The sequence below is a fragment of the Ferroplasma sp. genome (assembly GCF_031200575.1).
In the GTDB taxonomy this organism is placed as follows: Archaea; Thermoplasmatota; Thermoplasmata; order Thermoplasmatales; family Thermoplasmataceae; genus Ferroplasma.
In genome coordinates this window covers 1,784,336-1,840,179 of the sequence record NZ_CP133597.1, presented here as the reverse complement: position 1 = coordinate 1,840,179, position 55,844 = coordinate 1,784,336, and the positions used below count along the sequence as shown (strand labels likewise).

73 protein-coding genes, 1 tRNA gene and 1 pseudogene (2 of these 75 running past the window's edge) are annotated in these 55,844 nt (G+C 39.6%); 24 read left to right on the top strand and 51 right to left on the bottom strand.

What is annotated here, in order from left to right; genetic code table 11:
* The 3 genes in view from RE471_RS09805 to RE471_RS09795 are tightly spaced (each overlapping or abutting the next) and all read right to left on the bottom strand, a layout consistent with a single transcriptional unit that may run on beyond the window.
* Positions 1–925, bottom strand: partial view of a tyrosine-type recombinase/integrase gene (locus RE471_RS09805; RefSeq protein ID WP_309214693.1) — the 5' portion only. Its footprint begins 119 nt before the window's first position; only the first 925 of its 1,044 coding nucleotides appear in the window; its start codon is at positions 923–925; its stop codon lies off the left edge, out of view.
* On the bottom strand, positions 904–1,074 hold the full coding sequence (locus tag RE471_RS09800) for a hypothetical protein (RefSeq protein WP_309214692.1): 171 nt from the start codon (positions 1,072–1,074) through the stop codon (positions 904–906). Before RE471_RS09800 ends, RE471_RS09805 begins: the two co-directional genes overlap by 22 nt.
* A complete protein-coding gene (locus tag RE471_RS09795; RefSeq protein WP_309214691.1) occupies positions 1,071–1,226 on the bottom strand; it encodes a hypothetical protein in 156 nt (51 codons plus the stop codon). The genes RE471_RS09800 and RE471_RS09795 overlap by 4 nt, the downstream gene beginning before the upstream one ends.
* A gap of 113 nt (positions 1,227–1,339) precedes the next feature.
* Between RE471_RS09795 and RE471_RS09790 the strand changes: the two genes are divergently transcribed.
* The 6 genes from RE471_RS09790 (at position 1,340) to RE471_RS09765 (ending at position 7,032) form a co-directional block, all read left to right on the top strand.
* A complete protein-coding gene (locus RE471_RS09790; RefSeq protein ID WP_309214690.1) occupies positions 1,340–1,912 on the top strand; it encodes a hypothetical protein in 573 nt (190 codons plus the stop codon).
* Positions 1,913–2,833: a hypothetical protein gene (locus RE471_RS09785; RefSeq protein WP_309214689.1), complete on the top strand. Its 921-nt coding sequence runs from the start codon at positions 1,913–1,915 to the stop codon at positions 2,831–2,833.
* Between the two features lie 112 nt (positions 2,834–2,945).
* Positions 2,946–3,092, top strand: a complete 147-nt coding sequence (locus tag RE471_RS09780) for a hypothetical protein (RefSeq protein ID WP_309214687.1) — start codon at positions 2,946–2,948, stop codon at positions 3,090–3,092.
* On the top strand, positions 3,089–5,812 hold the full coding sequence (locus RE471_RS09775; protein WP_309214686.1) for an Eco57I restriction-modification methylase domain-containing protein: 2,724 nt from the start codon (positions 3,089–3,091) through the stop codon (positions 5,810–5,812). Before RE471_RS09780 ends, RE471_RS09775 begins: the two co-directional genes overlap by 4 nt.
* A gap of 105 nt (positions 5,813–5,917) precedes the next feature.
* A complete protein-coding gene (locus RE471_RS09770) occupies positions 5,918–6,055 on the top strand; it encodes a hypothetical protein (RefSeq protein ID WP_309214685.1) in 138 nt (45 codons plus the stop codon).
* Between the two features lie 2 nt (positions 6,056–6,057).
* On the top strand, positions 6,058–7,032 hold the full coding sequence (locus tag RE471_RS09765; protein ID WP_309214684.1) for a hypothetical protein: 975 nt from the start codon (positions 6,058–6,060) through the stop codon (positions 7,030–7,032).
* A 4-nt stretch (positions 7,033–7,036) separates the two neighbouring features.
* On the opposite strand, the gene RE471_RS09760 is transcribed toward RE471_RS09765, so the two are convergent.
* From RE471_RS09760 to RE471_RS09580, 37 genes are all read right to left on the bottom strand, one after another.
* Positions 7,037–7,516, bottom strand: a complete 480-nt coding sequence (locus RE471_RS09760) for a hypothetical protein (protein ID WP_309214683.1) — start codon at positions 7,514–7,516, stop codon at positions 7,037–7,039.
* A 147-nt stretch (positions 7,517–7,663) separates the two neighbouring features.
* Positions 7,664–7,855 (bottom strand): hypothetical protein, encoded by a 192-nt coding sequence (locus RE471_RS09755; protein WP_309214682.1) that lies wholly within the window; start codon positions 7,853–7,855, stop codon positions 7,664–7,666.
* Between the two features lie 195 nt (positions 7,856–8,050).
* Positions 8,051–8,173 carry a hypothetical protein gene (locus RE471_RS09750; RefSeq protein ID WP_309214681.1) on the bottom strand — a complete coding sequence of 41 codons (123 nt, stop codon included), beginning with the start codon at positions 8,171–8,173 and terminating at the stop codon, positions 8,051–8,053.
* Between the two features lies 1 nt (position 8,174).
* On the bottom strand, positions 8,175–8,783 hold the full coding sequence (locus tag RE471_RS09745; RefSeq protein WP_309214680.1) for a hypothetical protein: 609 nt from the start codon (positions 8,781–8,783) through the stop codon (positions 8,175–8,177).
* A 104-nt stretch (positions 8,784–8,887) separates the two neighbouring features.
* Positions 8,888–9,208 carry a hypothetical protein gene (locus RE471_RS09740; RefSeq protein WP_309214679.1) on the bottom strand — a complete coding sequence of 107 codons (321 nt, stop codon included), beginning with the start codon at positions 9,206–9,208 and terminating at the stop codon, positions 8,888–8,890.
* Position 9,209: 1 nt separating this feature from the next.
* A complete protein-coding gene (locus RE471_RS09735; RefSeq protein ID WP_309214677.1) occupies positions 9,210–9,704 on the bottom strand; it encodes a hypothetical protein in 495 nt (164 codons plus the stop codon).
* A 195-nt stretch (positions 9,705–9,899) separates the two neighbouring features.
* On the bottom strand, positions 9,900–10,334 hold the full coding sequence (locus RE471_RS09730) for a tyrosine-type recombinase/integrase (protein WP_309214676.1): 435 nt from the start codon (positions 10,332–10,334) through the stop codon (positions 9,900–9,902).
* 145 nt (positions 10,335–10,479) lie between these two features.
* Positions 10,480–11,499, bottom strand: a complete 1,020-nt coding sequence (locus tag RE471_RS09725) for a hypothetical protein (protein WP_309214675.1) — start codon at positions 11,497–11,499, stop codon at positions 10,480–10,482.
* A 145-nt stretch (positions 11,500–11,644) separates the two neighbouring features.
* Positions 11,645–11,854, bottom strand: coding sequence for a hypothetical protein (locus tag RE471_RS09720; protein WP_309214674.1), 210 nt, complete (start codon positions 11,852–11,854; stop codon positions 11,645–11,647).
* Positions 11,855–11,869: 15 nt separating this feature from the next.
* Positions 11,870–12,871, bottom strand: a complete 1,002-nt coding sequence (locus RE471_RS09715) for an MJ0042-type zinc finger domain-containing protein (protein WP_309214672.1) — start codon at positions 12,869–12,871, stop codon at positions 11,870–11,872.
* Positions 12,868–13,224 carry a hypothetical protein gene (locus RE471_RS09710; protein WP_309214671.1) on the bottom strand — a complete coding sequence of 119 codons (357 nt, stop codon included), beginning with the start codon at positions 13,222–13,224 and terminating at the stop codon, positions 12,868–12,870. The genes RE471_RS09715 and RE471_RS09710 overlap by 4 nt, the downstream gene beginning before the upstream one ends.
* Positions 13,214–13,489 carry a hypothetical protein gene (locus RE471_RS09705; RefSeq protein WP_276935448.1) on the bottom strand — a complete coding sequence of 92 codons (276 nt, stop codon included), beginning with the start codon at positions 13,487–13,489 and terminating at the stop codon, positions 13,214–13,216. Before RE471_RS09705 ends, RE471_RS09710 begins: the two co-directional genes overlap by 11 nt.
* Complete coding sequence (locus tag RE471_RS09700; RefSeq protein WP_309214670.1) at positions 13,486–14,325, bottom strand: hypothetical protein; 840 nt, start codon at positions 14,323–14,325, stop codon at positions 13,486–13,488. The genes RE471_RS09705 and RE471_RS09700 overlap by 4 nt, the downstream gene beginning before the upstream one ends.
* A complete protein-coding gene (locus RE471_RS09695; RefSeq protein WP_309214669.1) occupies positions 14,322–14,696 on the bottom strand; it encodes a hypothetical protein in 375 nt (124 codons plus the stop codon). Before RE471_RS09695 ends, RE471_RS09700 begins: the two co-directional genes overlap by 4 nt.
* Before the next feature lie 104 nt (positions 14,697–14,800).
* Positions 14,801–15,184, bottom strand: a complete 384-nt coding sequence (locus RE471_RS09690; RefSeq protein WP_309214668.1) for a hypothetical protein — start codon at positions 15,182–15,184, stop codon at positions 14,801–14,803.
* 1 nt (position 15,185) lies between these two features.
* The gene (locus RE471_RS09685; protein ID WP_309214667.1) at positions 15,186–15,458 is read right to left on the bottom strand and encodes a hypothetical protein; all 273 of its coding nucleotides are present in this window, start codon (positions 15,456–15,458) and stop codon (positions 15,186–15,188) included.
* Positions 15,459–15,779, bottom strand: coding sequence for a hypothetical protein (locus tag RE471_RS09680; protein WP_309214666.1), 321 nt, complete (start codon positions 15,777–15,779; stop codon positions 15,459–15,461).
* Positions 15,772–16,113 (bottom strand): hypothetical protein, encoded by a 342-nt coding sequence (locus RE471_RS09675; RefSeq protein ID WP_309214665.1) that lies wholly within the window; start codon positions 16,111–16,113, stop codon positions 15,772–15,774. The genes RE471_RS09680 and RE471_RS09675 overlap by 8 nt, the downstream gene beginning before the upstream one ends.
* A gap of 4 nt (positions 16,114–16,117) precedes the next feature.
* A complete protein-coding gene (locus RE471_RS09670) occupies positions 16,118–20,917 on the bottom strand; it encodes a PKD domain-containing protein (RefSeq protein WP_309215757.1) in 4,800 nt (1,599 codons plus the stop codon).
* 5 nt (positions 20,918–20,922) lie between these two features.
* The gene (locus tag RE471_RS09665) at positions 20,923–21,228 is read right to left on the bottom strand and encodes a hypothetical protein (protein WP_309214664.1); all 306 of its coding nucleotides are present in this window, start codon (positions 21,226–21,228) and stop codon (positions 20,923–20,925) included.
* Between the two features lies 1 nt (position 21,229).
* On the bottom strand, positions 21,230–21,499 hold the full coding sequence (locus tag RE471_RS09660) for a hypothetical protein (protein WP_309214663.1): 270 nt from the start codon (positions 21,497–21,499) through the stop codon (positions 21,230–21,232).
* A 6-nt stretch (positions 21,500–21,505) separates the two neighbouring features.
* Positions 21,506–21,919, bottom strand: coding sequence for a hypothetical protein (locus RE471_RS09655; protein WP_309214662.1), 414 nt, complete (start codon positions 21,917–21,919; stop codon positions 21,506–21,508).
* The gene (locus RE471_RS09650; RefSeq protein ID WP_309214661.1) at positions 21,916–22,098 is read right to left on the bottom strand and encodes a hypothetical protein; all 183 of its coding nucleotides are present in this window, start codon (positions 22,096–22,098) and stop codon (positions 21,916–21,918) included. Before RE471_RS09650 ends, RE471_RS09655 begins: the two co-directional genes overlap by 4 nt.
* A 1-nt stretch (position 22,099) precedes the next feature.
* Positions 22,100–23,272: a hypothetical protein gene (locus RE471_RS09645; protein WP_309214660.1), complete on the bottom strand. Its 1,173-nt coding sequence runs from the start codon at positions 23,270–23,272 to the stop codon at positions 22,100–22,102.
* A gap of 84 nt (positions 23,273–23,356) precedes the next feature.
* Complete coding sequence (locus RE471_RS09640; RefSeq protein ID WP_309214659.1) at positions 23,357–23,587, bottom strand: hypothetical protein; 231 nt, start codon at positions 23,585–23,587, stop codon at positions 23,357–23,359.
* A complete protein-coding gene (locus RE471_RS09635; protein WP_309214658.1) occupies positions 23,584–23,901 on the bottom strand; it encodes a hypothetical protein in 318 nt (105 codons plus the stop codon). The genes RE471_RS09640 and RE471_RS09635 overlap by 4 nt, the downstream gene beginning before the upstream one ends.
* Entirely contained in the window at positions 23,902–24,129 is a 228-nt protein-coding gene (locus tag RE471_RS09630; protein WP_309214657.1) for a hypothetical protein, read from the bottom strand. It lies immediately after the preceding gene.
* Between the two features lie 429 nt (positions 24,130–24,558).
* Positions 24,559–24,870: a hypothetical protein gene (locus RE471_RS09625; protein WP_309214656.1), complete on the bottom strand. Its 312-nt coding sequence runs from the start codon at positions 24,868–24,870 to the stop codon at positions 24,559–24,561.
* Positions 24,870–25,031, bottom strand: coding sequence for a hypothetical protein (locus tag RE471_RS09620; RefSeq protein ID WP_309214655.1), 162 nt, complete (start codon positions 25,029–25,031; stop codon positions 24,870–24,872). Before RE471_RS09620 ends, RE471_RS09625 begins: the two co-directional genes overlap by 1 nt.
* A 1-nt stretch (position 25,032) precedes the next feature.
* The gene (locus RE471_RS09615; RefSeq protein ID WP_309214654.1) at positions 25,033–25,290 is read right to left on the bottom strand and encodes a hypothetical protein; all 258 of its coding nucleotides are present in this window, start codon (positions 25,288–25,290) and stop codon (positions 25,033–25,035) included.
* Complete coding sequence (locus RE471_RS09610) at positions 25,287–25,607, bottom strand: hypothetical protein (protein WP_309214653.1); 321 nt, start codon at positions 25,605–25,607, stop codon at positions 25,287–25,289. The genes RE471_RS09615 and RE471_RS09610 overlap by 4 nt, the downstream gene beginning before the upstream one ends.
* Positions 25,604–26,215: a hypothetical protein gene (locus RE471_RS09605; protein WP_309214652.1), complete on the bottom strand. Its 612-nt coding sequence runs from the start codon at positions 26,213–26,215 to the stop codon at positions 25,604–25,606. Before RE471_RS09605 ends, RE471_RS09610 begins: the two co-directional genes overlap by 4 nt.
* 251 nt (positions 26,216–26,466) lie before the next feature.
* Positions 26,467–28,488, bottom strand: a complete 2,022-nt coding sequence (locus RE471_RS09600) for an ATP-binding protein (protein ID WP_309214651.1) — start codon at positions 28,486–28,488, stop codon at positions 26,467–26,469.
* A complete protein-coding gene (locus RE471_RS09595; RefSeq protein WP_309214650.1) occupies positions 28,472–28,678 on the bottom strand; it encodes a hypothetical protein in 207 nt (68 codons plus the stop codon). Before RE471_RS09595 ends, RE471_RS09600 begins: the two co-directional genes overlap by 17 nt.
* A 229-nt stretch (positions 28,679–28,907) precedes the next feature.
* A complete protein-coding gene (locus tag RE471_RS09590; RefSeq protein WP_309214649.1) occupies positions 28,908–29,186 on the bottom strand; it encodes a hypothetical protein in 279 nt (92 codons plus the stop codon).
* A gap of 127 nt (positions 29,187–29,313) precedes the next feature.
* Positions 29,314–29,469: a hypothetical protein gene (locus RE471_RS09585; RefSeq protein ID WP_309214648.1), complete on the bottom strand. Its 156-nt coding sequence runs from the start codon at positions 29,467–29,469 to the stop codon at positions 29,314–29,316.
* Between the two features lie 30 nt (positions 29,470–29,499).
* Complete coding sequence (locus RE471_RS09580; RefSeq protein ID WP_309214647.1) at positions 29,500–29,844, bottom strand: DUF488 domain-containing protein; 345 nt, start codon at positions 29,842–29,844, stop codon at positions 29,500–29,502.
* An 82-nt stretch (positions 29,845–29,926) separates the two neighbouring features.
* Here RE471_RS09580 and RE471_RS09575 point away from each other — a divergent pair, with 82 nt between their 5' ends.
* The 10 genes and pseudogenes from RE471_RS09575 (at position 29,927) to RE471_RS09530 (ending at position 39,618) form a co-directional block, all read left to right on the top strand.
* Positions 29,927–30,925 (top strand): M48 family metalloprotease, encoded by a 999-nt coding sequence (locus tag RE471_RS09575; protein ID WP_309214646.1) that lies wholly within the window; start codon positions 29,927–29,929, stop codon positions 30,923–30,925.
* Positions 30,926–30,941: 16 nt separating this feature from the next.
* Positions 30,942–31,610 (top strand): 16S rRNA methyltransferase, encoded by a 669-nt coding sequence (locus RE471_RS09570; RefSeq protein ID WP_309214645.1) that lies wholly within the window; start codon positions 30,942–30,944, stop codon positions 31,608–31,610.
* A gap of 102 nt (positions 31,611–31,712) precedes the next feature.
* Complete coding sequence (locus tag RE471_RS09565) at positions 31,713–32,147, top strand: 30S ribosomal protein S15 (protein ID WP_309214644.1); 435 nt, start codon at positions 31,713–31,715, stop codon at positions 32,145–32,147.
* Positions 32,144–33,475, top strand: coding sequence for a DHH family phosphoesterase (locus tag RE471_RS09560; protein WP_309214643.1), 1,332 nt, complete (start codon positions 32,144–32,146; stop codon positions 33,473–33,475). Before RE471_RS09565 ends, RE471_RS09560 begins: the two co-directional genes overlap by 4 nt.
* Positions 33,476–33,672: 197 nt before the next feature.
* Positions 33,673–34,260: pseudogene (locus tag RE471_RS09555) on the top strand (IS607 family transposase).
* On the top strand, positions 34,247–35,494 hold the full coding sequence (locus RE471_RS09550; protein ID WP_309214642.1) for a transposase: 1,248 nt from the start codon (positions 34,247–34,249) through the stop codon (positions 35,492–35,494). Before RE471_RS09555 ends, RE471_RS09550 begins: the two are co-directional and overlap by 14 nt.
* Positions 35,495–35,559: 65 nt before the next feature.
* Positions 35,560–36,726, top strand: coding sequence for an amidohydrolase (locus RE471_RS09545; RefSeq protein ID WP_309214641.1), 1,167 nt, complete (start codon positions 35,560–35,562; stop codon positions 36,724–36,726).
* Positions 36,716–37,648 carry an LD-carboxypeptidase gene (locus RE471_RS09540; RefSeq protein WP_309214640.1) on the top strand — a complete coding sequence of 311 codons (933 nt, stop codon included), beginning with the start codon at positions 36,716–36,718 and terminating at the stop codon, positions 37,646–37,648. Before RE471_RS09545 ends, RE471_RS09540 begins: the two co-directional genes overlap by 11 nt.
* 61 nt (positions 37,649–37,709) lie before the next feature.
* Complete coding sequence (locus tag RE471_RS09535) at positions 37,710–38,591, top strand: hypothetical protein (RefSeq protein WP_309214639.1); 882 nt, start codon at positions 37,710–37,712, stop codon at positions 38,589–38,591.
* 1 nt (position 38,592) lies between these two features.
* Entirely contained in the window at positions 38,593–39,618 is a 1,026-nt protein-coding gene (locus RE471_RS09530; RefSeq protein WP_309214638.1) for a methionine synthase, read from the top strand.
* Between the two features lie 4 nt (positions 39,619–39,622).
* Here the strand turns inward: RE471_RS09530 and RE471_RS09525 are convergent, their stop codons facing one another.
* On the bottom strand, positions 39,623–42,931 hold the full coding sequence (locus RE471_RS09525; RefSeq protein ID WP_309214637.1) for a S8 family serine peptidase: 3,309 nt from the start codon (positions 42,929–42,931) through the stop codon (positions 39,623–39,625).
* A 128-nt stretch (positions 42,932–43,059) separates the two neighbouring features.
* On the opposite strand from RE471_RS09525, the gene RE471_RS09520 reads away from it, so the two are divergent.
* Genes RE471_RS09520 through RE471_RS09505 form a run of 4 tightly spaced genes read left to right on the top strand, consistent with a single transcriptional unit; the run spans position 43,060 to position 45,684 of the window.
* Positions 43,060–43,608 carry a hypothetical protein gene (locus RE471_RS09520; RefSeq protein ID WP_309214636.1) on the top strand — a complete coding sequence of 183 codons (549 nt, stop codon included), beginning with the start codon at positions 43,060–43,062 and terminating at the stop codon, positions 43,606–43,608.
* 28 nt (positions 43,609–43,636) lie between these two features.
* Positions 43,637–44,191, top strand: a complete 555-nt coding sequence (locus RE471_RS09515; protein ID WP_309214635.1) for a UbiX family flavin prenyltransferase — start codon at positions 43,637–43,639, stop codon at positions 44,189–44,191.
* Positions 44,184–44,630 carry a Mut7-C RNAse domain-containing protein gene (locus tag RE471_RS09510; protein ID WP_309214634.1) on the top strand — a complete coding sequence of 149 codons (447 nt, stop codon included), beginning with the start codon at positions 44,184–44,186 and terminating at the stop codon, positions 44,628–44,630. The genes RE471_RS09515 and RE471_RS09510 overlap by 8 nt, the downstream gene beginning before the upstream one ends.
* Before the next feature lie 31 nt (positions 44,631–44,661).
* Positions 44,662–45,684 carry an mRNA surveillance protein pelota gene (locus tag RE471_RS09505; protein WP_309214633.1) on the top strand — a complete coding sequence of 341 codons (1,023 nt, stop codon included), beginning with the start codon at positions 44,662–44,664 and terminating at the stop codon, positions 45,682–45,684.
* On the opposite strand, the gene RE471_RS09500 is transcribed toward RE471_RS09505, so the two are convergent.
* Both RE471_RS09500 and RE471_RS09495 read right to left on the bottom strand, forming a co-directional pair.
* On the bottom strand, positions 45,681–46,043 hold the full coding sequence (locus RE471_RS09500) for a Mov34/MPN/PAD-1 family protein (RefSeq protein ID WP_309214632.1): 363 nt from the start codon (positions 46,041–46,043) through the stop codon (positions 45,681–45,683). The two genes, RE471_RS09505 and RE471_RS09500, sit on opposite strands and share 4 nt — an antisense overlap.
* The gene (locus RE471_RS09495) at positions 46,030–46,845 is read right to left on the bottom strand and encodes an NAD(+) kinase (protein WP_309214631.1); all 816 of its coding nucleotides are present in this window, start codon (positions 46,843–46,845) and stop codon (positions 46,030–46,032) included. The genes RE471_RS09500 and RE471_RS09495 overlap by 14 nt, the downstream gene beginning before the upstream one ends.
* Before the next feature lie 180 nt (positions 46,846–47,025).
* On the opposite strand from RE471_RS09495, the gene RE471_RS09490 reads away from it, so the two are divergent.
* Positions 47,026–47,592 (top strand): hypothetical protein, encoded by a 567-nt coding sequence (locus RE471_RS09490; protein ID WP_309214630.1) that lies wholly within the window; start codon positions 47,026–47,028, stop codon positions 47,590–47,592.
* Between the two features lie 107 nt (positions 47,593–47,699).
* A complete protein-coding gene (locus tag RE471_RS09485) occupies positions 47,700–48,557 on the top strand; it encodes a sulfite exporter TauE/SafE family protein (protein ID WP_309214629.1) in 858 nt (285 codons plus the stop codon).
* A 113-nt stretch (positions 48,558–48,670) separates the two neighbouring features.
* Here the strand turns inward: RE471_RS09485 and RE471_RS09480 are convergent, their stop codons facing one another.
* The 6 genes from RE471_RS09480 to RE471_RS09455 form a co-directional block, all read right to left on the bottom strand.
* Positions 48,671–49,483 carry a DNA-directed RNA polymerase subunit D gene (locus RE471_RS09480; RefSeq protein WP_309214628.1) on the bottom strand — a complete coding sequence of 271 codons (813 nt, stop codon included), beginning with the start codon at positions 49,481–49,483 and terminating at the stop codon, positions 48,671–48,673.
* A 2-nt stretch (positions 49,484–49,485) separates the two neighbouring features.
* Positions 49,486–49,869, bottom strand: a complete 384-nt coding sequence (locus tag RE471_RS09475; RefSeq protein ID WP_309214627.1) for a 30S ribosomal protein S11 — start codon at positions 49,867–49,869, stop codon at positions 49,486–49,488.
* On the bottom strand, positions 49,866–50,450 hold the full coding sequence (locus RE471_RS09470) for a 30S ribosomal protein S4 (protein WP_309214626.1): 585 nt from the start codon (positions 50,448–50,450) through the stop codon (positions 49,866–49,868). The genes RE471_RS09475 and RE471_RS09470 overlap by 4 nt, the downstream gene beginning before the upstream one ends.
* 9 nt (positions 50,451–50,459) lie before the next feature.
* The gene (locus tag RE471_RS09465) at positions 50,460–50,939 is read right to left on the bottom strand and encodes a 30S ribosomal protein S13 (protein WP_309214625.1); all 480 of its coding nucleotides are present in this window, start codon (positions 50,937–50,939) and stop codon (positions 50,460–50,462) included.
* 99 nt (positions 50,940–51,038) lie between these two features.
* Positions 51,039–51,326 carry a DUF424 family protein gene (locus RE471_RS09460; protein ID WP_309214624.1) on the bottom strand — a complete coding sequence of 96 codons (288 nt, stop codon included), beginning with the start codon at positions 51,324–51,326 and terminating at the stop codon, positions 51,039–51,041.
* Positions 51,327–51,337: 11 nt separating this feature from the next.
* Positions 51,338–53,431 carry a minichromosome maintenance protein MCM gene (locus RE471_RS09455; RefSeq protein WP_309214623.1) on the bottom strand — a complete coding sequence of 698 codons (2,094 nt, stop codon included), beginning with the start codon at positions 53,429–53,431 and terminating at the stop codon, positions 51,338–51,340.
* A gap of 89 nt (positions 53,432–53,520) precedes the next feature.
* Between RE471_RS09455 and RE471_RS09450 the strand changes: the two genes are divergently transcribed.
* Positions 53,521–53,594: transfer RNA gene (locus RE471_RS09450), tRNA-Thr, on the top strand.
* A gap of 14 nt (positions 53,595–53,608) precedes the next feature.
* Here the strand turns inward: RE471_RS09450 and RE471_RS09445 are convergent.
* Positions 53,609–54,634, bottom strand: a complete 1,026-nt coding sequence (locus RE471_RS09445; RefSeq protein WP_309214622.1) for a PTO1314 family radical SAM protein — start codon at positions 54,632–54,634, stop codon at positions 53,609–53,611.
* A 121-nt stretch (positions 54,635–54,755) separates the two neighbouring features.
* On the opposite strand from RE471_RS09445, the gene RE471_RS09440 reads away from it, so the two are divergent.
* A complete protein-coding gene (locus RE471_RS09440) occupies positions 54,756–55,025 on the top strand; it encodes a 4Fe-4S ferredoxin (RefSeq protein ID WP_309214621.1) in 270 nt (89 codons plus the stop codon).
* Positions 55,026–55,129: 104 nt separating this feature from the next.
* Here RE471_RS09440 and RE471_RS09435 read toward each other — a convergent pair whose 3' ends face one another.
* On the bottom strand, positions 55,130–55,844 hold the 3' portion of the coding sequence (locus tag RE471_RS09435) for an ROK family protein (protein WP_309214620.1). The gene runs 224 nt beyond the window's last position; only the last 715 of its 939 coding nucleotides appear in the window; its start codon lies off the right edge, out of view — the gene reads right to left on this strand; its stop codon occupies positions 55,130–55,132.

The window sequence follows — 55,844 nt, the reverse complement described above, 5'->3', positions numbered from 1 at the left end:
TGCCAGTGTCAGAATGATGTTGACCTTCGGCTCCCAACCTATCCTTATGGTCTAAATCATTATGATTCTGGTATTTATTTTTATTTTGATTTTCGAATAAATTTATTTTTGAAGCCTGGAAAATCGCGTCCTGCTGGCTCGGGTGCAGATACTTCTGGGTCGATGACAGGCTGTCGTGCCCCAGGAGCTTTGACACGAAAGAAACATCCATCCCTGCCATCAGGAGCTCCGTGGCATACGTATGCCGGGCCATGTGCGGGTGGAATTTTACCCCAGCATTCATGGCAACGAGCTTGCATAAATTCCTGAAATAATCGTAGGTCATCTTCCTGCCCAGTTTTGTGGTAAATAAAAAATCCTTGTCTGAAGCCGTTTTGCCTGGAGTCCTTACTAAAAGGTATTCATCCAGCGCATTCCTGGATTCAGGAGGCAGGAATATTTCCCTTTCTTTTTGTCCCTTCCCGGTTACAAAGATCCTGTCTTCCTTAATATCCTGGAGCTTCAGGTTCACGGCTTCCCCAAGCCTTACTCCGGTGCCAAACAATAGATAAAATATAGCCTTCTCCCTTGGTCCCTGCCTGGAAGCTGCTGTTAGAAGTTTCCATTTAGCATCCGGAGTGCAGATCTTTACTGTAAAAGATTCATATTCTTTAAAATATTTCACGGGCTTTTCGTGTTTATACCTAAGCCACCTATTGATTATCTTGATATACTCATTTGCAGTCTTGTTGCTCTTTGTGTCGCATACAATCCTCACCAATTCCTGCAAGTCATCCCTCTCCATTGATTTTGATTTATTTTCTATATATGGCAATCTTCTTAATGTATCGTTGATTGTGGAAGGCGATAAACGCAATTCATCAAACATAAAATTCCGAAAATCCTTTAGTTCCCTTTCATCCATCAATATATTACCTCCTTGCATTTTGGGCACGTCCTAGTCAAATGGTATCTTGCCCTGGATATCCATGTATATCCGCACTTATTGCACGTTTCTGTGTGGTTAACTTCCTGTTTCCAGGTTTCGATGACAGACTGGGAAAGTATAAGGTTTCCAGAATCATCAAAAGTCATGCTTCTTCCTCCTGTGCCAGTGGTTCACCAATCTTTTTTTTGTAATCCCGAATAGCCATTCTAACAAATTTTGAGCGGTTAATTTCAGGATGTCTTCTAAAAAAATCTTGTTCTTCATCAGTTACAGTGATACAAATCTTTGATATCATCATTATTCCTCATTATATAATTGAGAAGTTGTATATAAATATTATCACTTCGCTAATAGCGAACAGATAATTCTACATTACTTTTATTTATCCATTTCTCTTATACAGAATAGAGAATGATTAATTTAGAGTTGTATGGAAAATATGCATACGAAATAATAAGATACTTAGACACCCATAAAGATGCCAAAAAAACTGATTTATTTGAAGTTACAAAAAATGTTTCTACATTATATAGAACCTTGGATAAATTACAAAAAGCAGACATTATCAATGCACGAGAAAGAGTTAATGGACGAAGATATATTTTTCTTTCTTTAACTGACCAAGGTAAACGTATAGCAGAAGGCTTAAGAAAAGCAGAACAGGAAGTCTCCGGTGGGCAACTTCCGGGAAGGCATGTCCTCCCTCCAAACTATACCGACCAGTTCAAGAACCTTTCCGCCCTAACGCACCTCAATGTCCTGGATGACCACGTAGCCATCGAGGAGCATAATTATGATTTGCTGGGGCATGACCGTGTAGTTTTTGTCTATGTTAAACTCAATGGAAATAATATTTTGCGCCTCTGGTGCGAGGTTGACCAGACATTTGAGTGTGTCCATACTAAATACGCCTGGAGCCTCCCCGATGTCCAGGCAATGATCCAGATCCAGCGTGATAGGGGGAATATTAAAAAGGTGAAATAATTGAATAAAAAAATACTGTCTATTATTATTGCAGTTGTTATTGTTGGTGCAGGTGCTGGCACATATTTTGTTTTGTCAGGCCAAGGATACGTTAATCCTGGAATTCAGGTTTCCTCTGTAACCTCTTCTTCAAATACCATGATGAATGGCTCATCCGATATGCCGACCTTTACAGCCCATGTTGATTCGTCTAAAACCGCTGAATACCAGGTCATTACCAATGGAAGTATAATATTCTCCGGAACTGTAACCGGAAACCAGACAATACAATTCCCCAGTACTTTTACCCAGGCTATTGAGCTATGTGATATTCTTTCCGTTCCTGGCCTTCATACTCTGACATTCAAAGTTGTTTATAATTCATTTTCTACTTCCAAAACTGTCCAGCTCTACACTTTTCCCCCAGTTTCATTTTCATGCCAGCATACCCATATAGATACTGGTGTATCTGATAAAATCACAGCATCCACCTCTGCCGACAACATGACTCTTTCTGCTCCTGGGATTTCACATACAGGTAGTTCCCTAACAATTAGCCCTTCTTCTCCAGGCAATGTAACCATTAATTATTCCCTCTCCCACGGTCCATACCATTTCTCCGGGCAGGCTGGCCAGGTTCAGGTTTACAGCCCCCCAGCTGCCATAAGTATTTCCGCTTCAAATGTAACAAATGATTCGTGTACTTTTGCCCCATATACCTGCTTTGACATTAATATGCACTCTTCTGGCGGCGATACCCATAATATTGGCCTTACCTATTATCTATACATAAACGGGTCCTGCTATATGTCCGTTGCTTCTTCATCTCATTCATATTCCTATTCTGTGACCGAAAACGGCTCAGGTCCATTTACTGCATATTTCATTGTAAAAGATAACTACTACTCTTCTACGTCCAATACAATCACAATAAACTCATAAATGACTCTACTATGGTTACTGGCGTTGCACATTCAGGCTCATTTCCTTACCCATGTGCAAGAATAGTTCAAATCCAGAACGCAAGAGGATATATTAGAAAAGGTGTAATATGATGGATAATAAAAATAAATACTTCGACAATGAAGCATGTTCAAAAAATGAGATAAGCAGATTAATGGCCATATGGCACACGCCAGAAGGCGAGAAAATTATTTCTAAGGTATTCTATGGTTATCTGACAAGTGGGATGGGAGAATGAATGATACAAAAAAAGAATATAATATTGATTTCGAGAGGGTTGTGGAACTTATTTCAAAGTATAAACAGATAAAGAAATCCGGTGCAATCAGAAACTACAAGGAAGAAGAAACAAAGAAGGATTTCATAATACCTTTATTTGAAGCCCTGGGATGGAATGTTTCCAACAGGGGCGAAACAAACGATTCTATAAGTGCTGAGGAAGCTATATCAAAGAAGAGGGTAGATTATGGATTCAGGATAAATGGAATACCTGCATTTTTCCTTGAAGCTAAATCCTTAAGAGAAGAAAATATCTATACAAATTCAAAATACGTTACCCAGGCAATAGACTATGCATGGATGAAGTCATGTTCCTGGGCAATCCTGACCAATTTCGAAACTTTAGCTGTTTTTAATGCAGATTGGAAGACATCAAATTACGGAAGCAGCGTATTTTTTGTTTTACACCCGGATGACTTTCTTAGCGATTCCAGGTTCGAATACCTTTCCAAAAAGGCCTTTGAAAATGGTGAACTTGATAGGATAGCATCAAAGTATGGAAGGAAACAGGTCAAGAATCCCATAAGCAAGCAGCTATTGCAGGATATGATACATTTTAGGGACATATTGTCAAAGGATATATTAAGAAACAACCAGGACAAGAATTTATCACAGGATGAACTGGACGAATCAGTACAGAGGATACTGGACCGCCTGATATTCATAAGAAACGCTGAGGACAGGATCCTTGAGGAGAACCAATTGCTCTCCAACGCTAGGCAATGGCATGCCAAAGGGAAAGGCCATCTTGTTAAGGAAATATCTAAAACCTATAAGTATTATGATGATAACTACAATAGCAAATTGTTTGCACACCATTTATGCGATGACCTGTATATAGACAATGAAGCTCTTAAGGAAGTTATAGAGGGGCTAAATGAGGCCAAAGATGATTCTTATAGGTATGATTTCTCATTAATAGAATCAGATGTTCTTGGTAACATATATGAACAGTACCTTGGAAATATCCTAAAATCAACACCAAAGCGGGCTAAGTTAGAGGGTTCAAAGGCCCATAGAAAAGAACAGGGAATCTACTATACTCCTTCTTACATTGTTGATTACATGGTAAAGCACACTGTAGGCGAATATATCAAGACCCATTCGCCAGAGGAAATACGCAATGTAAAAATCCTTGACCCCTCCTGTGGTTCCGGAAGCTTTTTGATAAAGGCTTACAAGGAGCTTGAGAATTACTGGAATGAGTATTATTCAAAAAATAAAACCCTACCAAAATCAGCAAGAACTATAAAGCAATCCAAATTTGAGTCGGAGAGCCAGGAAAGCGAACTGGAGTTTTACTCAACAAAAACTGAGATTCTAAAGAACAATATATTTGGTGTTGACCTGGACCCTAAAGCTGTAGAGATAGCCCAGTTGAATTTGCTATTGCAGATATCGGAAAGAAAACAGAGATTGCCATTACTTCAAAGCAACATAAAAGTAGGAAACAGCTTGATTGATGACACCACAATTTCTGCTGATAATGCTTTTAAATGGGAGGTAGAATTCCCGGAAATAATGAAAAATGGCGGATTTGATATTGTTATCGGCAACCCACCTTATTTCAACATAAAATCTGATGATATACTTAGGAATGCTAAAAATTTTAAAATACTATCTAATGGCGTTGTTAATTCTGCTGCTTTATTTATAAAAAAGGGTATAGACTTACTTACAAGGAATGGATACATTGGCCTAATTATACCAAAATCCTTTGCATATGTAGATTCCTGGAAGCCCATAAGAAGAACTATTTATGAGGATACACAGTTACTGACTGCAGTAGATGTTAGTATGGCATTCACTGATGTACTCCTGGAACAGGTAATAATTATCATGAGAAAACAGAAACAAAAACCCTCTGATAAAGTATTCCTGGTATCTAACCTGAATACGTCCAATACATCCATAACCGAAATAAACTACGGTGAAATTATCAAGAACAATACAATTAATTTTATATCAAATTATATAGAAAAGGCAATTTATGACAAAATGAATACTGGATCCGTTTTACTTGGAGATATATCGGATATTTTTGCTGGGCTTGGTGTTCAAAAATTAATTTCAAAAGGGAATACAGAGGGAGAGCGGATAATAAGTGGTAAGGAAATTCAGAGATTTTACATAGGCGATTATCATAATTATTACATAAATGTTAATGAAATCCCTGAGATAAGTAAAGTAAAAAATCTAAGGCTACCAAAAATAATGGCCCAAGACATTGTTGCATTTATTAAAGACCATATAAAAATAACTGCGACATATGATTCAAAAGGCATATTAACCCTAAACACTGTTGATAACATAATTATCACGGCTCCTAATTTTAATCCGAAGTATATCCTTGCTTTATTAAACTCAAAAATAATTTCTTATTATGCTTATATATTTATCTATTCAAGAGCCATAAGAACTATGCACTTTAATAGGGGCTATTCGGGCAAAATCCCAATAAAAGAGCTTCCAAAGGAGGAACAATCCTACTTTGAAACAAGAGTAGATAAGTTGTTAGAACTCAATAAAGAGTTAAATGAATCAAAAAATAAACTAACTGATAAGATAAGGAAACTGAAAGATGAAATAAATTCTCTAGAAAAAGAGATTAATAATAAAGCCTACGAGATATATGGTATAACAGAAGAGGAAAAGAAGGTAATAGAAGAAAGCAGTTAATAATAAGAGGTGAAAAAATTGGATGATGAATTAAAACCAGTGGTATAGGCGGGAATAATAAATGAAATCGGGAGAACGCAGTATTCTGGAAGTACTGCCTGGCTAATGGAATATATAGGGAATGCCGTTGATACCAAAGCTAATGAAGTGAATATGCGACTCCAGTGGAATGCCTTTGAAATATCCGATGATGGAAAGGGCATAAAGCAGTTTTTAAAGGGTAATGTTAAAAAGGTGAAATGATTATGGCAAAAGACAATACTAGATCTTATATTTTTTATCCGTTACAAATTTTAAGCCGTGATTATAAATGGGAATTGGATAAGTTTTTGCCGTATACATCTATAAACCATATAAGATCAAATATATATGAAACAAACCATAACGGTGAAAAAATATTATATTCAATCATTACCGACAAGCCGTATTGGGAGGATGAGGATGGAAATGTGATTCCTGAAGAAATAAAACCTGACGGAATTATTTTTGGCAGGCTATTGAGGCTAAGGAATGAGGCTGTAAGCATGATAGACCTAGATAAGCTTCAGGAGGAAGTATTAGCAAATTCTCCATCCCACTTTTTACTTGAATCTTCGTATTTCGTTATAGATACTAAAAGCAATATCATGCTTGGGCAATACAATAAAGATTCTGTAAATGTATTAAACAAAAGGGCTGGAGAGATTTTTAAAAATTCTTTATTTAAATTAAATTTAAACCATAACTTTGACTCTATACTACCTATTCCAACAAATCAACTAATAAAAGTTATAATAAAAAATGAATCGTCTGTCCACAATTATAAATTATCACTTGGAAGTATTGATTTAGAATATCTTGAAAGATTTCTAGGTCCGGCATCTAAAAGGTTAAGAGCTTTGGCAGACGGCACTACTTTTAATTTTTCTGCAACAATATCATTTAAATTTAAGCCACATTTTAATGATGATAGATATGAAAAAATAAATGATTTATTTATTAAAAATAGGGACAAAAAGCTAGAGAAATTGAAAGTATCTACTGAAGATGGAATATTTGACTTGCTTAACAATAACTTTCTTTATTATCCAGTTACAGTAGAAATGCCGATAATTAAAAGCATTAATGACTATAAAAAGTTAAGGAACAGCATACAGAAATCTATGTATGATATCTTGAGCAAGAATAAAGATGACATTTCCAACAAGCTGCCGACACTGAATGATTTTTATAACATTTAAGAAATCACTGTCTTCTCGATACCATTCCCCTTACCACTCTGAATAAACCAAATATGTCTCTTACAAGATAAAGTAAGAATCCAAGAGAAAAAAATGTACCAAAAGTGCTTGCCAATAAAATGTAATAATATAAGTCTGTACTGAAAAATATATAATCCATAAGAGATAATATTAATGTTAAAAATTGAATAATAAGTGTGATGTAAAATGTTTTGCCTATATTATCGAATGTAACTGTCCTGACAAAGTCTTTTCTTATACTTGGTGTTATTGCAACAAGTATAGAGAATGCTGTAAATGTCAATCCAAGCAAAGTAGCAAGAATCGTAACCAGAAATGGTATGACAGATCTGGGCAATTCCTTTAGTTCTTGTTGTGATAGACTAACAAATAAGATCCATATTCCGACTAATAGCCCCGACAATTCTATATGTTCTGACCAGTATTGCCATATCCTTTTGGATTTGCTTATTGAATTGTCCATTTAAAATACTTATCCTTTTTGTCTTTATAAATATTATTCATTTATATAAATCTGATTGTGTGGCCTTATATGATGTTTGTACGGTTTAAATTTGTTAATATTACCTGTTTCTATAGCATATCTCTGGTTTAATAGAAAGCAAAACTTTCATTTCCGTGATAAATCTATTACGTTCATTTCCTTTATATCTTTCCATGGAATAATGCTATGTTCTGTTTTTATAAGGTCATGATCTAAATCAATTATGAGGGCTAAAATATGAGTACCTTTCCAGGTTACTATTTCTACATATCTGCCTATCCAGAAATCTCTATCAATTTCCAGCATTATATCATTCATTTAAATTCAACCTCAACCACTTTATAAATCTATGCTGTTCTCAGAGACTTCCACTGTATTGCTAAATACACGCCCGCGAACTCCACAATATATTGCATTTTCTTTCATTTTTCGCACCGTAAATCTATTGCTTCCATGTCTTTTACATCATTCCATGAAATAATATTGTTACCGGTTATAATATTTTCATCAGTCCTAATCATCATCGTTCTCTGAATAGCAGAAATCGCCACAGTCTATACAGTAATAATCTCCTTCCATTCTCTCATGGCTGTCCAATGAATGCCCGCATTTTGGGCATCTGTCTGAATAATCCATTTTACTCACTCCCTCCAGTTTTTTTACCACTTCTTATTGCTGTATGTGCATTATTAGCTATGGATTTTGCTAGATTAAACACATCTTCTATTGTTTCATAGGGTGCATATTCTATCGAAAACGAATCTGCTACACCTTTAACTCTCCATTTGATATCATCGCCCATGAACTTACGAACCTGCTCTGCAAATGCCTGTTGTGGTTCAATTTCTACATCATTCTCCCTCTGATTGAAGGCGCTTGGTATATCTATCTTCATGTCATACCTTGATTTATCATATAAAGTTTCGTAACTGGCTGATCTAATAGACAATGAATTTAATTTTTTCGAGTCCGGTGGGATAATGGAATATTTCAGGCTTTCCCGGTTGCCATTCTTTATTAGAGGAGATGTAGAAACGTTAAATATGTTTTCCGGAGTAGCCTTAAAGTTGCCATATCTTGCCAGTTGGGTTTCAGGGTTAAGGTCTATCATAACACTAGGAGTTCTAATCTCAACGTCTATGTTTCCCATTATCCTATCTAACTGCGTGGTAAAAATAAACTGGTGATTGCCTAAATATTTATCCTGGTCATCGTAAAGGTCACCCTTTTTTTGCCTGGATAACAAAAACCATTCCTTTAAACGGGGTGCCACTAATCCCATAAACGATAAAATAAGACTCGAAATCCGCAGAATGTGAGTCAAGGCCTGATTTTTCAAGAGGCACTACTTTATTCTGTAAAAGGAGGGTGTGTCGATGGGGGCGATATCCATAAAGGATTGGTAAATGTCCCCATCTTTAAAAAGCCTCTCTTGCAAACATCGTAATAAATACTGCCGTCCTTGTCAAATTTATTCTTAACAAGCCAATCTGAGAAGTCACTTATTGCTTTTGTTGACATTTCTAAAGCCTGGTCTGGAGATACCCATTTCTCTATTGTGAACCCAAAATCGAGATTATAATCGAAATGGTGGTATGTATTATTCCAAACCCCCGTCATAGTAGCCGAATCTATATTTAATTCATTTATACTCACTGTATCTTTATTCATTTTAATCACTTCCTTTTTTAATATCTTTCCATGTTAGGTAATCCATTGCAGACCTTACACAATCATAGGCAGATGGCGGCTGGTAGTTTCTGATTACATTCCTTGCATATGCCTTGTCAAAGCTAAAACTGAACATTCCTATGTCTAAGGCAAATTCATCTCTATTTTTTGTATCAAGAACCATATTCACTCTTGCACTAAACTTCGCTAAATCGGATGGGACGATTATCATTGTTATTACCCCATCATAATGGTATCCTGGATTTATATAGAAAAGGGATGCGCCGTTCTCTGTTAACCAATTATCAAAATTAATTAGTTCTGCATCCAAATGATACGGTTCGGTTATAAACCAGTATTTACTGCATGAAAGATGGTCAAATAATCTATCATATACACCGTCAAAGAATACTGCCCATAAGCCCTGGAATGTCTTTTTTGAATATATGCTACAATGGCGGCAACCTTTTTCATTCTCAATTCTTTCAATTTGCATTTTAATTACTCTCCTTCCTCATATTCACTTCTATCATCCTCTACATCCATCCTTCAACATACTCCTTCATAGCTACCCGATCGCTTTCTCCGGAAAGGCAAATTTAGATAATGTTCCATTGCCACTTCCTGAGTATAGCCTGTACTTTGCAATATTGATATTGCCTTATCTGGCATTGAAAATATCAACCATGACTCATATGTTTTCCTGAATACTTTCCCGCTCAGGTAAGCTCGGATCCACATTTCCCTTTATGGCCCATCTCTTGAGATTTTGCTCTAACGCCTGGTAAGATGGTATGTAATATCTATTATTTATAAAATTCCTTACTACTTCTACGCCTTTGATGCTCAGATGGATATATCTATCTTTAACTCCTCTTTCCACTCGCTTCGCCTTATGCTCCCTTATATGTATATTCCTTCCATCAAAATCAAACCATTCCCTATTTATTTCCATTTCCTTGAGTTCTGTTATCCTACCTGCTGTAAGCAATAAGCAATCTAAAATAACCTGATTCTTATATTTTTCTGATGCATTCCATATAGCTTTGTATTCCACTGGCCTTAATACCCGGATCTCCTTTTTATTTACACTTCTTAATATTGGCTTTAATGTCCCGTTAATCATAAATAATAGATGTTGAACTTTTATTTAAACTTGAACATTTTTATAAATTATCTTTCAAAACATATAGCTTATCATACCAATTAGAATAGGAAAAGTTGAACTTTTAGCATAGAAGTTCAATATACATTAAAAATATATAATTTAATTATTTCTTTATTTCCAGCTGGGCATTTATATCCTGGATTATATGCCTGGCGTTGTTCATTGCTCTATCCAGATTCTCGTTGCTTAGTGTGTGGCCATCCTGTTTGGCGTTGTCAAGCCATCCTTTCATATAAGCCGCAGATTCATCCCTAAAATTATAGCCAAAGTGTTGTCCTACAAGGTATGTGGACAATTCGGCTTCAGCTTCTCCAATGCCATATGGAATATCTTTCCTGTTCAGGTGATCTAGCCGTGCATGGGACATTTCATGTATCAATGTATGCAGTACATTTTCATCTTCTCCAGGTATCTTCATAACTACTATTTCCTGGCCATTTCCATCTCCGGAATGTGCTGTATATCCCCTGGCACCAATGTGGATGGGCTCTTCTTTCACTGTATAATGTTTCCTTGCAATATCTTTCAGGGTTTTATACAGCTGCGTTGTGGTAACATCCTCCTTTACAGGCTTTGCTTTCCCGGGTATCGGATCTGTCTGTGATATATCATATACATTGCCGGTGCCAAATGTGTATGCGTTCCCTGTGCTTCCAAGGTTAAATTTGTCCTGGACAAGCTTGTCTATTGTTTCATCATCAAGGCCTTCTTCCCGCTTCTTTTCAATAAAGGCCTTAACTTTCCCTGGCATATCTTTCCTTGGAATCCCAAGAGGATAAAGCACTGATAAACCTCTGGCATCTTCCTTTAAAGTTCGCCCGAAATAATTCCATTCATTTTTAGATCTGACTATTGTTGCATTGGGATCCTGAAATTCTATCAGCATTGAATTGAATGATGAGTAATCCCCAAGCATTCCACTGTACTTGTTCATCTGCAATAACAGCTTATCTACGTTTGTAATCTTGGCCATATTATCCAGCATGCCCCATGCCTGCTTCTCAAGCTCTCCAGGTTTAGGCGGTATTTTCTTTATTTCCACTTCCCTGGGTGTCCCATATGACTCTATATTTATGTGCTTACTCTCGTTTCCATTCTTTTTGGTTATCCATCTAGTTGACATATCTATATTTCCTCCTTTTTCATTTTTCCCGGCATTATACCAGGAATTATTTTTATTCGACGCCTTTTTATAAAAGATTTAAGGCGGTTAAATTTCCTTTCAGGTATTATATTACCCCCTATTTTAAAGGGTTTTTACCTTATATCTACACATTTGTATATTTTAGTATTTTTAAATTTTGGATATAAATCTCCAAAAAATTTTTGAAAATTTTTCCTGGATGCACCTCCTTATTCATATTTATATAATAATAGGAAAGCAGCCACCGCCATGTCCCATTTTCGAATTTACACATTGAAATTCCAAGGGTCTTAAGCGATGGGATATAAATGGGATATCCCATTCCATTTCCCATTATCCCTGCATTCATTTATGCTGTCCCCTCCCTGTCTGTCCGTGTATTGACATATCCACCACAATCAGGGCATTTTGTTCTTTTCGCGGATCCGGAATACTCCCAGGCATAGCCACAATGGGTGCATCTCACCCTTCTACCCGAATTCTCCTTTTCCTCTATATCTGCAATATATATGCGGCCGTCACAGTTAGGGCATCTGGCCATTGCCCTGGAACCAGTATAATCCCATTCATAGCCACATTCGTCACACTGGAGATGTATAGCAGGCTTCCCGTTTTTCATTACAGTATTGCCTTGTCCTATCATGTTTAATTGATCTTCGAAATCCTTGAATTTGTTTTGCATGTATTTGTTTTTTGCATCTTCATATTTTTCTCTCAGTTCTTTGCTGGGCAACGCAAATTTCACTGTCTTTATCTGTATTTCAGATATTCCCCTGCGAATCCTTGGATATTTTGCCAGTGGCCTTTCAGGGTCAAAGGGATTCCTGGATGTGAGCTTTGGCTTCATAACGCCCTGGACATCAGTAGCTTCAAATTTAATATGTACCAGTTTCCTGCTTTGTCGCTCAATAAAGCTTTCATCGGGCACTGTAATAAATGTCAGGATCTGCTTGTACCGGAATCCCTGTGTAGCTCGTCCAAATATCTTTGAGGCCATGTTCTGCCATTCCCTTGCTGGTATTCCCAAACCGGCGTCATCGAATATTATAACGCTTCCACGAGGCAGATCCGAGTTAACTAATCGTATAAAGTCCTGGACCGTAAACACAATCCGGTCTGCTGAGAAATTCGGATCCAGCCTTTCTGCAAGCCTTATAGATGAGTACGATTTGCCGGAACCAGTATCACCAACAAACAATGCAATAACATTCCTGTTTTTCCTTATACGGTGGTAAAACCACTGAATAAGCCACACGCTGTCATGTGCTATGTCGTAGTCATTCTTCCCTGTTTTGGCTATCCATCTACTTTTTATCTCGTTTATTACATCCTCTCCATTATTTTCCGTCATATTCCTTCATCACTCCCCTCTGAGTATGTTAAATTCTCAGGAATCATCAACCCAAGCCTGGTATACAACCTGGCAATGCTGGCAAGCCATTCATATAATAATTCATAGCCATCACTGATATAACGGCTGGATGGATAATTCCTTGAAACATCCACAATCTGTTTCCGCATCAACCGGTATTCGCCCAGGTATTCCTGATCATGGTATGCTGAAAGAACACCATGCAGGGCCTTTAATTTCTCTCCCCAGTAGTACAGGTTCCTGGGATTGTGTGGTGCTTCCCCTGGATATTCCGACGCTTTTACCAGCAAATCATAAAGAAGTCTGAGCCCTTCAGGTGTTTCACTGTCCATCTCCACCACCTCTCAATAGATAGCATCTCATTGGCACTGTAGCATTGATCAGGCTGATCTGTGTACAGTATAGGCTTTTCTTCTGTGTTTCTGGCATATCATCGAATATCTCTGCCAGCGGAGGTGCCCTCTGTCCAGGATCCTCGGCTTCCTGAAAGTTTCTATAAATAAAATTAAACCATACATTATTCTTTAGACCCGGCAACCTGAACAGCATATCCCGGAATACATTCTCTGTATGCCAATCCTTTACTTCGTCTCTCATTTCTCTTCCTCCTCATTCTTTTTCTTTATCAATGCCCTCAAATATTCAGGGTTTTTCAGCAGATCCGCAACTTCTTTCTCATATGTGTTTGCTTCCTCTTCAGAGATCTTCTGCTTCTGGATTACGTTAAACACGTTGTCCCTGTATGCAGATGTAATGGCATCTATGTTCTCAGAGGTCTGCCTTGTTCCCTCTGTAATGCTCTCAACACGCCCCATCTTCCGGAGTTTTGCAACTTCGAGCAATGTGTCCTGAAGCATATCAGTCAGGTCATCCAGCACACTCTCGAACATTGCATATTTTGCCCGGTTATAATGCGCCCAGGCTATGTCTACCCAGTAGGGTATGCTCGAGCCATCCAGGTATTTTACATCAATGCACCAGTATGTTATTCTCCCGTTGATTCTCCCCGATTCCAGTGTAAGGCCTGCTTTCTTTTCCACGAGAGACCAGATATCTTCGGAGACAAATAGCCGGTCCCAGTCCAGAAAATCAGATGTCGGTACCATCAGGAACACACCATCACGTGTCCTCAGTGTCCTTGAATACAGGTATATCATTGGAATATAGACCGCAATAGAAATTATAGTGTATATCGGGCCAACAAGGATATATTCGATATATGCCAGTATACCACCGATAATCAATTGTGGTATCATTGTCCTTGCAAGTGACCGGAAAGAAACGAATCTTGATAGCCTTGCAATATTTTCCCCTGACTTATCCCTGAAGGCTTTTTTCAATTCCTCTTTGCGTTCTTCCTCGCTTTTGTGCCATTTCTCAAAGGATTTCTCCCTGTGCCTTTCCAGCCATCCTCTTCCACTGGAATCTTTCATATGCGCATCACCTCCCTTTTCTCTTTCTCAAGGAGGTATTTCCTTGCTGTGAACAGTGCAATTGCTATGGCAAACCCAGAGGCAACGAAGGCCTTAGCAATCCCCAGTTCGTACTGGCTAACCGTGTATGCCAGTGAAGGCGGCTTAGGGGCGTAATATTTCTGTATTGGCGTGCTGGCAATTATCTCGTCAGGATATTTGTAGACATGTGTGCCCAACCCAATTATCACACTTGCAGTGGACCCGGTAATGTTAAAGTCTATTGTTTGTGTCCCTACCACAGTGCCGGATTGTATTGTCTGGCCATTCACATTGATTGAGTAGGACGTGTTCTCTGTTGAAATAAATGTAACCATCCAGTGCGGGTACATGAGTGCTCCAGACTGCCCTGGAGAGACTGATAGGTACTGCTTTTGTCCAGGATATGATGATACTATGCTAACGCTCTGGACTTCGTGCCTGGTAAGGATTCCGCTCAGTATTGTATGGAATGAGTATGTAACCCGGAAAATACCAGGCTGGCATTGGCGTATTTGTCATATGTATGCCAGGAATATGTAAAGTTAAATGCTCCCAGTGAAACACCGGTTTCAACAGTTGTGCCATTGGCCTTAAATGAAAATGATCCGGAACCGAACAGGTACACATGCCATACTGGATATGCCTGGACATTTGTACTGTTCACCGGGACATATAATAAATCATTAGAGTTTGATATGGTAGAATATACCACAACATGGCTGGATGCTGGCTGGGCAGCTGTGGCAACTTCTGGCGAATGAGGTTGGGCAACAGCAGCTGAAGTAAATACCAGGCATGCAAACACCAGTACAAGCAATACAGCAAGGAAGGCTTTCAAATTAATCCCTCCTTTTAAATTTCAGGAGGAACCTTACGTACCTGGTCCGCATTATCTCTTCTATCTTATGGTGAGCTTTTCTCCTTTCCTTTGCGGAAGAAGCGATGCCAAATATTAAAGATCCAGATGTTGCATTGGCTGCTGGCTTTGATGGTGCAAAGAAGCCCCTGATCATGTGCTCCAGCAATGGCAATGTTATGCCCAGTCTGTAAAGGACAAATATGCCTATAATAAACACGAAAATGGCCACAACTATATCGGTGATTTTTCCCATCTACTCCTCCTCAAATTTGCCCTTAGCTATGTAGGCTATATCTGAATCAATTACCCTCTCCATCCTCTCATTCCCTGCGTATTTGTCACGCAGCAGTGAGAGTTCAGCCATTGTGTCACTCTTGCCGTATTTATTTACAGCTTTTACCAGGGCTTTCTTCCTCAAATTGTCAGCTAAATCGACGGCATAACCAGCAATAGCCAATCCATGTATGTGGATATGCTTCAGCTGTGCCTGGGATATCTGTGTAGCCTTCTGTACTACCCTGTTATTTCTAAGAGGGTATGCTTTTCCATTTTTCCTTGTTCTAAACTCAGTCATTTCTTTTACCTCCTGATACATATTTTATGCTCGACACTATACCGGCTTTTAGTTCTGGCCTGTGGTAATCCAGCCTGTATAGGTCAGATAATTTTTCCAGTGTTTCCTTCCTTCCATATTTTTTCACTGCCTTATCCAGGGCCGCGTGCTGTTTCTGCACCGGTTCCTGAATATGGTATCCCACAGAAGTGAGGGAGCCGGGATGCCTTATCCCTACCATGAGGTCATCCCGTAGCTCCCTGGAAGATACTTTCCTTGCACGGCTATAGCTATTCTTCTCCGATATGGGTATAACCCTCCTTTTTCCATTCTTTTTCATAGTTCTATATTTCATATTTTCACCTCTTTCTCCTGCCCTGCAGCACAATGTCCTTCCTCTTCTTCCCTGTGCCTTCCTGGATCACTACATCGGGGTCCCTGGATGCATGCATGCCTGCATATGCAATTATCAGGCCTCCTAACGTCAGTAAAACAATAATAAAGTTGGAAATCCCGCCAAAGAATGTTATTAGGTCTCCAAGGGAAAATCCTGATGCGGATGCATAATTGCTTGTTACTGTGAATGGCGCGGATATATGGTTGCTCTGGGAATTGTTGTTGAATGCTACGATCGATATGCTGTATGTACCTGCTGAGTAATCCCTCTGGTTCATTGTGATGTTGAAATGTGCTACTTCGCCGGAAGATGTGTATGATGAACTTATTTCTGAGATATTCAGTTCTGTAGTACTAAGGAAAGCTTCTACTGCTACGATTCCATTGGAAGACACCACCTTGATGTTGTAGAATTCCATTGCACCTGCTGACTGTTTGGTGTATGATATTGCTATGCTGCTGCTCTTGCCCTCCGGCACTACATCGATGGTTTTGTTGTCTGTGGCGGAAGCTCCCAGGCCATCTGTGACTGTGACAGATATTGAGATGTTTCCGGTATTGTCAAAATAATATAACTGGTTCTGGCCAGAATAAGAAGATCCATCGATAAACCAGGAATATGTGAAAGAATTGGAATCGGGTGCTGTAGCAGTAGCATTCAGTGATAGCATGGTGTTGACCGGTATGATTGATGGTGGAGTAAAATTAACTGACGGAGTAGCCGGTACCATGCGCACATTCAAGTCTTCTGTATAGGTCTGGTTGTTATATCCAAATGTAGCCACAACAGTGTTAAATTCATTGTACACGGGGAAATAGTATGATATTGACAGGCCCGTTAAACTCTGGCCATTCGGGAAAGACCATGTCATGTTATAAATAGACCCAGCATCCCAGTTTGCTGTGGCATTGAAATAGAAATACTGAGTTATATTCCTGTCAGTACTGTAAGTTATTGATACTGGAGGTGGAAGGCTGAATATTGATATATTGGCATAGCCTTTCGCACCGTTTGCCGATGTCACTGTGAAATGCACCGTATAATTTCCTGCCGGGAATGTATAAAGCGGGTTCTGTTCGAGTGAGTAATGCCCGGCAGAGAACGTCCAGTTGAATGAATAATCTGAGCCGCCTAAAACACTGGATGAAAACTGGACTGATAGTGGACCAAGGCCTCTTGTGGTATTAGCCGCTATTGAGACATATAAATTCACATATATTGTGTAATTCTTTGTTACAGTGTAGCCTGACGAATCAGATAGTTTCACCTCGAAGGTGTTGGGTCCTGACAATGAAAATATATGGGATACATTAAATCCTGACTCGTCCTGGTCAGAAAATATCCAGGATACAGAGTACGGACCTATGCCCCCAGTTACATTTGAGTATAATTTGAAACCCTCTGATACTGTTGGCGTCCCGTTCCAGTAAACATCTATTTCTGGATCTGGATAAACGGTTATGTTTATATATGAATTTGCATCCTTGCCAAAATAATCTGAAACTATTAACTCAACAGTATAAGTTCCAGGAGTTGTAAATGAATATGGTATTGATGAATTGTAAAATATATGTCCGGCTATCAGGAATTCATCTTTGTAGGGGCCTATTCCTCCAGAGGTCTCGGCCCTGAATGAATCTGGGACATGTGCATCTATATTTTTATGCGATGCTATTATCGATGATTCGGGATATTTTACAACAGTTATATCTATTATATTTGATGCCGATACATTCAATGAATCATATATTATTATTTTTAAAGAGTACACTCCTGGTGATGAAAATGAGTATGATATTGACGTCCCGTTTTCAAGGTATGAATTGTTGATATACCATAAAGCCTTTACATATGGCGCCGTGCCACCTGAAATTGTTGCATTGAAGACGTCTGTGGTGTTTACATCTATATTTGGATATTTTGAAGTTATCGATACGGAAGGAAGTGAATTTACTATTATTGAGATAGATGCATGGGCACTGTTGCCGTCTGCATCGTAAACTGTTATTGTAATATTATACTGTCCTGAGGGGAATTCATAATCCAGTGAACTGGAGTAACCCACTATGCCTATTGATGAGACTGAAATCGAATAATTAAATGGGCCTGTCCCGCCTGACACAATTCCGGATATCGCCACTGGGAGACCGGTATCTGTAGTGGATGATGATACTGATATGGAGACCTTTGGAAGAGGGTTTACAGTTACATTAAGATAAGTATAGGCCTTTGCACCCTGGCTATCAACTATAAGAAGGGTAATATTGAATTTCCCGGTATTTGGGAAAGCATATTCTAAATACAGGCCCGAGCTTGTATTAACACCATTAATATACCAGTAATCATCATATGGGGCAGTACCGAATGAGCCGAAGGCCTCCCAGTATGTCTCTGTGGAAACATCTGTTTCATTAGGCCCTTCTATAAGTGCAGATGGTTTTTCAATGACCTTTATAGATATTGATGTTTTATATGATTCCCCAAGTGAGTCAACAACGGTGAGGTTTATAACATATGTTCCCGTGCTGGAAAAAGCCATATGGAAGGAAGAGGAATAATTTAGGATTTCTGAGCCCTCAGACCATGTTGTATTATATGGCCCTGTGCCGCCGGATATTTCCGCTGTCAATGTGTCATTAACTCCCTGGTCAACAGGATTGAATTCGGAATTTATTTTGGCACTGGGATCAGGATTTACAACCTCACTTACTGATGCGGATGCGGTATTTCCATTTGCATCAGTTATTTTTAGTGAAACCGTAAAGGTTCCTGGAGATGTAAAGGTATAATTCACATAATCAGAATAGAAATTTTCTCCGTTTATGGTCCATGTCTTGTTATATGGGCCGGTACCGCCGGATATTACTGCGGAGAAATTTGCCCATACATATGCATCTGTTGGGTTATGAATTACCTTTATTGATACTGAAGGATCAGGATTTACAGTTTCCTTTAAAGAAGAAAATGCTGTATGACCGTCGCTATCGGTTACAGTGAGGTTTACATAATACACTCCAGAAGTTGAAAATGAATAGGGAAATGATGACGCTGTGGATTCCTGAACACCGTTCACTGTCCAGTTATACGTATCTGCTCCTGTACCGCCCGATACCGATGAGGTGAATGTAACAGAATTTCCGGAATCTGTTGGGTTCTGGCTTGAATATATCGTAACGGATGGATTCGGGTTTATTGTCACAGTTACCGATGCCGATGATGTAACACCAACACCATCTGTCACGGTTACAGTTAAAGTGTATGACCCCGATGATGAAAATGAATGCGAGAAATCCTGCGATGTCGATATTACATTTCCATTCAGGGCCCAGGATTCATTATATGGTCCGGTTCCTCCGCTTGGCGTTGAACAGAATTCTATCGGATAATTCACATCCGCACTGGATACATTTGATGAGGCTGAAACAACAGGATCGCTATTAACGGTCTCTGACATTGATGTGGATACCGAGTAATCTGCTGCATCGCTAACTGTGAGGTCTATTGTATATGTTCCTGAAGAAGTGAATGTCACATTTATATCCTTTGTATAGTATGTTGTTCCATCCGCAGACCATGTGTAATTGTATGGGGAAGTGCCACCAGATACAGATGAGGAAAATTCAACAGTTTTTCCTGTATCTGTTGGGTTTTGACTGCTTGTTATAGATACGGATGGATCAGAATTGACGGTTTGAATGAGGGAAGAGGATGCATTGAACCCATTGGAATCGGTGCTGCTGTACACAAGGAGGTATGTTCCTGAGGAGCTGAAAGTGTAATCAAATGATGAAGTTGTGCCTGAATCCAATTCGGAATCAGATGTAGAAGTCCCATCATAGAGAACATAGGAATATGAATATGTTCCTGAACCTCCGGATACTGATGTGCTAAAATCTACGGATTGGCTGGCATCTGCGGGATTATCTATTGCTGATATTGACAATGTGTATCCTGCACTTCCATTAAGTGTGGTAGATTTATATGAAAAGCCCGTGGAATTTGTTGCAAGGAAGAATATTGAATAATCTGTAGAAGCAGAAAAAGATGTTGTGTATAATGAACTGGTAGCCCCTGAGATGGCACTCCCATCCAAATACCATTGATAACGAGATGGGGTAAAATTAGATGGAACTGATGATGTGAAAGTCCCGTCCTGCTGGGGTTTTAAATAGGTTGGCCCAGAAACAGTGAAAGAGGAAGAATATAGAGCTGAATATAGTACTATTGTGCCTGTCTGGTTTTTTGAATCCAATTCCAGAGTCCACCCTGCACTCACACCCGATAGTGAACCGTACTGTGTCCATGTATATGATGGTTGAACTGAAAATTTCCAGCTTGTTGTAGAATGAGATGTAGTCTGATAATGTATAGTGCTTCCAACCTTAAACTCCGTATGAGTGTAAGTCTGGCTATGTGTGATATCATAAGATGAAACGTTTCCGGAACCAAGCGTGTACCCATCCCAGGATAATGTCCAGCTAGAAGTAGAAGGAGCGGCAGGATATGCGGGGTAATCAGGAGCAGGATATGCGCTGGTACTCATTGCAGAGGTTGAACTGGTACTGCTTCCAGAGACGGTATAATTCCAGGTAGAAGTATCACCATAGTATTCATCTGTTGCTGTGCCGGAAGCAACTAGTGATGGAACTGGAGGTGACGTGGTAATTGAAGAGGGTGTATGGATATCCGAAGATAATACAGCTAACCCCGAAAGCACCATTATCAAAGCGAATGTAATTGCAATTATTTTTTTATAATTCATTTTATTCAAACTAAATCACCTACAATTGGGGTGTCGTGGAGGACATGGAAAACAGTCAATGAGCCACCTATAACGGATATAACTCCAACGGTAAACACTGGGAGACCAAAAGGGCCAAGAGAAAGAGAAGTGTATACAATGCCAGATATCACAGACTGCGTAAGAGACATTGCTATGCCAACAATCACACCTATTACCGAAGAAATCTCATGTAGAATCATCCCTATGATTGAGAGGAACATCTTTTCAAATGTTTGAAACGTAAAATGTTTGATTGCCTTTCCCCAGGAAAAGGGATTCCACCATGCCATCTCAGTCACCTCCTACAACTGCATTGACGCCATCAAAGAGCATAAATGCGGCAAATCCCCCAGCAATAGATAGTGAGACTGAGACTACCATAAGCAATGGGATAAGAGGGCCATAAGAGGAAAATGAAGATCCCCAGGAAACAAAATAGAAAGAAATTTCATTGCCTAGCCAGTCAGAAAAATATATAATATCGGCTCCAAATATGCCTATAACGCTCCCGAAGAATGATAGGAGCAGATGCCAGCCTGAAGTGGAAAAATTAAATGACACTTTGCCTCACAGATCGTTTTCAACGCCGGTTACATCACGCTCTCCGTCTATGAACACGAAGAAAAGGTAACCTACCATAATGGCAAGCCCGAGTCCAACCACGAAGGCCAATGGTGCCCAGACACCGTAGCTGGACATGGAAAATCCGAAGGACTGGAACATCATCACTATGGATTGGCCAAACCCGCTGAATACCTCCCCTATTAGGCTGCCAAATGCAGTAGATATATCTTTGAAGAGACCGAGTATTACGCCCCAGAGGGAGGTAAAAATTGAGCTGCCCAGGGAAGAAGTCGTAGTGTGAACTGTGGCACTTAATTTGGATATGAAAGGCAGCAACAGGGATACAAGCACTATGGCTTTTGCATGTAAAAGCATGAGGGCTTTTTCCTTGAGGCCCAGTGATATTCCACTATTCATCTTGTCCTCCTCTTGGTTGTTTTCCTTCTCCTGGGAGCTGCCCTGGTATGGGTAGTAGATCTGGTAGAACGGACTGGAGCTCTACTCCTGGTTGTCCTTTTTACCTTTCTTGCTGTTGAAGGTACCTTCCTTGTTGCCGGCTTTCTCCTTGCTGTTTTTCTCTTTGTTGTTTTATACATTTTATTTACCTCCTCTTGAAGCTTTAAAACTCCCTGTGATTGCATCCAGTGATAGGTCGTACATGGAAAGTACGAGGAATGCTGATGCAAACATTATGATTCCACCAATCAGGTACGCGGCCTGAAGCACCTGGTAGGGGCCGAAGCTGGTTACAAATCCATTGTTGCCGTAGGCCTGCAGTGTAACCGAGACCACTGATGAAGATGTCGTAAACTCAAGCACCAGTGGAGATGACTGGATTCCAGTAAGCCTGTATGTGGGAAGTGTGATATTTGTGGATGTTGCATTGTGCACATTTACTGAAAACAATGGTGCGAAGCTAGACATATTCCCTGTACCCACGGTAAGGTTGTAATTTGAAATAGATGTGGCAAGAACTAAGTGAGAAACAGAATAATCATTGAGTTCGGCGAGAGTCATGTTTGTCTGCAGATAAACAGTTGAAACATTTGCAGGCATATCAAAGGTAGCAGTGCCGTTGACTGATCCGAATGGGACTGCACCTGACTTCGAGTTGATGTACTGGACATCGGAAACATTGGATAGTACCGCAGTGTTGTCATGGCCAGAAACGAATGCTGAACCTATTGCTGCACCGATTGGAGCTGCAACCAGGAGGACTATGACGATGATAAGAAGAAATAACATTCCTCTCCTGCCTTTCTCTGTGCCCGATTCACGTGTGACAAATTTCCTGAATCCTTTGCCACGCTGGCCAAGGTATCCGTGTTTATCAGACCAGGCTGCATTCCAGGTGACAGCTAAAGCTGCTACCAGAATGCCAATAAGGAACCATAAGGCATCGATATTTCCTGACATGGCAGGGCGTATAACGTATTGCCCGAAGTGGTACATGTAGCCCAGTGTGCCACCGACAAGTGCGCCTATGATGAATGCCGGTATAATCCTGATAAGCAGGTCCTTGATTCCAGTACTGGGTGGCGTGAAAAACTCTATGATTGCCCAGACAACAGACCCCATAATCACCGCAGGCGCAACAATGCCCTGGGTAAGAACGACATGCTGGTGGACGACATCAAAACTTGGTTTGCTTAACAATGAAATAAAAAGCAGGGCAGACCCGATAAGGGCGACAATAGCTGCACCTATATCCCAGTTTGGATTTTTCCACTTAAGTTTCTTTTTTGTGTTGACTCTTCGTGTAGTAACCATATATTTACCTTTACTATTGATAAAACATAGTAGGATATTGGTAAGTATGGTGCAGTAGGCTGGTTACATATAAAGTATAAAAACTCACTTAATATAATAATACTCGAATACGTGGGAATTTTTTTTCTTTTTGCCTATTTTCCCTATCATTTCCAGGAATTCTAACCGGCGCCTGATACGCATTGGTGAAATATCGATATCGTGGAAGCGGAGGATAGATGTTAACTGGTGTACAGTCAAAGGGATCTTCAGTGCCTGGAAGATAATTGAATCAATGTCATCGTAGAAAACATCCAGTGTTATTGTATCCTTCATTTCTTATCCTCCTTATTTATACTGGTCAGTGTCAAAAAATCTGAAACTTTCAGAGTTATACGCGCATCGGCAATTCGCTCTCCCTTGGCATGCTGGATCAGCATCGGGATTTTGTGCTCCAGTTTGGCTTTGGAAATTGTGTCTTGCCAGAGAGATGTAGGCCTACACTGGAGTCCGTGCTTGATTTCGAGATAGAAATCCGGATGTAGTGTGTCACTCCTGGTGTGGTGGGAATTTCCTCCTGATAGTGCGTTTCGTAGGGTACCAAAGAGTTTAGCATATCGTAGTTCGACGTCTTTCCATGTTTTAACCATTTAATCTACCTCAAATAATATATGGTATTCGATTCCATTTTTTTCTGCTACACCCATGCTTACAAGATAATCTAAAGCTTCTTTAAGGTCTTTTAATCCGCAGTCATGATATGTATTATTTTCTACCTTGCAACCGAATTGCTCAACTAAATTCTGAATTATCCTTGTGGATTTTACAAGGTTGTTCAGATTTTCTTTATTTTGTATTTCTTTTTCCATATTACTCATGCTTCCACCTCTGGCCCCCATGTCAATCGAACTTTGGATTCGTGAAAAAATAATACTGACCCCTTTGGATAACTTTTTACTAAAGTTTTTTGCCCTTCCTTGTTTATCTCATATAGGACAAACTGGTATTTGTTCCTGGAATATGATAAGAGGTATTCTTGAAGGTTTACGGGTTTAGAGCTATTATTTTTGTTAACCGTGTTAACCGTATTTTGCAATTTGTGAGTTTGTATAGGGTTAACGGGTTTACGTGTTGGGTTAACACTTTTTGCGTTAACCTGCCTAGCAGCTTTCTCTTTGCCCTTCTTGCCCGCATATACATTTTCATTTGCTCAGGATCCTTGAATGGCATTCTTGCGCCCCCCAGCAGTTGGTTTTTCCATGGATTCTACCATATTTTACTCACCTCTATGTTTATATATGCACCCATTATTCCACCTCAAAATCTTTCTTGATTTCTTCTTTTAATTTTTTTATTGCCCCAATATTTTCATACCGTTTATCTATATATTCGAATAATTTATTAATGTCCTTGAATAGTTTTACATCCGATATATCGTCATCTGGAGAGTATGAATATTCGGGTATTACTAAATATTGAAATACATAGCTTCCATCTTCGGATTTATAGATGATACATCTTCTATCTTCTGGGTCGCCATCTTCATATATATCGTATAATATTTTACCTTTTATAGCTAAATAATATCTTTTTATTCCCCTGTATTCGTTTTTTTCCATTATTCCACCTCCACTTCATATTTTCCCAGCTGCATTGACATATCGTCGATTATGCAGGCGATTGCCTGCACTATTGCTGAGAAGTCTTCCTTGCTATCCAGGAGCTTAGACAGCTCCATATTCTTGCTTTTTAATTTATCCATAAATTCTGTATTATCCATATTACATCAACCTCCTTAGATCATTCTCAGATGACTTCCTGGTGTCAATGAAAAGCCTGTAAGTGTGCATTGTTGAATGTATGGAATTGCCAAAATTATAATGCGTTTTGTATGTGAAATCTATGTTGTGCCGTTCACCATCCCTCGCAAGATATTCAAATTCTATGTGCTTATAGGGAATGTCTGGCTTCTTCTGGTAAAATAGCAGTATAGCATGCATCGGATCTTCTTCATTTATCATATTTGTTTCTTCAGTCATTTTTTATCACCCTCAGAGAAATAGGCATATGCCTGCGTGTAGATTGGACTGTCCTCTCCGTATTTATTTTTGAGATACAGGAGCATACGGGCAAGTGAGAGAAAACCTATCAGCTCGGTTGATGTACATACTTCCCCATTGTCTGTTATCCTGGACTGGACCACTTTGTCTGAATATACATATCCAAGAAGCTTGGTCGGGGAAAGCCAGATGATATAATGTGTATCCCATGAAGTTCCTGATGTCTTTATAGCTGGCTCGTTGGTTAATTTCAGAAGATAATCATCTTCTGTTTCCATATTTTGTGTTTTACTCATTTTTTATCACTCTCCTCGTTTGCAAGAATTTCCTGCATGATTTCTGGTTCTTTCTGACCTTTGCTAATTTTCCTCGCCGATACTATTTCTATGAGGTCCATTTCTGATATTTCATATAATTGCTCAATTGATTTTGAAGTATCAGCGAGTAAGGTGTCCAGGGACGGAATATCAAAAGACATTCCGTATAATTTTTCTATCCATTCTGGCTTTGTAGTTACTTTTCTTGAACTAAAAGATGTCTTTATTATTCTTCTTAAAACACTAGCCATGTATTTTCTCTGCATTATAATTGATCTCTGGACTTCTTCCTGGTGTTGGATTGCCTGTTCTTTGTTATGGATTTCAACTTTTACCTTTGACAACTCATATTCCAGTTCTGCGGCTTTCTTTTTAAGAAGTGAGAGATCCTTCTCATCTTTATTTGCATAGGCCACTGTTAATAATTCTTCCAGAACTTCATTTATAGGCCTTCCTGCTGGAAATAAACCGTATATCCATGTCTTAATCTGAGTCTCTAACCTCCTTGGGGCATCTTCCTGGGTGAATACCTTTCTTGGAGCTCCCCGTTTTCTTTTGATTATATTATCTCCTTTTATGAATATCACCTCTTAAAAATAATAAAAAGAAAAAATGGTATAATTAGAATTAATATACGTAAATAACTTACGTATATTCACTTTTAAAAATATACAGAAGTCTTATTTTGCTGTGTCGTGGAATTATCATACGTATAATAATTATTTTCTTTCCATACGTATGATAATTCGAGAGCCTGTATTTCACTGTGTCTGTAAGTGGTCGTATATTTATCATACGTATAATAAATAATGGAGCCTGTATTTCCAATGGTTTCCATTCAAGCCACCTTATATCTGTTGTTTCCAGGCTCATATATTGTCCCTTCCTTTTTCATTACGTCTAAGCATCTATCCAGGTCCTGTTCGGAATATTTTGTCTCGTTTAACAGTTCCTCTTTATTCCACATTTTACGTTCTTTAAACATGTCGATAAGCTTCCATATCTTGTCTTTCAATGTTACCGGAACCAGCATGTTATTAATAGAGAATCCAAATGGCCTTAGGTAAGCCATAATGACTTTCTCCATTTCCCTGACATCGTCCAGAGTTGCTTCTTCACGTAAATGCAACTTCGCAGAGGCCTGCGTTAGCCTCTTCATGGCCATAAGGTGCCTCGGAACTATACTCATATCTCCAGATTTCTCTCTTACTTCCTGGAAGAATTCTGCTATTTCCTGTTCAACATTGGCCACAGAGGGATTAAGCTTTGAGCAATATGCAAAGTATTTCTTTATAAGAGGATCATCCATCTCTTCTGTACTTCTGAGAATTTTGAGGGCGTCAACATGTCCCTGGCCATACATTGCCCATACAATATCGAATCTCTGTAACAGGGATTCAGGCATGTTTATCTGTTCCAGCACAGTCCTGGACTGGTCGAAATGGGATCCAGATGGATTGGCAGCTGCAATTATTGTTGTGTTGGTAAAAAATGTCCCTCTCAGGCCAGCCATGGAATAAGTGAATTGCCCCTGTTCCATTGCACTGTGGATTGCATCAAGGCCATCTTTCTTGATCTTGTCTATTTCATCAATCATCAATACTCCACCATTGGCCAGTACCATCATTCCAGGCACAAGTACATCTGTACCAAGGACGGTAGCTTTAGCAGCGGTAAGTCCTGGCCCAGAGGTTCTTGCAACAAAATACCCTTTGGGAGAATCTTCCTTTCCTGAATAAAGAAGTTCTGATTTTCCTATACCAGGATTGCCTATCAAAAGCATGTGAATATTAGACCTTTTCCTTGATTCAGACCCACCTGCAATAGCCATGGCAAGGCTTTCCTTAATAATTTCATATTCTTCGCCTATGACAGATCTTCCCAGGTTCTTATGTATAAAATCTATCGGGTCTTTCCCGATCTCAGTTATTATCTCAATATCCTTAGCCGATAGATGGATTTCTTCCTGCTTTCTGGCAATATTCAAAACATTTAAGCTCAGGTAAGTATCAAATTTCTTCTTAACAATTGATACTATCCCCATTACATTTATTCTATCTCCGATCGTAAATTTGTTGATATTATCGCCGGTAACATAGCAAGGCAAATTACCTGGTGTAGTTTCAGGATTCATTTCATCATAGTTCTCCATGAGGACTATTTCCTGAACCTGCTGCCCTGTTGATTCTTCTGGAACAAAAATTAAGTTTTTAGTTTTGTCATATCCACATTCTTCACAACTCTGAGGCTTTACAGGAGAGTGAGTAATATGGCCACAAGCAGCGCATTTGTATGCGACTTCTAAATATTGGATATGTGGAGATCCTATTGTGCCTATCCAACCACTTAGCGATTTAAGTTTGCCCAGGTCTTCATATTTCAGGCTCGGAATAGTGGAAACTGGCCAGTTTAATACCTCAAATTCAGGATCATAATAATCATCATAGTCTGTTTCCCCTTCCTGGACCATTAAATCATACAACGCAAGATTCAATGCCTTAATCATCTCCACTGGGTTTGATTCTAAATATTGCAGAATGCCTATAGCAGTGTCTTTCTGTGATACCTTATCAGATTCTAAAATATACTCAGCATCTATTTTTTCTCTCATTTCTTTCTTTTTTGCTTCTGGAATATCCAGAGATATTATCTGCTGGTAAATCGGTTTAAACCTTGTGTCCACATCTACTCTGTTCATTCTGGAATATTCTTCAAGTTTCTTAACATCTAAAGGAAATCTGAAATCCGTTCTCTGAACCCACCTATCCATATAATTTAAGAATTCAAGCTTATTAGCCCATACAAAATCTTCCGCATATCTCTTCATATTGTCCCTGTCAATTTCATCTCCCGTCGGCATTATCTTTCACCTCCTCAGTCGTATTTCTGCCATTGTAACCAGAATCAACCAGCATATAGGATAGAATGCAAAGCCTCACAGCATGAGACATACTTGATGCCTTTCCTGATTCTACCAGCGTTGCCAGGTAATCCTTTTCTTCTGTTGTTATAGATATTGATATTTTCATTTTCTTACCTTTGCTTACCATTGCATACCTCCGTTATTTATAAACTTTCCTACTTCTGAATACTTCCGAGCAGGAAAGGATATAAACCGTATTTTCCTACTCAGTAGCAATGAAAAAGAAAATTTCAGTTTCAATAGATGAATCCCTTTTAGATTGGATCCACTCCCAGATAGACAATAAGCGGTTTGCTTCCCTTTCCCATGCGGTGAATTACGCCTTAAATGAGTTGAAAAAACAGGATAAGTAGAATTCATCTATACCCCCTCCTTGCTTCCTGGTGCTTGCGATGCATATTCTGATTGTAAACATTGATGTCATGGGGCGTTACAAAAACCTTAACCATGTATGGATTTGCATGGAGGACCTGGCAATCATCTTTATTTCTCCTCACCCATTCCTTTAACCGGTCTTCTACTTCAAAGACATCAGAGAAATTTGGATAATCTAGAAGTATTGATTCGGGAGTAACTGCCTGGCCTGCATAACGTTGCATGATATGGTCCAGAGGATTATTCGGCACAGACTTCATTGCCTCACCCCTGGTATTTTTCCGTCCAGGCAATCCTGGCATACATATTTCAGCTGGCCATCCAATTGCAATTCGCCCCTTGATACTTTCCTATGGCACCCTGCACAGTGTTTTATATAGAAAAATTTCAATTTCTCACCTCCAGTGGTGTCCAGGATTCAGGCATATTATTGCTGAATTCTTTCCCCTTATTTTCTTCATTAAAAAATAACAGCATCAAAGAATCTCCCAGGTAGTCCTGGAACGTGCCAGTGTCAGAATGATGTTGACCTTCGGCTCCCAACCTATCCTATTTGTAATTATGCCACATATATTATTGGGGTTCCAGCATGCCATAAAGCACCACAGCGTTATTATGATCCTTATTTCTTGATGAGTAGATTATTGTAACATTCTTATTTTTACTAACTATTCCTCTTAAATCTTCTAATTCAATGTTCCCTACCAGTTCGTTCTTGTAACGTTGAACAAACTCCTCCCATTTACTATCTTCATGATTGAACCATTTCCGCAGTTCAGTAGAGGGCGCTATTTCCTTCATCCATATATCTATGTGTGCTTTCTCTTTAGAAATCCCTCTGGGCCAGAGGCGCTCCACAAGAATTCTAATGCCATCGTCTATACTATATTCATCATACACTCTTTTAAGTCGTATCATTAATAAACAACAATAACGATATTATAAATATTGCCTATATGTGAAACTAACTTTTGCAATATGTTAAATAAATGCATTCATTGTGTATAATACAATGTCGCCTGAGGACAAAAAAGAAATATTGAGAAAATCCGCCCTGCTATCAAACCTATCCCTGATAATAATCTTCCTAGTATATATTATATTGTCGTCTCTCCCTTTTACCATCTATACTGTGCTGGCGATGCTTGCCATAATTATTATAAATAGCACCCTTTTCATGCATTTCAAGAATATAATGCGGGATCAGGATTCAGATGAAAATATATTCCAGTATATAACCGATGATATGAGCTGGAGGTATGTAACTTATCTATCAATATTCTTCCTGGTAATGCTGCTGGCCCAGGGATACATAAAATTAGTCGATCAGTACTCATATCTTATAATACTGAATGCCTTTATAATATTCATATGGGGAATCTCTGCAAACAACCCCATGGTAAGTATACTAATAAGGAAATCAAAGAAACTTCAGGACATATTCATAAACAACGAGGCCGCACACCTTTCAGAGGAAATGGGCATAAAAGAGCCTGAAATATATATAATAAATACCAATGACCGGATAGCAAACGCTTTCGAGGTAAATAGAAAAGAATCCTATGTTTTCATAACCAGCTATCTCATGAATGTTCTTGATTATAATGAAATAATAGGTGTCCTGGCACATGAGCTTTCGCACATAAAATTGAGGCATAATCAGAAAACCACATTTATCAATTTTATATTTTTTATTGTGATGATCAATATCATATCCCTGGCCATAACTTCGACAAATCCATTTTTCTTTTACCTGACACCACTTTTCTTTCTGATACTATTACTATTTATCATGCTGGTGGTTCCTGCCATAAAACGGCACAATGAGGTACAGGCTGATCTGAATGCCGTAAAATATGTAAATAAGGACTATCTTATAGATGGACTAAAACGCATATCGGAGATAGACAAAATACCTGAAAACGTTATGAAATCCCTGAGTCTTGACCATCCCTCAACTGAAAAAAGGATACGATTAATAGAAAACAGTAAATCCTGAATTGCCATACAAAATAATGCTCAGACTGATTATAGCGGATGCAGAACTACAGATTATACCAGAAAAAATGTGGAGTGATCATGCCATAAAGAATATTGCTGAAAAAAACCACAAAAAACCTAGAGAAATGCTGCTTGACTCTAATTACATGCACACATCTATTGAGAAATATTATCCTGGGGAATCAAATCGCAGGGGAAGGCCTGACATAGTATACCTATTTCTTGAAATGGCAACGGAATCCATCCTGAATAAGAAGAAGGGACTGGATATTTTCATACATACTAGGGATAATTTTATTATACACATAAATGGTGATACAAATCTTCCCAGATCGTATAATCGTTTTGAAGGTCTCATCGAGGATCTCTTCAGGAAGAGATCCATAGAATATAATGGAAATGAGCTGTTATCTCTTAGAGAGGAAAAACTCATTCCTTTCCTGAAGAGTTTGGATGGAAAGACCCTGGCACTCTCGCCAGTGGGCAAGGAATCAAAAATGTCAGAAATCATTGATAATGAAAATTTAAATGTTATTATAGGGGGTTTTTCGCAGGGTGATTACATTTCAGATGTTTACAGTCACGTCAAAGCATACAGGATATTCGATGAGGAGCTGACCATCTGGTCTGTGGGAATGGAAGTAATATCCCAATACGAACGATTCATGTCTATAGTAAGATAACCTCGGGCGAACTATATCCTTATGGTGTTATATATGTTTATCAATTTTGCAATATAAAAGCAAAAAGAATAAATTTATAATAATAATACACTATGGATTTCAATGGCACGAATGCACACAAGAAAGAGAGGAAAGTCAGGATCCAGAAGATTGACACTTGAAGAAAGGCCATCCTGGATGCAGAATGATGATGAAATAAAGGAAGAAATATTAAAACTCAGGAAAGATGGATTATCAAAATCAATGATAGGCATAAAACTCAGGGATCAATATGCCGTTCCAGGCGTCAGGCCCGTACTTCACCAGAAAATGGGAAAAATACTTGAAGAGAATGGGTTAAAAGAAGATATGCCGGAGGACCTTGCATTCCTTATTAAAAGATACAAAAACGTATCAAAGCATCTCCTGCTTAATAAGAAGGACATAAGCAATACAAGGGGAAGCCAGCTAATAATGTCCAAAATTCTGCGTCTGATGAGATATTACAAACGCACTGGTAGATTGCCTGCAGACTGGTCCCTGAAAAGAGTCCTATGATTTATGATATAGCAGGAGAAGACCTATACAATGCACTGCATGATGCCACTGAAAGGCTCAGGGCAGAAAAATATGTCCGTGTTCTGGCACACTATGACGGGGACGGCGTAAGCTCATCTATAATACTTCTCGGAATGCTTGAGCGCCTTGATATAAAATATCATCTGTCATATATAAAAAACCTGGATAATGAAGGGTTTCGTGTCCTGTACGAGGAAGAGGCAAATGCCCTAAATATCATTGTTGATGCAGGATCCTCACAGATACCGGCAATAGCAGGGCATACAAATTTTATAGTTTTGGACCACCATTTCTATAATAAGGCTGAAACATCCGGAATAAATATCAATGCCAGGGACTACGGGATTAACGGAACCAGGGAGGCCTGCGGATCCACTATGGCATATATGTTTGCACTGGTTATGGATGAAAAAAATAGGGATTTATTTCCATTTTTTATGTCTGGGGTTATGGCTGATAAACAGGATATTGGGGGCCTTTCTGGTATCAACAGGAAGCTATTTGATGAATACAATTCATACCAGACCCACCATACATTAAATATGGAGGGCAATCTCCTGGATGCCATAACATATTCCATAGATCCATTCTTCCCCGGACTGACAGGGCATCCGGATGCAGTAAAGGAATTTCTTGGAAAAATAAATATAAGTCAAGAGAAAAATGTTATAGATCTAACAACAGATGAAAATAAAATCCTTGCGAATATGCTTGCACTGAAGATTCTGGAAAACGGTGTCGGGTCGGATGCCATAAAATACCTCGAGGGGGATGTTCTATACTTTGATGACATAGGATTCTCATCCAAGGAGCTTAATTCGATAATTGACGGGAATGCCAGAATAGGTATGCAATCTCTCCCTGTGCAGTATTTTTTGGGAGATAGTAGTGTATCTGCGGAGATGATTGGAAATGCCAAAATATTCAAAACAAAATTAATAGATTACATATACCGGGCTGAAAGCGATTTAAAGGAGGAAAAATACCTTAGATATTTCTATGCACCGGAATCAGAAATGGCAGGTCCAATATCAGGGGCAATAGCACTATATACAGTAAAACCTGATAAACCTGTAATAGGATTCAATGTGGGTACCGATGATATTAAAATTTCATCCAGAGGGTCAAGGCAGGCAGTTTCAAAGGGGCTTAATCTCTCTGAAGTAATGAAGGCTGCATGTGCTGCGGCTGGTGGTTCAGGCGGCGGACATGATATTGCAGCTGGTGGTGTCATACCACGTGGAAGGGAAAAGCAATTCCTTGACGCTGCTGGTGAGGTAATAAAATCCCAGATAAAAATTCCGTAGATTTATTAGAGTTACTATAATCCATCCCATAATTCCACAATGGAATTTAATATTCAATTGAAGAAATCTGAATCAAAGTTTATATTTATATAATTATCAACAGGGGATGTTCGATCCTTCTCTTTAATATCGTAATAATTTGTATTATGAATAATTTCAATCATCATTTATATAATTAATATATTACGATAACAGTTATGAAAGCTAATGAGGTACTAAACCTGCTACGCATTTCCAGAAAGACACTTCATGTGTATGCCTCGACAGTTAAAATAAGGTTTACAGCTATGCCTAATGGCTATTATGATTATAATGATGAGGATGTTTATAAATTATTAAACAAGGATGTTAAAAGAAAGACAGTAATATATGCAAGGGTATCAACAAAGCAGAAGGAAGATTTAGAGAGCCAGATAGAGCAGCTGAAGCAGTGGCGCTTTATGAATGGATATACAATAAATGCAATATATTCAGATATAGCATCTGGAATATCCTTTGACAAAAGAAAAGAATTATTTAACATGCTGGATAAAATTATTGATTATAAGGTAGAAGGGTAATAATAACATATAAGGATAGATTGAGTAGATCTTGCTTTGATTTATTCAAGCATCTCTTTGCCAGATTCGGCACTGAAATAATAGTTATATGGGAAGCAGGGAATCAAAAATTGGATTCAGGGGAGATAATTTGAGGATATAACTTCAATGCCCCACAGTTATTCCATGAAACTATATTCAAAGAGAAATAAAAATTCAATAGAGATAGGCTATGAGGGCAATTAGAACACAGCAAATCTTTATTCATGACAATGGCACAGTATCCAAAATGTGCCATACATCAAAGAACTTATTCAATCAAGCAAATTACATTCTCAGAAAGCAGTTCTTCAGTAAGGAGAAGATGTCTTCATACAAAACTCTTGCAAAAGAGTTTGCAAAGCCTTCAGATATAGAGGATAACAACAATTTCCAGAAACTCCCTGCACAGACAGCACAGTGGACTATCAACAAGGTAAGGGATTCATGGAATTCATTCTTTAAGGCACTTAAATCCTATAAGAAGAATCCGGAGTTGTTTACAGGAGTTCCCAAGCCACCAAAATACAAGCATAAGGATTGGGAATTTATTTTAATTTTCACCAACCAGCAGTGCCATATAGACAATGGAATTATTAAATTCCCAAAAATAATGGATTTGGAGGTGGAAACAGGATTAGATAATAATATAGATTTGAGAGAGGTTAGAGTTATACCATCAGGTGTAGGCTATAATGTAGAGATCGTGTATTCTAAAGAGATATCAGATTTTAATGAAGTAAGTGCAAACAGGATACTGGGAATAGATGTAGGGGTAAGGAATATCATAACCATTGGAAACAGCATATCTGAGAAAGGCATTGCTGTTAAGGGTGGTGTTTTAAAATCCATAAACCAATATTTCAACAAGGAATTGGCAAGATTAAAATCTGTAAACGATAGGCAGAGAAAGAACAAGGAGAACACTAAAAGGATAAACAGGTTATATTTAACAAGTAACAGGAAGATTAGGGATATAATGCATAAGATTTCCAATGCTGTTATAATATATGCAAGAACCAATGAGATAGATACAATTGTAATAGGCCATAACAGTGGATGGAAGCAGGATGTGGATATGGGAAAAAAGAACAACCAGGACTTTGTACAGATCCCCTTTAACATGCTTATCAATCAAATATATTATAAAGGACAGGAATACGGGATAAATGTAATAAAACAGGAAGAATCGTATACATCCAAATGCTCATTTTTAGATAATGAAAGCATTGGGAAGCATGAAACTTACCTTGGAAAAAGGATAAAGAGAGGTGTATTCATGTCAGCAAATGGAATTCTTATGCATGCTGACCTACAGGCTTCCTACAATATAATTAAAAAAGCAATCACTGAAGCTTTTGCCAACGGGATAGAGGGTATTGGGTTATATCCAAGAAGTTTAAGCATCAAAGAGATGATAACTTCTAAAGAGGTCTGTTAACACGGTTAACAGAAATCGTAACCTTAAGTTAGTTAATAATATTAACCTAAAATGAATATAGCACCATGAGAATAGATTCTATAATATCTAAATATGAAGACTCTATCATATCACTTTCAGAAAAAATCTATGGATTTGCTGAGCTTGGGAGCACAGAATATAAATCATCAGCACTTATAATTAATGAATTAAAAAAGGAAGGCTTCACAATCACAAATCCATATATAGGCATGGATACAGCATTCCGGGCCGAATACGGTGTCGGGTCGCCAGTTGTTGGCATACTAATGGAATATGATGCCCTGCCAAATGGCCATTCATGCGGGCATAACCTCATATCTGCATGGGCGTACGGAACCGCTATGGCAGTAAAAAATTTAATTACAGCAGGAAAAATAGTTGTCTTCGGAACACCATCGGAGGAGGGTATAGGGCCATATGCAGGAAGCAAGGCAAGAATGGCAGCCGCCGGTGCGTTCCGGGATATTGATTTTGTTATTGGCATGCATCCTGATGATATCTGGGCTGTGGGATCAAAGGCACTTGCAGATGCTGAAATGGAGTTCACATTTCATGGAAAGGCAGCACATATGGCCGCTTCCCCATGTTATGGAATCAATGCACTTGATGCACTTGTGACAACCTATGGGGCAATAAACAACCTTAGAGATTCAGCAAGGGGAGATAAAAACATAGTCATAGGCATGGTCATCAGGGAGGGGGGCAAGGCATCCAATGTTGTGCCTGATAGGGCTGTAATGGAGGTTGATGTAAGATCCTCAAGCTCATCATATCTTTCAGGCTTTGTTGAGAAGGTAAAAAAACTTGCACATGGCATAGCAGAAGGCTACGGTGCAACCCTGGATATTAAAGATTTGATGCCTGTATATACAGAGTACAGTGCAAATCGCAAAGTTGACACCATTCTTCAGGAGGAAATGGAACGGAAGGGCCTGACACCAGTTAATATGGATGAAACAGAAGAACCTGCCAGCGGTAGCACAGACGAAGCAAACGTAAGCCTGGCAGTTCCAACGGGGCATATAGACATGAAAATTGGAACCGGGCTGCCAGGGCATTCAGATGCATTCATGGAGGCGGCCAACCCGCAGAGGGCGAGGCAGAACCTTATGACAGCCATAAGTGCATCATCTTCTGCCATAGTGAGAATTATGGAGAATAAGCAGATACTGAATTCTATTAAATCGGAGTTTGATAAGCATGGAAAATAGAATAAAACCACCTGCATTAAAACCAGGAGACGAGATAAGGGTAATAGCACCGGCCAGTGCCCCGGATATGATTAAGCTATCAAGGGGAATTTCCAAGCTGAAGAAGCTTGGGTACCGTGTTACAGTGGGCAAGAACATCAAGAAACTCAACCAGAGGAATGACCTGGCTGCACCTGCAAAGGATCGTGCCGAGGAGCTTATGTCGGCATTCAGGGACGATAATGTCAAGGCCATATTCTGTGCAAGGGGCGGATACGGTAGCATACATATACTATCCCTGCTGGATTATGAAGCAATAGCAGAAAACCCCAAGATATTCATGGGATACAGCGATATAACGGCCCTGCATCTTGCAATCAACAGGAATTCCAATATGGTGACATTCCATGGGCCAATGGTTGCTTCTGATGTGGATGACCTATCAAAACCATCATTCAAAGAATTTCTACAGATACTTTCCGGAAAATCTGATGAAATAAACATGTACAGGGACAGGCTGATAAAATATATCATACCGGGAAAAACTGAGGGATATTCCATGGGCACAAACATATCCTTGGTTGCGTCCCTCCTGGGCACAAATTATATACCTGAAACATCAGGCAGGATATTCTTTATAGAGGATACAGATGTAACGTCCGGTGATATTGACAGGTACTTTTTCAGCATGAAACTGGCTAACATAGTGGATCAGTTCAGTGGTTTTGTATTCGGAGATTTCAAGGCTATATTTGATAAGGAGGAGCCAATGCCATCCATAGAGGATGTTGTGCAGAAGTTTATGAATGAAATCAACAAGCCATCACTTTATGGCGCACCCTTCGGCCACGGGGAGGAGCAGATGGTTCTGCCACTGAATGCAAAAATACGGATAGGGGATGAGGAGCCATATATGGAGCTGATGGAAACTGTTGTGGACTGATTATTACTGAAAATCATATATTAAGCAAAAATCTTTTATTAATATCCAGACATAAACTGCCATGGAAGTAGAGAAATTAGTTTATGGCATTTACCCGAAAACCAATGAATTAAGGCTACACATCGGCAGATGGGAGAAGGGGAGGATCCCTGACGCTGCCCTGAACACTGAAATTGAATCTGAAAAAAGGTCATTTTACAGCACAGTAAATGAAAACGGCATAGAACATACAGACCCTCTATTTAACTGGTATGATATACTGAGGCCCATATGCCTTATAACTGATGGCATTGAACTCGGGGCTCTTTCAAGATTTAAGGAAACCAACAGTTTTTACAGAATGCCTGTAATAGAATATATAGGTGGAATTACCATTGACCCTGCGGATTTTTCACCGCTGAACGAAAATCCACCCCTGCCCCTTTATGTTCCTAATGGGACTCATTTTAACGCTTTTCTCCCATCGCCCTTATCATTCTATAAAATGTCCAGAACCACGATGAGCTATGAGGAATTCCAGGCAGGCATTGAGAAGATTTATAAGGAGATACTTGGGAAGCTCAAACTCAGGAAGGCCGTGATATACGACCCGATTCCATACGAAGAAAAAGATTCCCTGGACCTTTCGGCACTGTCAGAATTCCAGATAAGGCTGGTTACAACTGGAAAACTTTATCCTGGAAACATAAATGGAAGATTGTATTCCATTATTTCTGATTACACCCCTGAGAATTTCGAAATTTCCAGATCAGATTCTACGGTGCCCGGTGTAAAGCTCATAGACGGTTACAGTACCAGGATGGAAAACGTAATGGATATCAATAAGATTCTGGATTCTCTGGATACTGAACGTGTAATAGTCAGCCACAGGGAATATTTCGATTTCCTGCCGAGAATGATAGCTGACAGAAAAATAGACCTTATATCAGGTATAGGTGAATAAGATGGGAAAATATTTAATATCTCAGGAAATAGGAAGTTTCAGGAAGCCCAAATATCTAAGCACAGTATTTCATAAGATATACGGTACTGATGAGTATTACAGGCTTTCAGAGAAGGCAACAGAGGAAACAATAGACCTATTCAGGCATGCAGGGCTGGATAATATCGGTGTGGGCGGTGAAATGTTCAGGTGGGAAATGTATGAACACCAGGCAAACCGCATCAATGGCATTGAATTCTACGGTCCTGTAAGGTCCTTTGACAACCGGTATTATAAAAAGGGGAGCATAGTCCAGGACCTATCAATAAAGGAATCCTTTCATTCAGATGAGCTTGAATACCTGCTGTCCCGGGATTATTCTAATATAAAAATCCCTGTCACAGGGCCTTATACCATGATGGGCTGGTCATTTAATGAGCATTACCGGGACAGATATGAAACTGCCATGGCTTTTGCATCCCTACTCAACGAGGAAATGAAAAACCTTAAAAAATTGTGGGATTCCAAGTATCCAGGAAGGAAACTGGAGATCCAGCTGGATGAGCCAGCCACAACAACACATCCGGATGAGATGCAGATAGTTGTAGATTCACTTAACAGATCCGTTGAGGGAATAGACAACTGCGAATTTACAATACATGTATGCTACAGCACTGATTACCGTATGCTATATGATGTTATGAATGATATAAGAATAGACGGATTGAATCTGGAATTTGCAAACAGGGATTCACTGGATTCCGGCGTTTCAGATTCATCGCGGCCAGGTTATGAGGAATTAAAATATTTCCAGCAGCTCAATACCAGAAAGAAATTCATAGGCCTGGGGGTCACGGATGTGCATATAGATTATATTGAGCCCGTACAGCTTATCAAGGATAGGATAAATTATACCCTTGGCATCATACCGCCAGAACTTGTCAGGGTTAACCCTGATTGCGGCTTAAGGACAAGGTCAGTTGAAATAGGCTATGAAAAATTAAAGAACATGGATACCGCTAGAAAGGAAATCCTTAAAGAATTATAAATTTTTAATTATATTTGAAATATTCATATTCTTCATCTTCCAGCTCCTTTTTTCTCTTTTTCCTGCGCATGAAGAACAGCACTATGAATATTATATATGCCAGTATTCCGAGGAGTATCAGGACATTTATGAGATATGATATCAGGCTGTAATGAACAGATATCTCATTTGATGATATAAATGATCCATTGGAAGAATAAGCATCTACAGTAACATAATAGGTTTTTCCAGGCGTCATACCTGGCAGGAATGCAAAATCCGTGCCGCTGGATGTAATAACCTCTGCATGTGGGTTAAGCATAAGAGAATTGTCTGAATATGATATGACATATTCTGCGAAATTATTCAGCGGATATTTATCCCATGAAACAAAGGCGAAATAGAATCCAAGTGGAAGGCTGTAGGTAATTTTGAAGTTCACTATTACAATGGATACGCTTGCAGGACTCATATAAACAACATTATTTCTGCCTGTGTGAATGGCTGTTGTATTGTTGTTGTATAGGTATTCATGGAACGTTAAATCCTCTGTTCCATTCAAGAATATCACATATCTCCCTGACTGGTTGGTGTATCCCAGAATTTTTCCATTATAGGTTATATTGGCATTGCTGAGATTGTAATCATACTGTATGTTCTCAACTGTGCCTGTTGTCTTCTTAAGGCTTTTGTTATCCGGTGTCAGCAGCACGTATACATACCGGCTTTCACCCGGGGTTAGATCAACAGATCTATTATACGTTGAATACCCTGCCTTGCTCACATTTATATTCACACTTCCTGGCTTAATCATGAGATAGTGGTATCCACCACGGTTCTCGGTGTTTTTTCCGTTCATGGTTACAGTTACATTTCCGTTTGAGACGAATACGTCCAGGAGAACCTTTTCTGGAGTCATGGTCACGGATGTAACGGTATTTCCAGATGCAGAGGCTGGATGAAAGCCCGTTGAACTAACATTAACAAAATTATTGCTTCCAAGCTCATATACGTTCACAGGGTCTGAGCTGCCTGTGTATTTGAAGAAGCCATCCACAACCATTGTGTATTTCGGGCTGGCATATGACGGTGTATAATTCAACGTGACGGATTCCGTTTTTATACTGGGAATGTAAATCTCCCTGGATATTGTGTTGCCAGTTGACTCTGTCGCCACAACATTATAATACCCACCACTTAGTGATGTGCTGCTGGTTGTACTAACGCCATTTACTGTATATGTTGCATCCCCGCCGTTGCTGAGGCTAAAGTTAACCGTGGATTTGACCCCGAATGATACTGTGTAATCAATATGCACAGCCCCATGTGTTCCATATATCATTTTATCGGCTTCAGGCCCCTGCATGGCTGTTAAGGTGCCTGTGGAGCTATTATAAGAAAATGTAATATTGCTATAGGATGTTCCAAGATTACTGTATCCCTGCTGGTAAATTCCTGAATAGGCGATATTTTCTGTCTCATTTGTTATTCTGATATGGCTGTATGTACCTGCAGGTATATTGACGAAATTAATTCTGGCATTATCCTGCTGTGCACCAACTGCGGCCCTGTATTCTCCAGCAAATACCAGTGGCATATTCAGTTCCCTGACTTGAGCTCCATTGACGGTGAATTCTATCTCACTTCCAGATATTGTGACACCTATGTTGGCATGTGAAGACCCATTCATTATTCCATAGGTTTTTGTTCCATTTTCATACACGCTGTATTCATAGTAATATCCAGTTTCATTTGTCAGTATCCCGAACTTAATATAATTATTGGGGTTTTTATAAAAACCTGTATAGTAAAAGGTACTTCCATTGTACTGCTCAACCGAATTGCCGGAAACATTAATGGTGGTGCTAATCCCTGTTGCATACGTGGTATTGTTAAACGTGGCAACTGTTCCATATCCATTGAGAATGAGTCCAGTATCATTGATAAGATTGCTTATTAGGGGCGTTCCCAGACCTGTCACAGGATTCCATCCAGGCCCGGCACTGTAGCCGTAATTCCCGCCAGATGTGATCGGTGTAAAGGCTTTGGTATAGTATTTTGTCTCAGATATTTTATAAAATATAGGATTAACCAGGCCCAGGGACCTGTTATAGTACTGGTCCATTGTTGCTATGATGCCTGCCCACATGGGGGTTGCGATGCTTGTACCGCCCAGTGTGTACTCCTTGCCATCAACTATGGTTAGAACTCCGGTGTTGGGATTTGCATCCAGGGATACATCTGGTACCCCTCTTTCAGACTCTGTATAATTTGGGGCTACCTGGTAATATGGAGTTGGGAAGTATGAGGAGAATCCGCCACCGCTGGCCTCTACCTTGCCATTTACTGTTTCTCCCCATGCTGTCTGGGTATATCCACTGGAAGTTTCAGTAAGGGTTGTACCTCCAACTCCAAGTACATAGGGGTCAGATGCCGGGAAATTAACAGTTTTTGCGGAGGTCCCATCGTTGGCACCCTGGTCACCTGAGGCTGCAACAACAGTAATGTTCTCCTCTGCGGCCTGTCTGTATATGCTGTTCAGTTCGCTGAGCTCAGGGGCTGTCATCTGGCTCTCAGCCTGCCCCCAGCTTATTGATATTATATTTCCCAGGTGATGTGTAACCGCATAGGCTACGGAATCAAGAAGCCTTGAGCCATCTCCCGGGGACAGTACAAGATTGATTTTAGCACCGGGAGCCATTGCATGGGACCATTCCACATCTATGGCAGTCTCAGATGCCCAGTCACTGTTTGTAGATGTTATGGCACCCTCAGGCGTGGATATGTTTAAATTAATTGCGGGAAGGCCTGTGAGATTGTCAAATGCGCTGACATCGTAGTTTATTGTTGGGTCTCCATATGCATCAACCACTGCTATTGTGGTATTATTTCCATAATATCCCTGGTTGTGTATATAGTTCATATCATATGCATCATATATGTTGGCTGGAGTATAGGGGTTTGCAAGATAGGATGCATTTTCTTCATATGGGACAAAGTCATCTGAACTGTTGAATATAAAATACTGGATACCAAAAGTTCTATTGAGCATGCTGAAAATATAAGAAATGGAACCCCGGTTGCTGGAATCATTAACGTTCAGAAGATTCCCGTAATAGGTATAGGGAATTTTACTATTATTTAGCTGGTTGCCCACGTACTGGTGAAAAGATGCGGGGACATATGCAAGCAGCACAGGAGATGTATTGCTTCCGGTATTTGCATCCACTGTAGCCACAGAGGGCGGGTAATCATTTTCTGAAACGGCAAGTGCAGAAAGTATGAAAATAAATACAAGGGTAACCGCTAATATTCTTTTTCTCCCGGATTCCATATACTTCTGAAAATCAATCTTACTTAATATACTTAATGTTAAAATGGTCAAAATAAAATGCAATAGATAATATGATAAATACAAAAGATAAGAAAAAGATTTTAAACCCAGATTAATATACAGGACAAATGAAAAAATATCTACCAGCAGTTATTATTGTCCTATCGTTAGTCATGGTAATGGCTCCCTTTGCCTCTTCAGCATCGCCTGTAACATTACCTGCGGCTCCCTCTACTCTTCCATCTATAACATATAACTATAATGGAACCAATGAATCCATAACAGGGTCAGACTGGATTTCCTTCTTCTCAAGCGTAATCGATAATACACATTATGTTAAGTACAGCTTCAATACATCCACACAGTACCTCATAGTATATGATTTGAGCTATACCGGCATGAATCCATATGGGCTTCAATTCATCCAGGCACTTTCGGGCATAGGAACACCAACTCTTAAGAATATGACCCTGGCATTTAATGATACAAAGGGTGAAACCTCCCAGGTAAAGGGATATACAGATATCCAGGCGCTAAATGCAGGCGCATATCCCGGCTTCTCCTTCTCAAAACCAGCAGTAAAACCCATATCCAGAGAATATCTTGATGTTGGCATAATAGTTGCCATAATTGCAGGCATGGTTGCACTGTACTACGTATTCAACAGGAAAAAATAAATATCTTATGATAACATATTTGCCTTAGATGGAAAAAATAGTTGTTGGCATTACAGGGGCATCTGGAACTGTGCTTGCTGTCAGGTTCCTTGAAAATCTCAGAGACGTTGAAATACACCTAGTAATTTCTGACAGCGCCAGGAAGGTTATGTCACTGGAAAGCGACTATAAGATAGAATACATAAGGAGCCTGGCAGATTATGTTTATAATGATAGTGATATAGCTGCCAGAATAAGTTCAGGCAGCTTTATATTTTCAACATTTGTTATTATTCCGTGCTCCTCATCAACCCTGGCAAAAATATCCGCTGGCATATCAGATACACTGATTACAAGGGTCGCCACTGTCGCCATGAAAGAGAGAAGAAAATTCATTATTGTCCCCAGGGAGATGCCATTCAGTACCATAATGCTGGAAAATATGCTAAAATTATCAAGGGACAATGTCATAGTATCTCCAGCAATACCTGGATATTATCAGAGGCCTTCAACCATGGACGATCTGATTAATTTTGTCGTTGCCCGCGTGCTTGACCTTGCCGGAGTGAAAAACAGCCTGTCCCCAAGGTGGAAGGATGCCTAAATTCATGGCCGACCACATGGTGGGTAAAACCTGTAAATGGATGCGCATTATGGGGTATGACACATCATATCCACAGTGCCGGAATGACACTGATATACTGAAAAAGTGCATTGCGGAAAACAGAATACTCCTGACAAGGGATTATGAATTCTATAAAAGATACAGCAGATCCATTTTTCTTGATAGCCCATATTTTAAGCTTCAGATTAAACAAGTAGCAAAGCTATTCCCACCAGAAAAGGGATTATTCTTCTCCAGGTGCCCCCTATGCAATGGTTTGCTTGAGGAGGCCAGTTCCAGCAGTATGGGTCAGGAATTCGAATCCGTCAAGTCCAGATTCAGTACAGTAAAATACTGCCCAAACTGTAATAAATACTACTGGAATGGAAGCCACTACGAAAAAATACTTCTGGAGATAGATTCCATCCTGAAAGGCTAAGTTTTTTAATTAAAATTAAAATCAACCATAATTGAAAATCATAGAGGACGACAGGAAAAATTCGAGAATAGTTTTACTTATAACAACCATGGACGATCTCTGGTACCTGAAAAATATAATGGCACCAGGTGACAGTATAATAACATCAGTGTTCAGGAGGCAGGAACAGAACTCTGATATGACCCGGGCGAAGTCGGCAGAAAGGAAGAAAATTACGGTAAGATTAAGGATAGAAAAGGTCGACTTCCTGCCTTACACCGATAGCCTGAAGATTCTTGGGGAAATAACCGAGGGCGAAAATACCGGAAGCCACCAGTCTGTGATGGTGGGCGTTGATGACGAAATTACACTTATCAAAGATATGGGCCAGGAAGAATCAAAGCTTCTGAATGAGGCTGTGGAAAGTTATTATAAAAACTCAGTTGTATTCATATCCATGGATGACGAATCATGCACTGTGGCCCTTCTTAAGTCATATGGAATACAGGATATTGGGGAAATACCCTCTGGCAGGTCAGGTAAGGATTATGAATCAAAAGGCAGCGATTCAGGTTACTACAGTGAAATAATGCGGGTGCTTAAAAATATCAGAAATCTCTCAACAGTAATAGTACTGGGTCCCGGATTCGAGCATACAAAATTCTATGATGCCATAAAGGCAGATCCATACTTCAATGGCATAGCCGTCTATGACATGCCTGAAACCGATTCGGGAAAACGTGGCATATACCAATTCATGGGGGAAAAGCAATCAGAGGACATACTGAAAGGGGCCAGGATCGCAGGGGATGAAAAGCTTATACAGAACTTTCTCAAAAATTTGAATAAAACCGGATTGAGTGTTTACGGTTATGATGAAATAGTAAAATATGCATCCATGAACATGCTGGAAGACCTGCTCATATCAGAATCAAAATTCAGGGACCCGGGAACAAGAGTCCTGCTTTCGCAGATAAACGGCGTAAATGTTCATGTAATCAGTGACTACACGGATTCCGGTGAAATCATAAAACAGTTCGGTGGTTACTGCGGCATACTGAGGTACAGATATTAAATGATCTCCAGCTTTAACGGGTCGCCATTCCTTGTATATGCTGAGAAGTTGTTTAAATTATATGGATACCCTACTATTATATGCACCGGGCCTGTATTGGAAAACATGTGAAGATCCGCATCTGAAGGATGGGTATTCCCGGATGGGTGTGAATGCACTGACCCAACATAACTGAAATCTATGGGCATGGAATATGCCTGAAATATAACATGAACATGCCCACTGATAGTGCCTGGTAGCATTGCTATTTCGTAAATAATGTTATGCTCTGCACGCAGCATGGCCCCAAACTCATTAGGATATGAATCCTTTGAAGCCTCCATTATCATCCTGAGCGTCCGTTCCCTAATTGACCACATCTTTAATCAGCTTCTCCCTGAGCCTGTCATAAAATGAATTTTTTAGTTCTATGAAGGTTAGTTTTTCACTGGAAACCTTAATGTCTACGCGGTCGTTTCCATTGACCACTGCCTCCCTCTGTCCATCTATTATTACGAGAGAGCTAAATTTTCCGATGATTTTTATTGTAATCTTACTGCTGTCTGGGCACACTATTGGCCTGAGCCTTGATCCAAATGGGGCTATATAGGATATTACCATAGCCTTCAGTGATGGTATAAGTATTGGGCCCCCGGCACTGTATGAGTAAGAGGTGGATCCTATTGGAGTTGCCACAATAACCCCATCTGCACTGGTGTTTTCCATAAACCGGTCATCTATATACACACTGAATTTCCTTATTTTTGATATCCTGGCTGTGTGGATTACAATATCATTGATTCCCTTCCCGAAGTATTTATCGTTAATGTAAACTTCCAGCTTCATGACATCGTATGTCCTGTAGTTTCCATTAATAAGGTTGTGTACTGATTCCTCAATATTCCCTATTTCTACCTCCGACAGAAAACCCAGGCCTCCCACATTGATTCCCAGAATCTTGCCCCTTGAAAGCTGTGCCGTCCTCAGTATTGTTCCATCACCACCTATTACTATTATAATATCTGCATCAATATTCCTGAAATCGGTGCCTTTTCTGTTCAAAGACCTTGCAAGCTTATCCTCCACCAATATTTCCCATGATGGTGGCACAATCTCCAGTATCCTCCTTGCAATTCTTATGCACGAATGGCAGTTGATTCTTGCGATAATACCTAATTTCATTTATACACCGATAATCTCATCTATTCGTTTGCATTTAATTAATTTTATGCTTAAATTTTTTGAACCAGAAATCACCATTTTGATTAATGAATAAACTATATAGTTTCATATATCATGGATATGGATTAAATGGTTTATTTTCAATAGCAATGAATTTATATGTTGATATAATGATGTTTTATGACAAAAATCTCTGATTCGGTAAAAGTGATTGTCAGCAATAATCTCATCTATTCTATGGCCATTTCCAGTGGATTATGCAATTATACCAAGGTGGCCGAAAACATAAAGGATAAGGTTGAGGCCATGACAGGTAAGACAGTAAAATTCAATACCATAGTTAAAGTCCTGGCCAACATGAAGACTGAAAAGCCTGAATACACAGACGATCTGGAGATACTTAAAAAATCATCCCTCACCATAGAGTATGAGTACAGCATCCTTTATTTTGATGATATCAAAAAGATACCGGAAAACACTATTCTGGTAATGAAGGAATCAAATATATACATATGTATAGCGAACACAGGAAACAGGCAGAGCAAAATTGCCCTTATAAAAATAATCCTCCCAAAGGAATCATCCTTTACCCCTGGACTTACACTCCTGATCACGGATTACCTGATGACGTACGGTATAAAGTTCACAAATATTTACAGGCTAAACACGGAAATATGGATAGTAATAGACAATTCAAATGCAGGCAAGGCACTGTATCATCTCAGCAACCTGCTGCATGAAAGTTAAAACTCATAAATAATTATTTTCTTTGCTGATTTTCCATTGTTATGAATATTTTTATTACTATATGAATAATGTATTTATACACAATTGCAATACTCATGCGGTATTAAATGATAGATATAACATTAATCCAGTATATCCTGGCCATAGTTTCTGGGGTGGCTGTGGGATTTAGCCTGGGCCTCATAGGTGGTGGAGGTTCCATACTAGCAGTTCCACTGTTCATTTATTTTGTTGGCATTCATCACCCGCATCTGGCTATAGGCACCACTGCGCTCGCAGTCGGTATAACAGCTTATATAAATTTTGCCCAGCATCTAAGGAAGAAAAATGCAAATATTAAGCTTGGTGGTGTATTTGCCCTGGTGGGTATCATAGGAGTATTAATAGGTTCAACCATAGGGCTTATTATCAAGGGGGGAGAACTGCTCTTTTTCTTCTCTATGTTGATGATCATCATAGGAATTTATATGTATATAAGCAAATGCAGGGCAGTTCCAGATGAGGATTGCAAGGAAAGAGCAAAAAGTACGAAATACGGAAAGGTTTCAGCTTATTCCCTCATAGTGGGATTTGCCTCAGGATTTTTTGGAATCGGTGGTGGATTTCTCATAGTTCCTGGAATGCTCGCCTCTTCGAAAATAAAAATAGGAATGGTTATAGGTACATCTCTTCTGGCGGTAGGTACTTTCGGGGTTGTTACCGCTATAAGGTATGCCATGGTTGCTCCAGGACTCCAATATATAAGCAGTGGGATTGTTGGGGATGTTCTAATCCTTGTTGCAGTTGTGTACGTTCTCGGCGGAATATTTGGCGGATACCTCGGTACCAAGCTCTCAGTAAATCTGGGTGGAAAGAAGGGGACTCTTAGAAAGGTATTCTCTGTAATCATAGTACTTGTGGGAATATATGTTGCATTCGAATCCTATCCTGCACTGTTACATATGTTCTTCATATTCGGGCTTTAATTAGTAAAATAGAGAAAAAAACATTTTAAAATTTTATAAACTTTCATCCATTAAAAATTTTAAATAATTCATGGACGGGACTGCCATATGGAATTAGCCTTTCTAAATTTTATTCAATCTGATAGGCTTTCCATCAGGGAGGTGAATCTTTCAGGCAATCTCTTTAAAGCGTATTTTAAGACATCGACGGCGCTCAGTGAACCATCTGTTTCAAACTTGAAAATAAAGTTATTTTCATCCTCTTCAACCACCACACCATCACGCTCCATTAGCTGTGATAGATAACTGCATGGTATATCATCGGTAAATACTATAGTGTTTTCATTTTCGCTGACTATTGATTTGGGGCATGTCTGTTTATAGAACTCCCAGTTGTCCATTACCTCCTTATTTACATGGAAATTACGGTGATACTTATATGAAACACCTGAAGTAGCCTGCCATTTTGCATGCTCTGAACCCCTTCCGAGTATAGCTTCACAGGTTACCAGTACCGCCTGGCTCTTTTTGAGTTCTATTATGGGGATAAGCGGATCTGTCGGTTTGAGGTCAGGGTTATTCACGGGCATTATATCAGATGAATATACAGTGCCTGGCCCAAGTTTATTTATTGAATATGTAACGGTGCATAAATCACAGCCCTTTCCGCCACATGTGCACTGGTCCCTGAAATTCATTGAAATATCTGTTTTAAGCGGTATAAGCCCAAGTCTGGAAGCCAGAACCTCATCAAAGAGTGGAAGTGAGGAGTCGTATACATTTCCATCCGCATCCCGGATTTCTCCATGATGGAAAATAACGTTCTCTATTGCCAGCTTCGGAATATCGTTTATAAGTGTACGTCTAATTGAATTGGCTATGCCAGGTGTAATCCCGTCTATGGAAAATCTTATAAAATTATCCTTCAGTTCAATAATCTTAAGCATGATTAAACTCTCCTTCCCCTCTTGCCGCCTTTCTTCTTTGTGCCATCATGAGGTGTGGGTGTTACCTCCTCAATTCTGAGGATTTTGAATCCTGCCCTTGACAGTGTCCTTATTGCAGATTGTGCTCCTGGACCCGGTATTCTTGATCTGCTGCCTCCTGGGGCTCTCACCCTTATTATGAGGTCGGTTATCTCCTTTTCCCTGAGCTTCTCTGTTATTATATCTGATGCCTTCATGGCTGCGTAGGGACTGGATTCTTCCCTATCATTTTTTACAACCATACCTCCTGTTGATTTTGCAATTGTTTCAGAACCTGTCTGGTCTGTGATAAGTATTATTGTATTGTTCTGCGATGCATAGATATGTGCTATTCCTACCTTATTCATTGTGATTCACCCTTGTCCTTCTGATCCTCTTCAGCAGCCTCATTTTCCTTCATCCCTGCCAGAACAAGCCTGATTGGATGTTTATCATCTGAAAATGGAGATTTTTCATTATATGTTATGGTATCCTCCACCCCTTTCTCTACAGCGAGGCTAGGGATTGTTACCACATGGTCCCCAACCTTTATGTGGCCATGGGTAATGAGCTGGCGTGCCTGCTTCATGGTTGTTGCCATGTTGAGCTGGTATACAAGTGTTTGGAGTCTTCTATCAAGTATATTTTCCAGTGTAAGTGCAAGTATATCATCCAGGGTTGCACCCTCGCTCAGAAGGCTTAACCTGTCCAGCTTTTTCAATAATAGCTGGAACTGTTTTTCAGCAACAGGGTCGTTATACCTGACCTTTGCCTGGAGGTTTCTTGCCTGGGCCCTGTAGGAAGATAAAACAGCCTGTGCCTTCCAAAGCTCCCTTTTATTTTTCAAACCATACTTTATTACAATCTGCCTTTCATAATCTATTCTCTCCTTCTCCCATGGGTGTCTTGGAGTTGAATATCTTTTTCTCTGAAATTTTTGGTCTCCCATCACATCACCTTATTTTTTCTGTTCCTGTTTCTTTCTTATGACTCCCATAGAAAGTCCGTGCCTTCCGTTGGAACGTGTTTTCTGTCCCCTTACCTTATGGCCCTGTTCATGTCTTAATCCACGATAGGATCTCATTTTCTTCATAAGGTTTATATCATCATTAATCTGTAAATTCAAATCATTTGAGAGTAAATTCAAGTCCTTTCCTGTTGCAATATCCTTGCGGTGGTTTAAAAGCCAAACAGGCATGCCATCATATTCTTTGTTTTCTACATACTTTCTTATTTCCAGAATCTCATCTTCGCTGAGTTCTCCTATCTGCCTGTTTTTGTCGAGGTTGAACTTTTTAATAAGTATCGTTGCCAGCCTGTCACCTATCCCGTTAACATCTGCCAGTGCCAGATTTAGCTTCCTCTCTCCCTTAATATCTTTATTCGCTATTCGAACGATATACTGAAAATTTTCATCATTTTTCTTGTTATCAGCCATATTACCATCCTGTTAATTGTAAGTTATTCCCTATTATTTAACTATATATATCCTTTACCATTGGATTGTGAACTCTCTCAAGTCCCGTCCAGAACTGGATTAGACTATTTTTGCCAGCTGTGCATGGGGTATCCCTTCTATTCTTATTACGTTTTCCCGATCTATATAATTAGCCTCAATTGCAGCATTTACCACACGTTCACCCACAAGGTTTGCTATGGTGCATATCCTCAGAGACGATATAAGAGTTTCCTCAGAAACTTTCATTTCCCCATAAAAATCCTGCTTTACCTCCAGATGCAATTTTCCCTCCCTGAGGTTTCTGTTGATAAGCTCACTGTCCGCTGCAGCCAGCAGCACCTCTCCGTTGATATTAAGTATTTTCATATTAATAGTGTTCAAATTAGATCTACCCTTTTATTCTGTGGTTCATAGATAAAACCATCGCTTTTCAGCCTAGCAAGGTCAGTTTCTGCCCGTTCCCTGCTTATTCCCTTCTGTTTCAGCATTTCCAGTACAGTTTCTATTTCCGGGGCTTTTTTCTGCTCGCCCATGCTTTCCTTTGCCTCCTTGATCACAGAAAGGACAACCTCAAGCTCTGTTCTCTGCTTTGTGCTGATCCCGGTACTTAGTATGTCAATGTCCACCTGTCCGTTCATGGCCGAAACCTCTTTTAGGTAATAATCAACAACCCCCTTTGCAAGAAGGGCATCCTCTACGGTTATTATAGGTGAAAGGCGTGCCCTTGCGGCTGCCTCTGCAAGCCTAATTGTTGATTCCAGCTGCCTGGCGGTAATCGGAACCGAGTCTATTCCACTGGACCTGGTTTTTACATACTCCTCCTTCAATATGCTTATAGCGTCATCACTCAACCTAGGGAAAACACGATTTTTGGCATATGATACATATTTTCTTATCAGGTCCTTATCCAGCTCTGCTATGAAATTCTCTTCATCAGGGACGGTAATGTCTATATTGCTGTTTTCCATGCTTCTGTAAATTTCACCAAGGCGGTTGGTTTTGAGAACGTGTTCAGCCAGCTTGTCATCTATCTCACGATTTGGCGTGTCTATGAGCTTAAATATAATATCAAATCTTGAGAGAAGTGGGGGCGGGAATTCAGTCTGCTCAGCAATGGTCTTCATTGGGTCATACCTACCGAATCTTGGGTTTGCCGCCGCCAGTATGGAGCATCTGGACTTCAGCGTTGCCATGATTCCTGCCTTTGATATTGTTACAGATTGCTGTTCCATGGCTTCATGCATTGATGCTGTATCATTTTTATCCATTTTATCCAGCTCGTCTATGGCTGCAAAGCCGTTATCAGCAAGTACTAATGCCCCAGCCTCAAGTGTCCACCTGCCCTCCCCGAAATCATCCCTGACAGCTGCTGCAGTAAGCCCGGCCGCACTGGATCCCTTTCCAAATGCAAAGACACTCCTGGGTGATATATACGTCATATATCTTAAAAGCTGTGATTTAGCTGTTCCCGGATCGCCTATCATTAGTATATGTATATCACCTCTGATATGTGTACCATCCTTCATGACTTTCCTGACCCCACCGAAGAGCTGGAGCACAAGGGATTTTTTGATTACATCAAGTCCATATATTGATGGGGCTATGGATTTGGCGAGCCGGTCGATTATATTTGGCTCCTTTGCAAGCTCCCTGATCTTTTTCTCATCCTCATCATTGATCTTTATCTCCTCGAAATCCCTTGTTTCCTTTCTGAAATTGTTCACATTCAGGTAAATGTTGTATTCCGTCAGCATAGTATTGCCTATGTGTTTTTCATCGGCCTTCAGTATGCCGTAAACTGTTACCCTGTCCCCGGGATATATCTTTCCAGTTATATCATCCTCAATTATCAGTGTAAGCCTCTGCGGCTGTGAAGTCCCGTCTATGCTGTCAGGATTTTCCTGTATTTCCAGTTTCTGGGTATCAACAAATTCTGATTCCTCAGGTATGAGCTTGAGTTTTCCCTTATTCCAGCCGCAGGCCTGGCATGCTGTGGGTTCAAATAGTTTCTGTATGTCCTCCGGAACTATGGTCAGTTCGCCACATGCCGGGCATTTGAATGCCGCATTCTGAAGCCTGGGTAAAACTTCAGTATTTTTCCTTATTATTCCATTTATGGATATGTACGAATTTACATTTGTGCTCCTGACATTCCTTATTTCATATTTTATTCCGCTAATATCCGGTACATTTACCAGGCGGATGTTAAGCCTGCGAACCTTATTATTCGTTATTCCCAGAGTTTCTTTTATATAAAATTCCCCAATTGTGATATAATAGTAAGGATCTTTCATCAGGGCCTCAGCAAACTCAGAACTGTAACCTGTAAGGTCGCTGTATGAAATATAAAGAGATTTTACATCGGGATAGTCACTTCTCAATTTATTTATCTGGTCATTGTAATCATACTGGTCGAAAAATCCTATCCACTGACGCTTAATGTCGTCCGCTTCTATGTCCTGGTTAATCATGAGTATTAATTATCAGTTAAGGGTATTTAACTCTTTATTCTTGTGAAAATTCAAAAATAATTTATATTCACTTATGATTAACCCATAATGCCGTCGTAGCTCAGCCTGGTAGAGCGCGTGCTTGGTAAGCACGAGGTCGCGGGACCGAATCCCGTCGGCGGCTCTTTTGAAGATATCCTAATATCCCTTTCTTGATGCGTTGAACTTTATATAATCTATTGTTGCGTCAATGATTCTGCTTTTAACCATTGCAGGCTTTGTCCATTTGAAAAGTGAGGGCTCCAGATAACAGGAAAGTGCGCATTTATTGCATGACCTGTAGGGTTCCCAGTCAAAGCTGTTCCACATCTTTTTAATATCCATATTCCAGACATAATCTGCTCCAGAATACTCGTTTATTATATAGCACGGTGTTACCACCCTACCCTCTGGATCTATGTTGATTGTTAACCAGGGCCTGCATTCCCATTTCATTCCATAAAACCATGAATTTTTTATGGATTCAAAATACTGCACAGTATTCATAATAGGGCCGTCATTTTTTTTACTTTCAATAAGCATGTTAAGGACCGAAAGAAGTTTATCCTTCTCTGGCGAGATCTTCTCTGCGGTAGAATAGTCATATTCGATCTGGAAATTTATGGGAACATCAAGATCATCCCCAATATCAAGTATATCCTGTACTGTGTCAATATTCTCCCTGGTTATGGTAGAGCTCATGGCCACCGGAACTGCACGCTTTGATGCGTTGATCCCTCTTATTGCATGCTCGAAGGATCCACTCATGCCCCTCATTGTATCATGAACCTCCTTATTCCCATCAATTGAAACAAAGAGAAAATCCAATGAATTTGAAATTTCCTTTATTTTTTTCTCAAGCCTCCACCCGTTTGTTACCATAGATGTGTGAAATCTTTTATGGCTTTCCCTGAGTATATCAGGTGTATCATTTCTTAACAGGGGCTCACCGCCTTCAAATCCTAAGTATGATACTCCTGCCTCCTTTAATTTTTCCATCATTGCAATTTCCTGATCCATGGATAATAATTTGCTGTCCGGCCTCCTCCAGAACGGACACATTTTGCACCTTAAATTACATTCATATAGCAGTTTATGACCGGCTATAGTGGGTAATTTTTTATTTTTTACCCTTGATATATTCCTCTTTATTGACCTCAAAACCACAGCATTATAAACAGACACCACAACACCCTATAAATACTAGCCAATGATATTATTTAATATTTTGTATTTCATGAGTTATTTTGATATATAATTAAAAATATTAACAGAAATATTGAAATGGTGTGGATAATTCCCACAGATGGCAGAAGATATATCATGCAAGAATAATGGAACCATGCCAGTAGTAGACCAGTCAAAATGCGAGGCGAAGGGGCAGTGTGTTGCTGTGTGTCCTGAAAATGTGTTTGAATTGAGGCCACGAACATCTGAAGAAATAAACGGATTGACCTTTATGGGAAAATTTAAGGCAAGGATCCATAATAACATAGTAGGATCACCATTACACATAGATCTGTGCAAATCAGCGGGGATTGCGTGGTTTCATGCCCCGAAAAGGCAATTAGGTTGATTAAAAAATAAATTAGCCAGAAAACATGGAATACCATGCCCTAGTTTAGGGGGAATTAGTTAACTCTTAAGTGGGAATCCCGGATCTTTAGAGATAGAATGATGTCACATTTCCTCATACTGTGTTATGGCAATGCATCCAAGGTCCGCACCGTTATCCAGAGCCTTTATTATCTTTACTGGCCGTTTCATGGATTTCATTTCCTCCTTTACTGCAAGCCTTAAGGGCTTGAATAAATTATCCCCCTCCCTTGATATGCCACCGCCTATTATAATCGCATCCGGGTCCAGTGCATTAATTATATTCACAAGCCCTACAGCAAGATAATATATGGTTTCCTCAACTATGAGCTGTGCGAACATATCTCCTGATTCCTTGGCAGCGAATATCTCCTTGGCATCTATGTCGCCCGGATTCATGTCAGAAAATATGGTGGAATTTTTTATGGCGCTGATGTTCTCCACAACCCTCCTCGTTATTCCCCTGCCACTGGCAAGGGCCTCAAGGCATCCGCGCCTGCCACAGCCACATAGCGGTCCATTGGGAAGGATAACCATATGCCCGAATTCTCCAGCCATACCATGTGACCCCTTATAAAGCCTGTTGTTTATAAAAATACCGCCGCCGATACCGGTACTCAGAGTCATGTATACAAAATTTGAATAGTTTTTACCTGATCCATAAAGTTTTTCAGCAATTGTGGATGCTATTGCATCATTCTGGAGATAAACCGGAACCTTGAAATGATTCTTCAGTTCCTCAGTGATGTTATAATTTTTTAATCCAATTATATTAGGGGATGATATTATTACGCCCTTT

Bases quoted from the DNA above. Each gene is read 5' to 3' on its own strand.
- RE471_RS09780 (WP_309214687.1), top strand. From the start codon at position 2,946: ATGGATAATAAAAATAAATACTTCGACAATGAAGCATGTTCAAAAAAT.
- RE471_RS09520 (WP_309214636.1), top strand. From the start codon at position 43,060: ATGAAAAAATATCTACCAGCAGTTATTATTGTCCTATCGTTAGTCATG.
- RE471_RS09760 (WP_309214683.1), bottom strand. From the start codon at position 7,516: ATGGACAATTCAATAAGCAAATCCAAAAGGATATGGCAATACTGGTCA.
- RE471_RS09535 (WP_309214639.1), top strand. From the start codon at position 37,710: ATGGAAGTAGAGAAATTAGTTTATGGCATTTACCCGAAAACCAATGAA.
- RE471_RS09735 (WP_309214677.1), bottom strand. From the start codon at position 9,704: ATGCAAATTGAAAGAATTGAGAATGAAAAAGGTTGCCGCCATTGTAGC.
- RE471_RS09610 (WP_309214653.1), bottom strand. From the start codon at position 25,607: ATGAGTAAAACACAAAATATGGAAACAGAAGATGATTATCTTCTGAAA.
- RE471_RS09755 (WP_309214682.1), bottom strand. From the start codon at position 7,855: ATGAATGATATAATGCTGGAAATTGATAGAGATTTCTGGATAGGCAGA.
- RE471_RS09540 (WP_309214640.1), top strand. From the start codon at position 36,716: ATGGAAAATAGAATAAAACCACCTGCATTAAAACCAGGAGACGAGATA.
- RE471_RS09645 (WP_309214660.1), bottom strand. From the start codon at position 23,272: ATGGTTACTACACGAAGAGTCAACACAAAAAAGAAACTTAAGTGGAAA.
- RE471_RS09770 (WP_309214685.1), top strand. From the start codon at position 5,918: ATGGAATATATAGGGAATGCCGTTGATACCAAAGCTAATGAAGTGAAT.
- RE471_RS09725 (WP_309214675.1), bottom strand. From the start codon at position 11,499: ATGTCAACTAGATGGATAACCAAAAAGAATGGAAACGAGAGTAAGCAC.
- RE471_RS09565 (WP_309214644.1), top strand. From the start codon at position 31,713: ATGGCACGAATGCACACAAGAAAGAGAGGAAAGTCAGGATCCAGAAGA.
- RE471_RS09470 (WP_309214626.1), bottom strand. From the start codon at position 50,450: ATGGGAGACCAAAAATTTCAGAGAAAAAGATATTCAACTCCAAGACAC.
- RE471_RS09545 (WP_309214641.1), top strand. From the start codon at position 35,560: ATGAGAATAGATTCTATAATATCTAAATATGAAGACTCTATCATATCA.
- RE471_RS09715 (WP_309214672.1), bottom strand. From the start codon at position 12,871: ATGACGGAAAATAATGGAGAGGATGTAATAAACGAGATAAAAAGTAGA.
- RE471_RS09490 (WP_309214630.1), top strand. From the start codon at position 47,026: ATGACAAAAATCTCTGATTCGGTAAAAGTGATTGTCAGCAATAATCTC.
- RE471_RS09720 (WP_309214674.1), bottom strand. From the start codon at position 11,854: ATGGGAAATGGAATGGGATATCCCATTTATATCCCATCGCTTAAGACC.
- RE471_RS09515 (WP_309214635.1), top strand. From the start codon at position 43,637: ATGGAAAAAATAGTTGTTGGCATTACAGGGGCATCTGGAACTGTGCTT.
- RE471_RS09795 (WP_309214691.1), bottom strand. From the start codon at position 1,226: ATGATGATATCAAAGATTTGTATCACTGTAACTGATGAAGAACAAGAT.
- RE471_RS09600 (WP_309214651.1), bottom strand. From the start codon at position 28,488: ATGCCGACGGGAGATGAAATTGACAGGGACAATATGAAGAGATATGCG.
- RE471_RS09625 (WP_309214656.1), bottom strand. From the start codon at position 24,870: ATGGAAAAAAACGAATACAGGGGAATAAAAAGATATTATTTAGCTATA.
- RE471_RS09570 (WP_309214645.1), top strand. From the start codon at position 30,942: ATGCTCAGACTGATTATAGCGGATGCAGAACTACAGATTATACCAGAA.
- RE471_RS09465 (WP_309214625.1), bottom strand. From the start codon at position 50,939: ATGGCTGATAACAAGAAAAATGATGAAAATTTTCAGTATATCGTTCGA.
- RE471_RS09695 (WP_309214669.1), bottom strand. From the start codon at position 14,696: ATGTACCCGCACTGGATGGTTACATTTATTTCAACAGAGAACACGTCC.
- RE471_RS09685 (WP_309214667.1), bottom strand. From the start codon at position 15,458: ATGGGAAAAATCACCGATATAGTTGTGGCCATTTTCGTGTTTATTATA.
- RE471_RS09485 (WP_309214629.1), top strand. From the start codon at position 47,700: ATGATAGATATAACATTAATCCAGTATATCCTGGCCATAGTTTCTGGG.
- RE471_RS09790 (WP_309214690.1), top strand. From the start codon at position 1,340: ATGATTAATTTAGAGTTGTATGGAAAATATGCATACGAAATAATAAGA.
- RE471_RS09730 (WP_309214676.1), bottom strand. From the start codon at position 10,334: ATGATTAACGGGACATTAAAGCCAATATTAAGAAGTGTAAATAAAAAG.
- RE471_RS09680 (WP_309214666.1), bottom strand. From the start codon at position 15,779: ATGACTGAGTTTAGAACAAGGAAAAATGGAAAAGCATACCCTCTTAGA.
- RE471_RS09670 (WP_309215757.1), bottom strand. From the start codon at position 20,917: ATGAATTATAAAAAAATAATTGCAATTACATTCGCTTTGATAATGGTG.
- RE471_RS09595 (WP_309214650.1), bottom strand. From the start codon at position 28,678: ATGGTAAGCAAAGGTAAGAAAATGAAAATATCAATATCTATAACAACA.
- RE471_RS09590 (WP_309214649.1), bottom strand. From the start codon at position 29,186: ATGAAGTCTGTGCCGAATAATCCTCTGGACCATATCATGCAACGTTAT.
- RE471_RS09640 (WP_309214659.1), bottom strand. From the start codon at position 23,587: ATGAAGGATACAATAACACTGGATGTTTTCTACGATGACATTGATTCA.
- RE471_RS09460 (WP_309214624.1), bottom strand. From the start codon at position 51,326: ATGAAAATACTTAATATCAACGGAGAGGTGCTGCTGGCTGCAGCGGAC.
- RE471_RS09665 (WP_309214664.1), bottom strand. From the start codon at position 21,228: ATGGCATGGTGGAATCCCTTTTCCTGGGGAAAGGCAATCAAACATTTT.
- RE471_RS09440 (WP_309214621.1), top strand. From the start codon at position 54,756: ATGGCAGAAGATATATCATGCAAGAATAATGGAACCATGCCAGTAGTA.
- RE471_RS09700 (WP_309214670.1), bottom strand. From the start codon at position 14,325: ATGAAAGATTCCAGTGGAAGAGGATGGCTGGAAAGGCACAGGGAGAAA.
- RE471_RS09525 (WP_309214637.1), bottom strand. From the start codon at position 42,931: ATGGAATCCGGGAGAAAAAGAATATTAGCGGTTACCCTTGTATTTATT.
- RE471_RS09480 (WP_309214628.1), bottom strand. From the start codon at position 49,483: ATGCTTAAGATTATTGAACTGAAGGATAATTTTATAAGATTTTCCATA.
- RE471_RS09705 (WP_276935448.1), bottom strand. From the start codon at position 13,489: ATGAGAGACGAAGTAAAGGATTGGCATACAGAGAATGTATTCCGGGAT.
- RE471_RS09765 (WP_309214684.1), top strand. From the start codon at position 6,058: ATGGCAAAAGACAATACTAGATCTTATATTTTTTATCCGTTACAAATT.
- RE471_RS09615 (WP_309214654.1), bottom strand. From the start codon at position 25,290: ATGACTGAAGAAACAAATATGATAAATGAAGAAGATCCGATGCATGCT.
- RE471_RS09560 (WP_309214643.1), top strand. From the start codon at position 32,144: ATGATTTATGATATAGCAGGAGAAGACCTATACAATGCACTGCATGAT.
- RE471_RS09455 (WP_309214623.1), bottom strand. From the start codon at position 53,431: ATGATTAACCAGGACATAGAAGCGGACGACATTAAGCGTCAGTGGATA.
- RE471_RS09630 (WP_309214657.1), bottom strand. From the start codon at position 24,129: ATGAGTAATATGGAAAAAGAAATACAAAATAAAGAAAATCTGAACAAC.
- RE471_RS09635 (WP_309214658.1), bottom strand. From the start codon at position 23,901: ATGGTTAAAACATGGAAAGACGTCGAACTACGATATGCTAAACTCTTT.
- RE471_RS09710 (WP_309214671.1), bottom strand. From the start codon at position 13,224: ATGGACAGTGAAACACCTGAAGGGCTCAGACTTCTTTATGATTTGCTG.
- RE471_RS09750 (WP_309214681.1), bottom strand. From the start codon at position 8,173: ATGGATTATTCAGACAGATGCCCAAAATGCGGGCATTCATTGGACAGC.
- RE471_RS09675 (WP_309214665.1), bottom strand. From the start codon at position 16,113: ATGAAATATAGAACTATGAAAAAGAATGGAAAAAGGAGGGTTATACCC.
- RE471_RS09475 (WP_309214627.1), bottom strand. From the start codon at position 49,869: ATGAATAAGGTAGGAATAGCACATATCTATGCATCGCAGAACAATACA.
- RE471_RS09740 (WP_309214679.1), bottom strand. From the start codon at position 9,208: ATGAATAAAGATACAGTGAGTATAAATGAATTAAATATAGATTCGGCT.
- RE471_RS09500 (WP_309214632.1), bottom strand. From the start codon at position 46,043: ATGTGGTCAATTAGGGAACGGACGCTCAGGATGATAATGGAGGCTTCA.
- RE471_RS09800 (WP_309214692.1), bottom strand. From the start codon at position 1,074: ATGACTTTTGATGATTCTGGAAACCTTATACTTTCCCAGTCTGTCATC.
- RE471_RS09655 (WP_309214662.1), bottom strand. From the start codon at position 21,919: ATGAATAGTGGAATATCACTGGGCCTCAAGGAAAAAGCCCTCATGCTT.
- RE471_RS09580 (WP_309214647.1), bottom strand. From the start codon at position 29,844: ATGATACGACTTAAAAGAGTGTATGATGAATATAGTATAGACGATGGC.
- RE471_RS09495 (WP_309214631.1), bottom strand. From the start codon at position 46,845: ATGAAATTAGGTATTATCGCAAGAATCAACTGCCATTCGTGCATAAGA.
- RE471_RS09510 (WP_309214634.1), top strand. From the start codon at position 44,184: ATGCCTAAATTCATGGCCGACCACATGGTGGGTAAAACCTGTAAATGG.
- RE471_RS09530 (WP_309214638.1), top strand. From the start codon at position 38,593: ATGGGAAAATATTTAATATCTCAGGAAATAGGAAGTTTCAGGAAGCCC.
- RE471_RS09775 (WP_309214686.1), top strand. From the start codon at position 3,089: ATGAATGATACAAAAAAAGAATATAATATTGATTTCGAGAGGGTTGTG.
- RE471_RS09650 (WP_309214661.1), bottom strand. From the start codon at position 22,098: ATGTATAAAACAACAAAGAGAAAAACAGCAAGGAGAAAGCCGGCAACA.
- RE471_RS09550 (WP_309214642.1), top strand. From the start codon at position 34,247: ATGAGGGCAATTAGAACACAGCAAATCTTTATTCATGACAATGGCACA.
- RE471_RS09620 (WP_309214655.1), bottom strand. From the start codon at position 25,031: ATGGATAATACAGAATTTATGGATAAATTAAAAAGCAAGAATATGGAG.